We start from the raw sequence: 57671 nt of genomic DNA on the forward strand, positions 1-57671 counted from the left end.
GCCAAGCATGTAGCGCATCAAGCAATTGCGATACCCAAGCGCGGCCTTCTTCAGCGCCGCAACGCTGTGCAGCGGCCGAACCTGCGCCGACCCCGGGAAGGGTGGCCCAGGATAGTCGGTGGCTCCCTCGAGCCATGCGAGCACAAATGCATCGGCACGGCGAGAGCGCGCGAACGCGGCCGCGAACTGCGCCTCGGTCGTGCCGGGGCGCAGCTTTCGCAGCAGCCCGACGGCGCTGTTCAAGTCTCTGATCGTGTCGGCCGAGCCGCGCTCGAACACGCCTGGCACACGCAAGACCGCGTTCAACACGAACAGGGCTGAAAGCGATCCGCCATCGATTGTCGGCATGTAGCGCAGGCAGCGTTGCTCGCGACGCATGCTGCGATCGGCGAATACGGCCCAGAGGCGGCGATAAAACCACGGTGGTTGTGCATCGAGGCCGACCCGGGCCAAGGCGCCGCGATAGCCATCGGGGCTTGCGCCGAACGCCATGCTGATGAGCTGACGTGACTCGCGATGCAGAATGCCGTCGATCAACAAGTCGAGGTCGGGCGCGCGCAGCTCGTAGGCTTCGCCGTTTTTGGCATCGCCGTGCGGCTGCCCCGTCGGCCCTGGGTGCGTCAAAGCGACATAGGGCGACAAAAAGGCGAAAATGGCTTGGCGTCGGCCTGAGCCGCTGGCGAGGATTGCTGAAAACAGACCCGGCGAACGGGCGTCCAAAATCGCCAGAAAGTCGAGAGCCCAGCCGGTGACCCCGGCGACACGGCGCAACGGCGAAGTCTTTTGATGGGCGGCGGTCGCAGCTGGCTGATCTGTCGTAAGCTCGTTTAAAGCACCAAGTTCGACTTGCGGCATGCAGTGTCACCCCTCATGCGACACTGATGCCAGATGGGCGTGACAAAAACTGTCACTACCGCGCGCTCGTCGTCGCGGCCGCGTGCTGCCTCGGCGACACTGCCAGCACCGGCGAGAGTGGTCGGGTTGTTCTTTGCTCCCGGGGCTAATCAGCCGCAGCTCTTGAGAGCGGCAAACTAAAGGCGGGATGCATAGCAGCGGACGAGTTTGCAATACCGAAGGCCAGAGTCGCGAGCTGCGGCACGCCTTCCTCAATATGAGAGGGCTGCGCGTGCACGCGCTCTACTTTCTTCGCAATCATTGGGCCACGGCGGCGCGACTTGGCACAGCAGCGTCAACTCAACCAGGTGTGAAACAGCGCCGCCATCTTGGGCTCACTGCTGCCGATCTCCATCGATCATTCAAATGAGCCATGCCGATCGGGACTGGCGGCGGACCTATTACCCAGTCTTAGATCGCGTAAACTCGACGCTTGACTGACCGTCGGCAACGCGCAGCAAGACGCCCGCCACAGGCAGATGAATGTAGCAAGCCGCTGAGGCGCGCCCGGTCGCCAGTTGCAGCGCCTCAGCATACAGCCGCAACTGCGACCCATAGCTGATGGCGCGCGCATCCCATTGGCTAGCCGCGCCAGGGAACGTCTTATGATCGATGACGACCAAGCCTGACGGGTCATCGATCACCAAATCGATCCGACCAGAAACGAGCTGCTGGCCGACGCGCGCGAAAACAGGCGCTTCGCGATGCAGTGTAGCGCGCCGCCAGCGCGCGCTCACAAAAGCGCTCAAACGATCGCAGGCGGCGAGAACGTCGGCCGCCGCGATCTCACGGACGCCCCACCGGTCGAGCACTTTTTGTGCGCACGTCAGCCGGCTAGCCGCTTCAGCGTTGCGCTGGTCTGCCGCAAAGATCGCGTGCACGGCTTCGCCGAGCCGCTGCATGTCAGGCGCGCCGGTGATCGGCAGTCGCGGCCCAAGGGTCAGCCGCTCGCTCACTGAGAAGCGACTGTCGCTCGCCTCGCTGCTGGGCGTGCGCCTGAGCGGGAGGCGAGGCCTCGCGGCGCGTGGCAGTCCCACATGGGTGGCCGTGGCGGCGGTGGCCGCCCTTGCATCGGGGCTCGTCAGCTTCAGCCAATCAGCGTCGAACGTGAGCCCACCGACCTCGAACGCTTCGCCGCGCTCACGCGGCAACCTGACGTGATCAGCGCCGCTGCTATCATTGAGCACTGACAGCCACTTCGGCGCGCTACCCGCGACGGGCGCAAAAATCAGATAATCGCGTGCGCGGGTGACGCCCACATAGAGCAGGCGGGTCTCTTCGTCGCGCGCCTGTCTGGCCGCGCGCTGGCCTAAGGGAGAAGCTGGCGCGGTCTGATCGAGCCCGACATTCTGCTTCTGCAGACCATAAGGCCAAGGCCAGAATCGGATCCAGCGCGAGCCTAGCGGATCGCGCCAGTCCACCGCACCTTCGGCGTCTGCGACGGGCTCAAACAGGCGCGGACGGGGCGCGTGATGCAAACTCGTTAAGACAACGAGCGGCCACTCGAGGCCTTTGGCGGCGTGATACGTCATGACTTGCACGGCGTCAGCCTGGAGGCTGGCGGGCCGCTGGGGCGGCTCGGCCGCGAGCGCCAGCACGAGGCCTGCCGCTGTCGCCGGCGCCCCTTCTCTGGCGCAGGCTTCTTCGAACTCGCGCACGAAGCCACGCAGCGCCTCAAGATCGTCGAGCGCCGTCGGCAACTCACCCCAGTGAGCGCAACGCTGCTGAATCAGCGGCAGCGCGATTACGGCGTCGACCAATTCAGCCGGCGTCAACGCAAGAAGCTGCTCCCGGAAGGACGCGAGGTCGGTGGCGACAGGCACTTTATCACGCAACGCCGTGGGCGAGGCGCTCGCAGCCGCAGCCAACCAGCGGTCGGATTGAGGGTCATCGTCGAAGAACCGGGCGAGCTCAGCCAGGGCGATCGTATCGACGTCATCGGCAATCCAGCGCAGGCAAGCGTGAACCAGCTGCCCGTGCGGCGTGCCGATCCACCCCTCGCGCGCCACCGCCACCTGCAGGCCTTGCGCCGCGAGCGCGCGCGCGACTTGGCGCATGTCATCATTGCTACGGCAGAGCACGACGATATCGCTGGGGATAATCGGCCGCTGCGCGCCCGATCTTGTCGAAACGGGCCAACTCTCAGCCTCGGCCAAGACCGCCTGAATTTGGGCGGCCAGCGCTTCACACTGCTTGGCGGCGATGCCCCCCAGTTCCCAAACGCCCAGGGCGGCGCGCGCAATCCCGGCGTCCTGCCGCTCTGTGCCGCTGAACGCGTGCTCTCGGCTCGGCAGACCCATGGCCTCAAAAGCCGGGCCGAAAGCCGCATTGGCGAAGTGCACGAGAGCCGAGCGGCTGCGATAGGAGCGGGCCAGCACCTCTTGCGCACCGTCTCGCCCAGCCGCGACCCCATCGAATGCGGCTTGCGTTAGCGCGCTATCGGCGTTGCGGAAGCCATAGATCGCCTGTTTGGGGTCGCCGACCCAGGTGCTCGCGTCAACGAACTCGGCCAAAGCCGTAAAGATGGCGATCTGCAACGGGCTGGAGTCTTGGAATTCATCGACGAACACACTGCGAATGCGCTCAGACAGCCGTTGGCGAACACCGTTGTCGGTCAAGGCCTGCAGCGCCAAACTCTCTTGATCGACAAAGTCGACCAAGCCGCGCGCGGACTTATAGTCCTGAAATGCCTGCAGGCTTTCGGCCGCGCAGGTGAACGTGAGCCAAATGAATCGTTCGCAATCGCGACGCAAGCGGGGGTGGCCAGGGTGCGCTGACGCGGCGCGCCGCACGGCGTCGAGGGCCGCCTGCAGGTCCGGCCCATCCATCAACGCGCACTTCACTTTGGCGAGCTTGCCCCACCGTTGCCAATTGACCAACGCTCCTTTGGATCGTGCTGTTTGCGCCTCGATCAAGGTCTCATGGCACTTCTTCGCCTCAACGCTCGGGCTCACGGGCCAGACCGCCAGAGCTTGATCGATGGCCGAGAACAACCGTTCGTCGAGCTCGTGCTCGGTGAGCATGCTCACGCTGGCGAGCAGGGGGGCGAAGCTTGCGACCGACTGCGCAGCCGATTGCGCCAGCGCGTCAGCCCCCAATCCGTTGGCGCGCGCAAGTTCAACAATGCGCCGCACGTCGTCCCGCCAATCGGGGCGTTTCTCACCCATTCGGCGCGGCTCATAGTGGCCAAAAGCGTCTGAGAGGGCATTGAGCTCGGCGGCGTGTTGCTCGAAGACGGGCGCAGCGGCGACTCGCAAAAGGCGGTCCGCCGCCGCTTCCGGAAGGACATGGGCCTGAGGCGAGCGGCCGAGATCGATGGCGCATTCGGCCACGATCTGTGCGCAGACAGAATTCACCGTCCCGCAGCGCGCGCCCAGCAGGCGCGCCGCCTCTGCGGCGCGGCCGGCCTCGAACAGCGTGGCGCGCGCGCGTTCGATCAGTTCGGCCGCCGCCTTGACGGTGAATGTCGTGGCCAAAACGGACTCGGGCGCGTGATCGATGACGGCGGCGGCAATGTCGCTCACAAGCCGTGTCGTCTTACCAGTCCCGGCTGAAGCGACCACTGTGGTGATGCGGGCAGCGTCAACCATCACCGAACCTCCTGCGGGACGCGGCAGAGCGTCGTGAATTCACAATAGCGACACGGGTTCGGGGTCGGCGCGAAGGGGAGAGAAGCTGGATAGCCTTCGGCGGTCTCGTGCAAGCCGGTGGCCAACCCCGTTCCTTGCCCCGCAAGACCAGACCATGCCCGCCAGCTCGTCAGCAGATCCAACCAGGTCTGCTTGAGACCGCGGTCGGTGGCGGAATCCGCCTCAGCAAAGAAGCCGTCTGGCGGACCAATCAAGCGCCGCTGGCGCAACAAATAATACGCGGCCGTAGCGGCGCCGGGCCCCGCGAGCGCAGCGTAGGTCGCCAGCTGAATGGCGCGGCCCTCCGCCACTTCGACTGACCGAGATTTGCGGCTCGTCGTCCATTTAAAGTCTATGACGCCGAGTCGCCCCGCGCTATCGCGCACAAGCAGATCCATGCGCCCCTGCACAGCGTCGCCGTCCCCCAGAGCGAGGGTCCGGTCAGCTTCAGTCTCCTCCACTTCCATGCCATCGCGGCGCAGCATGCGCGCGACATCAAGCAGGGCGCTGGGCACAAGGTGGCGCGCCAAGGCAAGTTCGCCAGCATGCTCAGGCAGCAGCAGCGGCGTGCCGATCGCTTGAACGGCTGCTTCAAACGCCGAAGTGATCCCCGGTTTGAGCCAATCGTCATCGGCGATGGGCCCTGGCCGAAAGACGCGCCGCGCGACGTCATGCGCGAGCGTGCCGATCAGCTGATCGATGCGTGGCATCTCAGCGATCCGGCCGGGCGAAAGGCGCAGCACGTCATGCATCACCCATCGTAGCTGACAGCCCATCAGGCGCTCGAAACTGGATGCGCTCTCCGTGCGGCCGGACAGCCGTTCGGCGACGCTCACCGGCAAAGTCCAATGCCGTTGCGGCTGTGGGCACGCGATCAGCGGGAGGGTGCGACGGGCGATCAGACGATGCGCGATCGTCGCGCTTGGCGCGCTGAGAAGAGTTTCGGCCTGACAGGCTATCTTAGATGCGGCAGGGCTCAGGAGTGGCGCAAGTTGATGCGCCAGCGGGTGGCTGGTGGACGCCGCTGAACCCATTGTGGCCGGCCGAACAAAGACGATCTGCGCGCGCGCCATGTGAACAGGCCGGGCATAGTCGAAGCCGATGCGGGCAGCTGCGGCCTCAGCGCTTTCGAGATGGCAGCCCCGCTGGGCAAGCATGGTCAATTCAGCTTGGCTCCAGGGCGACACAGGCGGCCGTTCGCCGGGTCCGCCGAACCCCCACCAGATCACCCGCTGGGCGGGGCCCCAGATCGCGCCCGGTGAGCGCACGCCGCGCAGGCCGCCGGCCGTGGCGACTCGGTCAGGGTGACTGGCCCCATCAGCCAAAACGAGCTCGATCATGCGTTCGAGCAACAGCGCCGGCAGCCGCTCTTGGCCCAGCCCGTCGATGGCCGCCACCAGGCTGCGAGCGGCGCCGGCCACGGCCAACAACAGGGCGTCTGGGCGCCCGCCATCGGCAGCGACGGCCCATTCGGCCACGCGCAGAGCTATGGATCGCGCCTCCGGGGCCGGAATGCCTTGGGCTCGGTCATAGAGGCCGACGCGCGTCCATGCCTTCAGCTGGCTCAGACGACGGTCGGTCTCTTGGGTTGGGTTTGCAGCATTAGCGAACCGGGTCGCGAGATCCGCTTCGACCTTCGCCCAAGCCTTGGCCCATTCGGGGCCGCCGATCCCGGGTTCTTTCGCCAAGGCCCTAGCCAATCGGCGCGCTGCCTTGCGCGAGACTGGCGGCTTCGGCAACATCATCAGATCAAGCAGGCTGCTCGCATCAAATGGCTGCCATGCGGTGGCGAAGGCTAATTGTAGAACCTGCAGCGCCCCGCGAAAGGGGGAGCGGGTTGATATGCCGAGCCTGGGCAGGCCACGCGCCTCGAAAGCGTGGTCCAATAGGGCCGTGTCGCCATCGCGGCAAAGAACGACGGTGCCGTTCAACGAGGCCTCGTCCCCTGCGGCGAGCCATTCAGCAACGGCTTCGGCGCACATGATCGCCGTGTCGCCTCCTACGATGGCGACCGAGCCGTCGCCTGCTAAGGGCCTTAGCTCCCCGCCCGCCAAAAACTTTTGCGCGTGGGCGAGATCGCCATCAGGGGCCTCAGGCGTTGTTGCGGCGAAGGTGAGGGAAGCGCCGCAGGCAGCGATGGCGTCGATGACAGCGCGCCACACCGGAGTCAGAAAGTCCCGCGGTTCGACAACGGAGATCGAGCGGATCGGGATGTTCGGGCGGCAGGCAAGGGCTTCGCTCACGGCCCACAAACGTTCTGCTTCCCCCAGCGGCATATCGGCGCTGCGGTCTTCCAGCCGAGCGAGCTGGTCCAGGCGGGGCGAACCGATCGGCTGACGATCCCATCCGCCCGCAATCAATTCGTCACGCCATGCGAGAAGCAGCCGCGCCGTAGCCCAAGGGTCGGCGGCAAAGGATCGAGCAAAGAAGGGGGGTGGCAGGTCAGCCGACGCGGAACGCAGCCGTGCCGCATAGGCCGCGGTGCGCGCCGCTTGCGACACCTGTGGGGCCGTGAGGCCGAGCGCGAGCTCGAGAATGTCGAGCAGGCCGGCCGGCCCGACCACGGCCGCATCAAAGGCGCCCGCGCCATCTCCGGGGAAATCTGGATAGACGCGCCCGTCACAGGCCAACCCGAAAATTAAGTCCATCGCTCTGCCTTTGGCACTCGCGCCCGTGCCGTGCTGCCCCTCTCATGCCAGCGCAAGCGTTGCAGAAGCTATAAGACCGAGGCGACAAAAACTGACGCCCTTCTGAGCGAACCCTTGTTGAGTGCCTTGGCCCTCGGTGTTACTTCATGGGCCCCGGTCGGATGCGAAAAAGGGATCGAGTGCCAGCACTAATCGCCACGATTGACGACATCATGCGGCGAGAGCAGCGCGACATGTTTTTTTTGCGGGTGCGCTCGGCAAAGGCCATGGAGGATCATCGCGCCTGGTTCGATGCGCATGGGATGAGCTATGAGCCAGCAGCGCCGCGTGGCTGGCTGGAAGGCAACCCCGGCATCTACGCTGTATTTTTCGAGAGCCCCGACGACCCTCGTGTCGCCGCCTACGCGGCGGCATTCGAGAATGACGCCGGGGTCAGTTTGTCGCCCGAGGCCTATCAGATGAGCCTATTATCCTATGCGGCCTGGTCGCAGCGGCAGGGGCATCAAGCTTAGCGCGCCGAGACTGCTGCCGGCACTGTGCAGCAAGGCGTTATACCGTTGAGCAGACTGGCCTTTTTTAGGATCTGGTTCGATCAACAATGCCCGCTTCTCTTTCATCTGCCGCCAGGAAGCCAATTACAGCTCGCGCTAAGCTGCGCGCGGCCCCAAGGGCAATTTGTTAGGCGGACGCGGGCACTCCTGAGCGACGCGGAGTGTGCCATTGTATTGCAAAACGTCTTTGAAAAGGGCGCTAATGCCCCGCGGCCAACCCAAGGCTAGATTTCTGAGCCGGCTTTCCAGTGTGACCTGCGTCGGCACCTGTGGAGGATTTGTCAGCTTCAGTTCAGGTCAAAACGCCGAAACCGCCACTTACATGGGAGAAAGTTGAAGAAATATTCACATAGCCCCAAGGACAGACGCCCGGGATTGGCCCAGAGTGGAGCCACTTCCTTGCGCAGGAGCTATCTTTCCTAGGGCTTCGCTGTAGACGTGGTCTTGGTGCTGATTTAACACGGAGTGTAATTTCGCCGTTGACGCGCCCGAGGTAGCACCCTGCACATTAAAGATCGTAATCCGCCAATATGGGTCACGCTGGGAAAGTTGCCCACCATGAGGCTGCGCATGCGGTAATTGCCGTTCTCGTTGGTGCTGGCTTGGCTGAGCATGGGATAGACCTTAACGCACCTTCATCGGCCAATGATGCGTTTGGGCACGCCGGTGTGCTATTGATCGACGATGACGACCAGCTTCCCCTAGAGACGCAGCAATGGGACTTGATTCGCAATTTCATGGTTATCTGCGCCGGAGCGGCCAGTGACGCGAAGATCACAGGCATGGAGATCGGAGAGGCGCTCTCGCGCCAGGTGAGCGATCACAATGTTGCGCTGCAAGCCCTCTGAACATCCCCTGCTATAGTTCACGGCAGCGCGAGCGCCCCGGCCGAACGCGCGCTCGTTCTCACCTCAGCCTTGAGCCACGTAACGGCCAAGATGGACGATAGCAAGGTTTGGAGATTGGTCGAAGCGGTCGCCACCGCAGCGCTGGCGAACGGTGGTCGGCTTCCCAAGCCACAGATTGAGGCGATCGCTTCGCGGGCAGCTCCCGCCGATTTGCTGGGTGGACCACCTAAGTCGGAGTGATCTCGAGCTGATCGCGTCACCGCCCACTGCACCAGCTATGCTTCCGGCCATCCCACCTGTGAGCGAGGCCTTCAGCCAGTAGGGTCTCCCCGACGGAACGACCGCCCCGCTCAAGAACCCGTAGCTTTCGACCAAAGCGATCTGAATCTCTGTCGCCGGTTGTCCGCAGTATGAACGGGCCAGCATTCACCCACTCGATAAGCCGCGCGGTGGCGCGCTTTGCCAGCTCAGCTTCCGAGCTACATTTCGGGGTGCCAACCTCCGGCGCATCGTAATCAGCTGTCCGAATTTTGATGCTGTCTATCCAGATCGTGTCTCCGTCAACGACGCAATTCACTCGTCGCGCCGGGCCGCAAACTGAAAACCTGCGAACTATGCTCATACCGTCGAGCTTCACGCCTCCCGCTGCCAAAGGCGGAGCCTTGGAGCTGCTAGGCCACCCTAAATAGGAGATCGAACTGAGATTCCGTGATGTGCTGACGCTCCACACGGCAACCCCAATCACGCAAGCCGCTATAATTAGGCAAATAACCGGGCGCTTGCGGCGCCGGTGAGGGAATTGGGTGACGTTGGACACTGCTCACCATGGAACGAGTGGAATGCCGAGCTCAGGCAAGCGCCCGCCTCTGTATAAGCCTTTGACTCGGCCTTGGCACCGGATCGTCGATGTGGTGCACGCTCCTCGGCTACGAATAGATCCGCGAAAATCGGCCCACAACTCCTAACGTGGTGTAGCGGTGCTAAGAAAGTGTGGAGCTGTTCATCAAACTTGAAAGCTCACTTCTCGATTGGCTGGTCTCCTTCAGCGAATTAAAATTATTTACACGACAGTTGCAGCCACAAGACCAGAGGCAACAAACAGAGGAAATGCGAAGCATGGCTCGATTAACCCTCACGGCAGCCGCCGTTCATTGCGCCATTGAGGAGTGCGACCAGCTAGGACGAGACACCTTTCTTCGGCGATATGGCTTCGCGACGGCAAAGGACTACATCCTGGTGGTCGACGGAAAGGAGTATGACTCGAAGGCGATCGTCGCTGTCGCGTATAAATACCTGCCTGGCAACAGCCAGCCATTGAGGCACGACGAGCTGTTTGGCGGGATCAATGATGCTGTCAAGAAGCTAACGGATCTACATTTTCAGGTTATGCGAATAGCGGAGCGAGTCGATTGGACGTGGGACGAGCACGTCCTCGCACTGGAGCTCTATATGAGCAATCCAGCATCACCGCCTAGCAAGACCAGCAAAAGCGTAATCGCGTTGTCGGCGCTGCTGAACCGGCTTGGCGAGCGCCGAGGGATCGACCGAAGCGCTACCTATCGCAATGCAAACGGCGTCTACATGAAGATGATGAACTTCCGACGGTTCGATCCCTTGTTCGCCGACGTCGGTAAGTCAGGGCTTCCTCGAGGGAACAAGTTAGAGGGAGCAGTCTGGGCAGAGTTTGCAGGCGATTCGATCGCACTCGCGCAGGCGGCGAAGGCAATTCGATCTGCGATTGCAGACGACGCAGTCGACCTCCTGTCGCATGACGACGATGCTGAGGCCGAAGAAGGCGGGCTTATATTGCGCTTGCATCTCTCCCGCGAGCGCAGTCGCAAGTTGGTTCAGCGCAAGCGCGAGCAAGTGCTCAGCAGGAATGGCCGTCTGACATGCGAAGCGTGCAGTTTCGACTTCGAGGGACGATATGGAGATTTAGGTCAGGGCTTTATTGAGGTTCATCATCGAATTCCCGTCGCCTCGTTGTCACCCAGCACAAAGACGCGTCTGGACGACCTCGCGCTTGTTTGCGCGAACTGCCATCGCATGCTTCACCGTCGGAAGGCGCTGATGAGCGTGGACGATCTCCGGAGCGTTGTGTCGACCGCGGGCCACAGTTAGCAGGGCCGGCTGGCAAGCCGCTGCGTCGCGCCTGAAAAGTGGCCTGATGGACACCGCAGGTCGCTCTACATCGGCCGTCCACAGGCCTTGCGCACGCTCAACAAGAACAAAGGCGCGCTCCCTGGCGGGCTCATAATGATCGGGTGAGGTGCAGGCACATTTAGCGGGATGAGCGCGCCCGTGCGCATACATTCTGGGCTGTGCGCCTCTGTGGGCGCAGTGGCCGGCGCTATCCGGCTCAGCTAGGCTAACGCTGACAAAAGGAGCCGCTGATGAGTCGTGCGTGGATGGTGCGGGCTGAGCGCGATGGACGACTGTAGTCGCTTCGCTGCGAGCTTTTTCGCCTAGGACTTCGCTGCGGACTTGGTTTGCTGTTATCTCCGACGCGTTCCGCTTCTCGTGGTGAAGTAATCGAGCGAAGCGAGATCGCTGAACTCTCTTCCTAATTCCCACCGGAATGGGACTTTCTCCCCCCTTGGACCAGCAGCACCAAAAGATGGTGCACTGGCCCGAGAAGGAGAGATGAATCACCGTAAACGGGATCTGGGGAGGAATCAGAACGTTGCCGTCCAGCCAGGTGGCGCTCCATTTACCTGACGATCATTCCCGAACCTCCGGGGCAAGCCCCTAGCGCGGTTAGCACCCGAAGGTGCAGCCCTGCCGATCGCACACCGTGACGACGATCGAGCAGGTCGAGGGATGCGGCGACGCATGGCCCTCGATCTTGTGCCCGGTCTCCACCGGGCAGCTTTCTCCGGCTAAACCGGAAGGCTCCCGCCGATGTGAGGCGTCCGTGAGTTAATACGGGGTGCGCACACATCGACTTTCCTGGCGGGCGCCGGAAACACCCTCATCGCTGGCCCTCTCGTATTGGGCTGCGGACAAAAACCAGATCCGGATTTCAGACCAGGGCCGAGGTTCAAGCCCCAACTCCAGATCCGCCGACGTGTTGCAGCAGGTATGTAAGATGCCGGACTCACTCTCACAAGAACCCTGCATGAAACTTTCCGCCATTCCGCTAAGAATCGCGTCGCTCGTGAGAACTCAACGACTGGTCTGCATAGGCCAGGTAGCTGCGGGCACTTCAAACGCCCGCCCAGGGGCTACCGGGAAGGCCACTGGCGGGCAAAGGCTGAAAGTCGGTCCCGAACGCGCTCGAACCGTCCGAGCCAGCCAGTGAGCTGCTCTGACTCGCCGCTAGCGCGTCACGTGCACAGCGATCGGGTCGCTTGCCGGGAAGCTCTCCTCCTCGGCATCGTCTAGGCGCTCATCGAGCCGCCGGGGCTGCCCCTATTTGTAGCGCTCAGAGGCTCGGACGCAGTCGGCAAAACAGTTTTTTTGTAAGCGAGCCGGCTTGGAACACTAACCCATTCAAAGCCCGAGGATCCCGACCTTAGGCGGGGCTTTACGGCGCCGCGGTCGCATTCTGCTCAGCGCCGATTCTGCCGCGCTATTAGCCGGCCTTGGCTGAGGTTCACAGCAGGCCTCTCGATTGATCACGCAGACAGCCAAGCGCTGTTGACAGAATTGCGAAATATTTTTCGCGTAAACGTCTTGTCAACAGTTTGTCAACAGCGCGACTAATTCGCAGCAGTCGCTGCACAGCTCTGCTGTTTACATTGTAAGTAGCTTGTCAACAGGGGGCATTAGGCTGAGCAGACATTGCGACCTAAGACGAGGAGCCTGTGCGGGCGCGCCCTCCCGATCCGAAAGCCTGCTCGTAGCGCAGGTTGCCGAAAACAAACTGGCCACGCACGCCCCCGTTCAGGGCCAGAATCGCCGTGCCTGACAGGCGGTCTTGCTGCATCGCTATGACGGCCTCGCCTCGTCTACCATTTGAGCAGCTCACCGGAATGACAAAGCTTGGGTTTGGATCGAGTGAGTTATAGGTGCCCTCGCACCGAAACTCCCCCGGCGCCTGCACCCAGAAAGTGCCGCGCCCATCTGCGCGAGATACGCCCTGACCGGCAGCAGCAGAGCCCGTCGAGAGTTGGCCGGTGATTGGAAAGCTGTTTTCCTGGGGAACGCAGGCAGAGACAAGGCTGCCCACAATCAGAGCTGTGGCCCGGCGACTAACGCGGAACATATCGAATCCTTTTTGATGAACTATCGTCGACCAATACACAGCACGACTGCCAAGGCTTGGAAACCATGGACTTGGCTTACTGGATCCACCCGGGTTGGCTGCCTCCTGTTTTCCTAGGACTTCGCGGCGTTCACCCCAGGCGGGCAACGAGGTCTGCGGCGCGAAGGTGGGTGTATCTCTGAAGCATCTTGATTTCCTTGTGTCCTGAAATTGCAGCTACCTCCATCACGTTCAAGCCCCGCTCGAACAGGCGCGAAACGCCCTCATGGCGCAAGTCATGAAAGCGAAGGTCTGGAATGCCGGCCCTGACCCGCAGGTGGCCCCAGGCTTGGCAGACGGCGCTTTCGGTGGTCTGGAGCACGCGAACATCTGACGAGTCCCTACGAGCTCCATAGAGGGAGTGTAAGACATCGATGGCGCGAGACGACAACGGGACGTCTCGGGGTTCACCGTTCTTCGTGTTCGGAACGTGCGCGACGCTGAGATCCCAGTCGACATGCTCCCAAGTGAGGGCCAGCAACTCTCCTCGTCGCATCGCGGTCTCGATCGCCAACATCATCAGGGGCCTGAGCCAAGCGTTGCGGCCCTCACTAATCGCCGTAAGCAGTTGCTGCTCTTCACCGAGCCTTAGCCGTCGTGTGCGACCTCGAGGCGGAGTAGGGCGTCTGACCATCTTGCAGGGATTGCGAGCGAGGTAGACGTTCCACTCGCGAGTGGCTGTGTCGATGGCGTGCGAGAGCGTGTTGAGCTCACGAATGACGGTGGCGGGAGCGACAGACTTCAGGCGCTCATCGCGATAGGTGGCAACGTCTGCGCTCGACAGAAGCGCCAGCGTGCGATGCACAATTGGGCGACGCAGCATCGCGTTGATGCGTGCGACCTCCGTGCCCGCGCTGCGCTTCAGAGGTGAGATCTCGTCGCGGTAGCGGCACAGCAACTGGGCCATGGTCATCGCCTCAGAGATGCGGGTGTCCGGCATCGCTCCGCAACGGTCCAGCTCAGCCTCGAGCGTTCGAGCCCATCTCTCAGCATCGACCTTCTGATCGAAGCTCTTGGCCCGAGGGGCCATCCCTTTGCGACGCACCTGCGCCTGCCAACGCGCCCTGAGCTTACGTATTGTCGCCATTGCGCGCATACCCTGTTTCTCTGAACTGAGTAAAGGACGCCGGCAGTGGCCCGCCAAGGAGGATCCCGGGTTGATCGACGAAGGCTCGAAGGCACTGTGCCGCATCCGTGCCGCTGGGCAGAACGCTCGCTGGTTTGGCGGGCACAAACCGTTCCGCATCAAGGGCTCAAACCCCGAGGCGGCTATCAACAGCGTTGCCCTGCTAAGGCAACCCTGGTTAGCATCGAGTTAGGGACATGTTTGCACCACGCCGCTCGTGTCAGTTGCGCCGGAGCTCAGCAGCATGAATGATTTCCCAACTTCTGAAAGCTAGCCGGTGAGGCGGCTATCGCTCGACACTCTCGATCGCCGAACGAGTATCGCACACTCACTATCCTGCTTTGCCGATGTGTCGTAACATCCGCTCGGTTACGTCACGTGGTGTCGACTTGTGGGCAAGCCCTATGGTCCCCGGTCAAGGCTCGCCTGCAGAACCTGAACCCCACCTCAAATTCGGAAAGCCTGGGCTTGCGCCAGGCATGGAAGATGCTCTGGACCGCCGGCTTGCTGCCATCTTGATAACGGACGTAGTAGGTTATAGTCGGCTCACGACCCTCGATGAAGCTGGCACAGTGGGTCGATTAAGAGCACTTCGAAGAGAGCTCTTGGAGCCAGCGGTGGCTGCGTTATGCGGCCGGATAGTGAAGTCCACAGGTGATGGACTACTCGTTGAGTTCGCAAGCCCAGTAAGGGCTGTGTTGTGTGCCGTCGCAATTCAGAAGGGCATTGAGTCGAAACAGGTTGGTCTGCCACAAGACCGCATCCTGCAACTCCGGATCGGGATCAACCTCGGGGATGTAATAGCGGACGTGGATGGAGATCTCTACGGAGATGGAGTCAATGTGGCAGCGCGGCTAGAGGCGCTTTCCGAACCGGGCGGCATCTGCATATCGCATGCCGTCTACGAGCAAGTCCGGGATAAACTTCCTTGGAATTTCGAGTCTCGCAGCAGCCAGATTTTGAAAAATATATCACGTCCGATGGACATCTTCGTTCTATCCGCTTCAACCATCCAATCAATCGATTATAACGGCAGACTACAGAGGAAACTCTTACCTCGCCCCAAAAAATCCCCGCTGATGATTGCACTCATGGCCGGTCTTCTTGCCATTTTGACGCTGGGGGCCTATCTCGCATCAGCGTTCATACCGAATCCTAAACACACAGCCGCCGGACTCCAGGCCACAGCACCAATTGCTCCGGCACTATCTATGGTTGTTCTACCGTTTAAAACGTTGAGCAATGATCCTGATCAGGATTTTTTTGCAGACGCCCTCACCGAAGATCTCACGACCGATCTCGCTAGAATCAAAGATAACTTTGTTGTGGCTCGTAACACCGCGTTTGTTTACAAAGGCCGGACCGTTGACGCCAAGCAAATCGGGCGCGATCTAGGCGTTCGTTTCATATTGGAAGGAAGCGTCCGCAGAACCGGAGCGAGCGTTATAGTGAATGCTCAGCTCGTCTCTGCCGAAGACGGAGGCCACGTTTGGGCCGATCGTTTCGAAGGCGCATTAACGCGCCTGAACGAGCTCCAGGGCGAGTTTGTGGCCCGGCTTGCCAGGAGCCTGAACATCGTCCTAACCAATGCAGCAACTACCAATCGATCTTTCAACCAAGGCTCGCCTCCAGGAGCTTTCGATTTAGCTCTAAAGGGCTGGAGCATTGCAAACAAGGCGACAAACAAGGCCAATAATGACGCCGCGATGGAAAATTTCAAGCAAGCTGTAGCGGCAGATCCCGATCTGCCGAAAGCTCTCGTCGGATTGGCACTTTGCCATATTAGGAACGTCGTGAACGTCTGGAGCAAAGATCCTGACAACGAAACTGAGCTGGCGGACGCTTTAATTTCCAAAGCACTCGGAATTGAACCCGATAACGCCTGGGCTCACTACGTGAAGGCGCTTGTATACCGCGCGAGAGGCCTGCCGGACCGCTCGGCGTTGGAGTTGGAAGCGTCATTCAGATTGGACCCCAGCTTTGCACCAGCCTATGTGCAATTGGGGCAGGCCATAATGCGAATGGGACAGGCGGACAAAGTCCCTGAATATATTGAAAAGGCGTTGAGGCTGAGCCCGTTTGATCCAAATAGATCGATTTGGCTTTTTGTTCTCGGATCTGCATACGCCTACAGCGGCGATAATGAAGCTGCAGTTAGAGCGCTTTATCGATCGATACAAGCGGATCCCGATTACCAAAACACATACGCGCTACTAACGGCAGCGATGTATCGGCTGGGCAGGCTCGACGAAGCGCGTTCGTCTCTTGCTCACCTTCTGGCACTATCACCGGACTATTCGATCAATAAATTCAGAAGATTCGCGGTGAGTAATAACATGACCTTCAATCAGCAAGTCGAGCGCATTGTCGAGGCTCTTCGCGCGGCCGGGTTGAAGGAAAGCTAGTCCGACAAACGGGTCGAGCGTAGGAGGAATCCGCGATCATTCGTTAGCTTGCGGCCCCCAATCCGCCCCTCCGGTAAGCGGCGCCTGACGTTCGCTTCGCCGCTCCATCGAAAGTGAGTATACCTGTTGCGAGCCGTCTTACAATCGATGCAATCCCATCAAATCGATACCTGAACTTTAGCTCCACGCACGTCTCGCAGCTTGGCGCGACGCGATAGCCTGAAGCTGGAATTTGATCGAACATCTCGGAGCCGCGGCCATGATTCGTCGCGGGCCATGCGGATGGATCGATCGGGAATGAGCAGCAATTCTATAGCTTCTGCAAGCGTGGGAGAGATTTTCAGACGAGTTGACCTCTTTCCTAGAGGTCCACTGCGATGGAGATCTTCTTCGAAGCAACTCCCTGCAGAGCCAGGCATCTATGTGGTGTCAACGATTTCCGACCCAGGCGAACCCTCGGGCATACGGTGGCCTGGGCTCGACCATGAGGCTGTCCAAGGATGGCTAGACCAGGCCTCAGGCAGGCTGACCGTGGACGGCTGCAGCGCAACTTATCTCAACCTCGACCAACGACTGTCTACATACTGGAGAAAGGACCACTCGATCCTCTACGTCGGGAAGGCAGAGCGGCAGGCCCTTAGCGAACGGGTAGGTCAACTCTTCGCTCACCAGCTCGGTCGCACATCGCCGCACAGAGGCGGGCATTGGTTACACGCGCTAAAGGAAATTCCCCTCCACTTATTTTGGGCTCCCACGAAATGCTCCGCCCAGATCGAGCAAGCGATTCTGGACTTTTTTGTAAACCGACGCAAACCGCGCAACTTGGATGAGCTTCCGTTTGCTAATCTCGAACTGACGAAGAAAGAGCGCAAAGCGCACGGCATCCGAATGAGCAGGTTCACTGAATAGTCGTGGACCAGAATCGTGGAGGCCTTGTCGAGGCGGCGCCGCTCTTCGGGCGTCGCCGCGGGCGGCTCACCGTCGATTTCGGGTCCCCGGAGGATCCAGTCACGCTGCGGCTCGCGACGGCGGCTCAGCCGCCCAAGGGATGAAGCGCGGCGCGTCTGCCGATAAAAGTTTGTAGCGGCTAAGCTCCGCGATCCGATCGTAGGAGTGTGAGCGACCTCACGTCTGGGCCGGCTCACCTCGTTCACGACCTCACGGCCTGACGTTTACGACCAAAGCTGACCGCCATCTCGCTACCGCCTTGTGATCTGCCATCCGCCAAGGCTAGTCTGACTGGCCCCGGCGACGCCCGGCTGCACCGTCAAAAAGGGTCGAAGGAAGCTGACATGAAGATCCTCGGAGCCATCATCCTCGGACTAATTTCGACGGCGGCTTTGGGGGCGGAGCCCATCCGTATCGCGAACGTAGTCGAGCTCTCTGGTGTCGGCGCGAGCAATGGCAACAACTGGAAAAACGCCGTCACAATGGCGTTTGACGAAATCAATGCGAAGGGCGGAGTGTTGGGACGCTCCCTGGAGCTGACGAACTACGACACCCAGACCAACCCGGGCGTTTCCCGCGCGCAGGTGCAGAAGGCGCTAGACGCTGAGCCCTATGTGATCCTTGGACCCATCTATTCCGGCTCGGTGAAGGTCAACATGGGTTTGGCGCAACAGGCCGAAGTCCCTCAAATTGTCGGCGCGCAGGCTGCCGAGCTCACGAAGATGGGCAACAAATTTCTGTTTCGCACGAATTTGAATCAGGTCGACGGCCTAGTGAAAGTTTCGGCTTACCTGCAGAACGTCGTCAAGGCTAAGTCGGTGGCGATGGTCTGGGTCAACAACGATTACGGGAAGCAGGGACGTGACGCCTTCGCAGCCGAGATGAAGCAGCGCGGGATCAAACTGGCTGCCGAGACCTCGATCGAGAACGGTCAGGTGGACTTCGCTGTCGACGTGCTAAAGGTGAAGGACGCCAGCCCTGACGCCGTGCTCGTCTATCTGAACACGGAGGAGAGCGCCAAATTCCTCCGCGAGGCGCGCCGCCAGAACCTGGACAAACCCCTCATCGGTGAAACGACGCTGCTCAATCAAACCGTGATTGAACTCGCCGGCCCGGCCGCGAACGGCATCAAGGGGCATATTAGCCTCTCGGCCGACGCGCCGTTCCAAACGGTGGCGGATTTTAGGAAGCGCTTCGTCACACGCTTCGGGTCCGTCCCGGACCACAATGCGCTCGCCGCTTATATGGCCGCCTATACGGTCAAAGCCGTGACTGAGAAGATCGGCCGCGTTGACGGAATGGCCTTCGCCCAAGCCTTGCACGGCATGACGATCTCACCCAAGGACGAGCCTGGGATCCTGGTTGAGTGCACTTGGGATCAAAATGGCGATGTCGACTTCGAGAGCCTCCTGGGCGAGGTCGTCGACGGCAAGATGAAGATCACCGAGACACTGCCCAAGTTGCACTAACGGTCCAGGGGAGAAGCGCGCACGCCATGGCCGAAATTGAGTGCCTGATCCAAGTCCGCGACCAGCTGGGGGAGACACCTCTGTGGTGCGACCAGACGCAGACAATCTGGTGGCTTGATATCGAGAGGCCGCGTGTCCAGGCTCTGGAGTGGGCGACCAAGAGACATCGCGTCTTCCCTCTTCAGGCCACATGGGCGGGCGGCCTGGCCTTCGCCAAAGACGGGCGGCTCTTGGTCGCTCTCGACAACAGCCTCTGGTTCATGGACCGAGAGAGCGGGGCACTCGAGCGCTTCATTGAAGTGGAGGCTGAGGGCCGAGGCACGCGACTGAATGATGGCCGGTGTGATCCCACGGGCCGGCTTTGGATCGGGACAATGGACGAGCGTTTCGTCGAGCCTCTCGGGACGCTTTACCGCATCGAGCCTTCCGGCCGGTCCACGCCCATGTTCGACGGTATCCAGGTGGCGAACTCGATCACCACATCGCCTGACGGCCGCGTGCTTTATTTCGCCGATACGAGGCGTTTCGTGATCTGGGCCTTCGATATCGACGCCGATGGCGAACTTAGTGATCGACGAATGTTCGCCGACTACACCGGCGGAAAGGGCCGCCCTGACGGCTCCTGCGTCGATGCCGAAGGCTACCTCTGGAACGCCGTGTTTGCGGGTGGGCGGGTTGTCCGCTACGCCCCCGATGGCCGCGTTGACCGGACAATTGAGCTTCCGGTTACCAATCCAACTTGCGTTTGCTTCGGCGGCCCGGACCTGGACAGGCTCATCGTTACAACGGCGACGAAAATGATCACTCATGAGGTTCTCGGTCGGGAGCCCCTGGCCGGCGGTCTCCTGTCCGTAACTGTAGGAGTGCGAGGCCGGCCGGAATTCACCTTCGGTTGACGACGTTGAGCTTGTCTCTCCTGCCGCCCTCATTGTTGTTAGCAGGCGGGCCCGCGCGCTGGCGTTGCCCACTCATGCCGCCCCGGGCGCTAGTGCGCCACAATTTGGAATGTTGGGAGGCTGATCTGATCACAGATGCCCGTCTCCGAACCCATGCCCTTATTTACCGACCGCGAGATCCGCATCGACCGATTCCATAAGCGTGGCCCCTTGGCCCCTGATGCTGAAGCGTAAGCTGGGCACCTGCTAAGCGCCCTCAACGGGACCGCGACCAAAATGCAATGCGCAAACAGCATGGCTATTCAGGAACGCCAGCTTTTGCTAAGCCGGCCAGGAAAGTGTCGCGGTGTGCGAACTTAATGAGATGCTCCCGCGTCATTGACAGAGTGATGCCCGGCTTGAGCGCTTCAGCGTGCGCAAGTGCATCAGCTGCCTCGCCTAGTAAGCCAAGGTGGCCGCAGCAGCTTGCAAGCAGCCGCCAGTTCCCAATAAACTCAGGCATTGAAGACACTCCTCTTCTTATCCATGGGAGGGCTTCGTCAAATCGGCTTGCGGCCAATAATGAGAGGCCGTGAACTGCGGAGTAGAGGCCAGAGAAGTCATCAAGGGGGCTGAGCCTGAGCGCCTTCCCGGTCTCTTCCACGGCTGCCTCAAACCTTCCGGCACGCAGGAGAGCCCAGCCGTAGATTGTGTGAGCGAGCGCAAAGCTGGGCTGAAGCGCCAAGGCATTCTCGCTCTCCGAAATCGCCCGGTTGTGGTCTCCACGCGCACTCAGAATATGGCTTAGGCTGACGCGGCCCCATGGCTCCGAGGGGTCCAACGCGATTGAGTGCTCCGCAGTCTGCACGGCCTCGTGGTAGGTTCGCTGCACGTCCTCAGCCCAGTAACAGTGCCCTTGCCAAAGCAGTGCCCATGCGAGGACCGCATGGGCCCTAGCGTAAGACGGATCCAGTGCAATCGCCTCACGAGCGAGACGCTGAGCTTCCGCATTTGCCAAACGACTATGCTTGAAGACCAGTGAGAGCGCCCGCACGACTGCTCCCCACGAATCCAGATTCCCCGGCGGTTTCATTTTTGCCCGTTGGACTTCCTCAGCGTAGATCCGAGGCTCAATGGCAGCCGACACCTGCTCGACGAGTTCGTCCTGTAACTCGAAGATGTCGGTAAGCAAGCGGTCGAACTTCTCGGCCCAAATGTGCTGGCCTGTCTCTGCATCCACGAGCTGCGAAGTGACCCGGCAGCGTTTTCCACTCTGGCGAACGCTTCCGTCAAGGACGTAGCGAACTCCTAAGATACGCCCGACCTCCCGAACGTCTCGCATCTGCGCCTTGAGACCTTGGCTGGAGCTCCTCGCGGTCACAAAGAGCCATCTCATTCGACTCAGTGAGGTGCTGAGATCCTCGACAATACCATCCGCTAGGAAATTCTGATCGGGATCGGTCACCAAGGTTGTAAATGGAAGAATCGCAATCGAAGGCTTATTGGAGGTGGCGGAAGCGGCTGGGGTTCGTATAGCCGCTGGTGGTGCCCCAAGAACGTATACTGTCACTGGGCGAGGGATATTTTTGAGCTTATGCTCGCCGAAAGTGGTAAATTTGTAGCGACAACGGTCGCGGACCTCGTTGTAAACCTTCTCAGAGAGGGCCACTCTACCGGCTGGTGCTATGGCCTGAATCCGAGCGGCAACGTTTATGCCATCACCAAACAACCGCTCGCCGTCTGAGAGCACATCGCCCTGATTCAACCCGATGCGGAATTGCATGCGCCGTGCTGGCTCCTCCTGTGCGTTCCGCGTGGCCATCAGCTCTTGAATCGCGGCAGCTGCGTCGACGCATGCTAATACACTTCCAAATTCGGCAAGGAGGCCATCGCCGGCGGTATCAACGACATTGCCCCCGTGAGCAGACACAACAGGGATTATGGCAGCTTGATGGGACCGGAGCGCATGAGCGGTTGCGGCCTCGTCCTGAGACATGAGCGCGCTGTAGCCTGCTACATCAGCCGCCATGATGGCCGAAAATCGTTGCCTCAGGTCTGCGGTCATCGAGCTTACCAGCTTGGGTTCCTCAGATTGGAATGGAGCTTCGAACTCGTCCAGCGCAAAGAGCCCGGCTTTTCCCACAAAAAGCGAACGGCGCGGTTCCGACCCGGAGGCTACAAACTTCGGCTAGTATGATGTCGAGCAGCCCACGGAAGAGACTCTGTCCAGGGCCCGCGTCTTTCCTAGATCACAAGAACCGGTCCGTTTGGCATCATCAGCGGAGTCTGAATGCATATAGCCCGTCGTAGGCACCGCAAGCTGCCGACGGTCACATATGGGAGATGTGAAAGTCGGACCAAACGCGAGGAGTGGCTCAGCTTCGAGGGCACCGCTCCATGCCGGCCAACGAACGGCTCGAGTAAAATCGTTGCCTACGGTCGGCAGCGCTCCATTGAGCGGCCGAGCGACCGGTTGGTATCATCGGTCAGCAGACGAAATTTGAGCCGTTGCGTGCGGAAACGCGGCGCGGATCTCTTCAAACGTCAGCACGGCGTCGAATTGAGACACGTGCTGCGCGAATTCGGCTTGCTTCTCAGCCGAGCAGAGGAGCACGACTGCGGCCGCCTGATGCGGGATGACAGCTTTCGGCTTTCGGTCTGGATTCAACCAACATGATGCCCGGGCCCGATAGTTCTTCGCCTATTGGCCACCGGCCTTGAATTGATCTGCGGGATTTTTGACCTAGAAATGAAGCGCAAACTTCGACCCATCTTCCGACTCAAAGACCGCGAGAAGGTCTGTCTCCTGCCCGCTACACCCTTCGCAGCGGCACTTCTCTGTGTAGTGAGACCTCCACCAGTAGCGAGCCCTCCCGCGAGCGGCTTTCATCTCCTGATCTAGAATTTTGGCCCCTTTGGCATTTGAGGCGAACGAGGTGCGGCTGAGGACCCACTCTCGGAATTCGGTATCGGCAACTAAGGCGTCCGCAAATGGAAGCGCATATTTCATCTCGTTCCGCCCGTATTCCATACCTCACCCTGGTTTAACGCTTCGGCAATTCTGGATCCGAATGGGCCTAATAATGACACTGGAGCTGTTTAAGGACCGCTTTCTGGGTGAGCTGTATCCTCAATTCTGTGCAAGTCCTCCGGCGGCAGATCTGTTAACGATGAATAGCTGTGCGATCTCCCAACCACTTGTGAACGCACCGGTGCGTCAGCGATAAGTCTGTCTGCCGGGGGAGTTTCATCATGCGTTCAATGCTTCACGTCTTGTGCTTTCAGACTGCTCTTGCCGCGCCCGCCCTATCGGCCGACATCAAGAGCCTGAAGCTGTCCGAAGGCCGAGCCCTCATCACTGTTTCCGGCGACATCGCCTACGGGGACGACCTAAAGTTCGTTGATTCGGCGCTGGGCGTGAAAGAGGGCATAATCGCCTTCAATAGCAGCGGGGGTAATCTTAATGCCGCGCTGGAGATTGGCAAGGCGATCCGCCTCAAGGGATTCGTTACCTATGTTCCACCCGGAAGCACGTGCGCGTCGGCTTGTGCCCTAGCGTGGCTGGGTGGCGGCTCAAAGCTTGCCAGCGGGCGGTCTCGAATCGGCTTTCATGCGGCCTACACCGAGCAGAATGGCGAGAAGACGCCCACTGGGATCGGCAATGCGCTGGTCGGGGCCTATTTGAGCCAGCTTGGCTATTCGCAATCGACTATCGTGTTCGTAACGGCGGCCTCGCCCGACAGCATCGAATGGCTAGGCTTCGATGCGGCCCAGAAGGTCGGGATTGAGGTCAAGAAATGGGAGATCGACGACAACGCCACTAAGCCGCAGGTCATGGGGTCGCCATCACCTCCCGCCAGCCCTGCCCCACAGGCTTCCGCGCCGCGAACTTGGACGAGCTACGGCGAGTGGATTCAGATCTACAGCCGCCCGACGTTGTCCGAGGCCCTCGTTCTCGCGCAAGCGTATGAGCCCACGTTCAAGAACACCGTCGTTTTCCAATACACGAACGGCTGGTATGCGGTCCTTATCGGGCCTTACCCGGTCGGCATAGGCAGCCAGCAGCGTGATTACCTGAAAGCCACCGGCAAGGTCCCTGGCGACAGTTTTATCACGCGCGGCGAGAGATTTGGCCAGCTTAGCTACGGGCGGATCACCCGCTGAGGCGCGAGAATGCGGCCGATCGTTGGGCATCTTCGATCCGAAGTAAGAACGACATGCCTGCCGTTGACGCGGAAGGCATGTGAATCTGGTCGAACGTCAACACGGCGTCAAAGTGAGAGGCGTGATCTGCTTGTCAGCCGAGCAGAGGAGCACGACGCGACGACCTGACGGGGGGTGGCTATTGTCGGCTTTCAGTCAGGACGTAAAAGACATCAGAGCCGGTCAAACTAACCCACAGTTTCGAGACTAAGGGCTGGCTCCGCCGAATTGCTTGTGGTGAGCTGCGCGAGAACTACGCAGCCTGCGCAAGACTTCCGGAAATCAGCAGCTGATAGATCCGCTTTGGATGCTAGTTGCAGAGCGGTCGCGATTTGCGGCTCTTCACCCAGAACGGCAAGAAAAATTGTGAGACCGTGCTGCTTTCGGCGGAGCCGTTTCACCAGATTCCGAAGACGTGCCTCATGTTGAGCGCCAACGCTTACTAAACACACCATCGCAGTTTTACTTAGGTCGAGTTGGGGAATGTTGGATGTTGTAAGCGCATCCATACCGGCCGACTGCGCAACAAGCCCGTGCTTGGTCAGCAGGTCAGCGAGAACAATGGAACCTGCTTCATCCACCGCAGTCTTCGCCGCCACGCACAACACAGGGCAGATCGAGGCCCAACGCCCAGTGAGATTCTCTCTGGACAGCATCGGAATATCGTCAACATGCGATTGGCTGGCAGTCACTTCGAGAGCCGCTACGGTCTCCACAGAGGGCTCTCCGAGGAACTCAACATCCGTCTGCAGATCACTAACGAGATCGAGGGTCGCAGATCGCACTACTTCGGCGCGCTTCGGGGTAAGCGACCCAACTGAGAGGTCGGCTTGCGCTAGACCTAATGCTTTCAGCACGATGCCATCGTAGTAGTCGGCATAACTGCGTTCCTTGAGGAATTCTTCTGCCTGCTCTACGGCCTCTGACGTATCGGCGGCTAGCAGCCGCTGATACAGCATCTCCCAGGGCTCTAGTGCCGGACGGTCTCCGAGGAGGACATCGATCAGCGACAGCCGCTCGATGTGCCGTCCGAGCACCACAAGGCAGACTGTGAGAGGCGTTGCTAATACCAGCCCAATTGGCCCCCAAAGCAGGGTCCAGAATGCGGCTGCGAGCACCACCGCGACTGGTGAAAGGCCGGTGCTTTGGCCTAGGAGCACGGGCTCCACTCCGTGCCCTACGATGGGCTCCACCACTAAAAACAGTAGGCCCGTCAGGATCAGCATGGTCCAACCTGGGTCAACCGCGGCTGCAAGAGCTAACGGAAACGCCGCTGAGATGACTGCTCCGATATAAGGAACGAAGCGCAAAGTCGCAGCTAGAATGCCCCACAGGGCGTAGCTAGGCACGCCGATTGCCCATAGTCCCAAGCCAATAATGATTCCAAACGCGCTATTGATCCCCAACTGAGCCAAGAAGAGTTTGCTGAGCCGAATTGCCGCGTCATCCAAGGCTGCAGTCGTTCGCTGGATATCATGAGATCCACCGAGCTTGATGAGCTTGTTTCTTAGGTCCTCGCGCTGGACCAGAATGAATATCACGAAAACCACGATCAACCCGGTCGTGGCGAGCGGATGGAGCAAGGGGGAGATCAGGCTTGATAGGCTCTCCAGGGGCCCCGGCGACGGCGTGCTGACTACGACCTGAATGGGCTTCCCCGCCGCGTCGGCGGCCGCTGTGGCGGGCGCAGCACCAACGGCGGGCCTTTCGAGTTCCTTTCCAAGGCTCTGCAACATGTCAGCTGCGCGCTCGAGAGTGCCGTCTCCTGCTGAGGCACCCCTTAGAGATTTCACCTTCGATCGGATAGTCGACTCGTAGCTCGGCAGTTCTGCCGCCAGCTGTGTTAGCTGGCGTCCCATCAGGGTGCCAACTACAAAGAGTGCCGCGAAAGCTATGGTCACAACTAGCAGGACGGCAAGTCCGCGCGGCGAGCCGAATCTTTGAAGGTGGCGGACCAATGGCGCCAGGACGAAGCTCAAAAGGAGCGCGAGCGACAAAGGCACGAACAGGTCGCGACCAAGAAACAGGCTCGCGACAATAACTACTGCGATGAAGGTGGCAGAAGCCGCCCCAACGAGCGACTGACTCTCGTTTTCCGCAATCAATGGCCGCCCGGCGTTCGTCATAGCTTCCCCCGCCCGCCGCACCGAATTCACGCCGATGGCGTGATCAATGATCAAGCCGAGATGTGAGACTTTATCCAAACCACGGGCAAATCAGCTGCGCAGCGAATGCTCATGCTGAGTGACCGGGCCTAGGCCTTTCCGAACACCTGTGGTCGGGCCAGCGTCGGGTGGGTCCTGGAGAGTCGGCAAAGATGCACTGACGAGATCTGCCTTCATCCGCAGGCGCATGTCATGCAGGATTTGAACAGTGGAAGGTAGTGCAACGCGCCTTCCAAACCGGGTTAACGTAAACACGTTTGGCCGCCTTCCTGCCTTTGATCGAGCGTTTCGGATCAGATCTCCTAAGTGCCCCACTACTTGTCCGGCCCCGGAGGGGGGATAGAGGGAAGCTTAAGAGCTTCCCTCCTTTGAGTATGCCTCTAGAAACCCATTCCACCCATGCCGCCCATACCTCCGCCACCGGGCATCGGGCTACCGGAGTCCTTGCTCGGCCGTTCAGCCACCATCGCTTCTGTGGTGACCAGAAGGCCCGCCACCGACGCGGCGTTCTGCAGAGCCGTGCGGACGACCTTGGCCGGATCGACGATGCCGGCCTCGAGCATGTCCACATACTTCTCGGTCTGAGCGTTGAAGCCGAAGGTCTCGGACGGGTTCTCACCGATCTTGCCGACCACGATGGAGCCCTCGACACCAGCGTTCTCGACGATCTGGCGCAGGGGAGCCTCGAGGGCCTTCATGACGATGTTGATGCCGGCCTGGACGTCCGCGTTGTCGGACTTCAGCTTGGAGACGGCGCCCTTGGCGCGCAGCAGCGCGGTGCCGCCGCCGGGAACGATGCCCTCTTCCACCGCAGCGCGGGTGGCGTTGAGCGCGTCGTCCACGCGGTCCTTCTTCTCCTTGACCTCGACCTCGGTCGCGCCGCCGACGCGGATGACCGCGACGCCGCCCGCGAGCTTGGCCAGACGCTCCTGGAGCTTCTCACGGTCGTAGTCCGAGGTGGTCTCCTCGATCTGCGCCTTGATCTGGTTGACGCGCGCCTCGATGTCGGAGCGCTCGCCGGCGCCGTCGACGATCGTGGTGTTCTCCTTCTCGATGCGGACCCGCTTGGCGCGACCCAGCATGTTGAGGGTGACGGACTCCAGCTTGATGCCGAGGTCCTCGGCGATCATCTGGCCGGCGGTGAGGATCGAGATGTCCTCCAGCATGGCCTTGCGGCGATCGCCGAAGCCCGGAGCCTTGACGGCCGCGACCTTGAGGCCGCCGCGCAGCTTGTTGACCACGAGGGTGGCGAGAGCCTCGCCCTCGATGTCCTCGGCGATGATCAGGAGCGGCTTGCCGGTCTGAACCACGGCCTCGAGGATCGGCAGCATCGCCTGGAGCGAGGACAGCTTCTTCTCGTGGATCAGGATGTAGGGGTCCTCGAGCTCGGCGACCATCTTCTCCGCGTTCGTGATGAAATACGGGGAGAGGTAGCCGCGGTCGAACTGCATGCCCTCGACGACGTCGAGCTCGGTCTCGGCCGTCTTGGCCTCCTCGACCGTAATGACGCCCTCGTTGCCGACCTTCTGCATGGCCTGGGCGATCATCTCGCCGATGGCGGTGTCGCCGTTGGCCGAGATGGTGCCGACCTGGGCGATTTCGGCCGAGGAGGCGACCTTGCGGGCGCGGTTCTTGATGTCCTCGAGGGCCGCCGTCGTGGCGAGATCGACGCCGCGCTTGAGGTCCATCGGGTTCATGCCGGCCGCGACGGCCTTGGCGCCTTCCTTCACGATGGCCTGGGCGAGAACCGTGGCGGTCGTGGTGCCGTCGCCCGCCACGTCGCTCGCCTTCGAGGCCACTTCGCGCACCATCTGAGCGCCCATGTTCTCGAACTTGTCCTCGAGCTCGATCTCCTTGGCGACGGTGACGCCGTCCTTGGTGATGCGCGGCGCCCCATAGGACTTCTCGATGACGACGTTGCGGCCCTTGGGACCGAGCGTCACCTTGACGGCGTTGGCGAGGATGTCCACGCCGCGCAGCATCTTCTCGCGGGCGTCGGAGGAAAAACGAACGTCTTTGGCGGCCATGATGTTGTGGTCCTAATCTAATTGAAACTGGGGATCCAAAAGCCGTTTAGGCGATCACGCCCATGATGTCGGATTCCTTCATGATCAAGATGTCTTTTCCATCGATCTTGACCTCGGTGCCTGACCACTTGCCGAATAGGACGCGGTCGCCAGCCTTGACCTCCAAGGCGACGAGCCTGCCGGCTTCATCGCGGGCGCCGGGACCGGCAGCAACGATCTCGCCCTCCTGGGGCTTCTCCTTGACGGTCTCAGGGATGATGATTCCGCCTTTGGTTTTCTCGTCTGCTTCGATGCGTCGGACAGCGACACGGTCGTGCAGGGGACGGAATTTCATGAGGGCCTCCTAGATCTGGATTGAGGCACTGGTCCGCGCCAAACTCGACCTTAGCACTCGCTCATGCAGAGTGCTAAACAAATCGGTGGCGCCGCATCTCGGCAAATTGAGGGGAAGTGATGCCGGATGGCTCTGAGGAACAGGATCAAAACGAATTCTTCGCCCGCCTGCCGCGCCTCAGTTCCACTGCCGAGACGTTTGATGCAAGTCTTCACCGGCCCGCTCCGGACGCCTGGTTCCTTGCCATCACCGACATACAGGGTTCAACGGCGGCAATTGCGCAAGGGAACCATCGGACGGTGAACTACATCGCCGCCGCCGCGATCGCGGCGTTGCGGAATATCTGTATCGACTGCGAGATCCCGGTGCTGTTCGCCGGCGACGGCTGCGCCGTGATGGTCCCGCCGAGCTACGCGCACCAAACCCGCCTAGCATTGGCGCGCTTGCGCAGGCTCGCGCGAGATGAATTTAAGCTGAACCTACGCGTCGGTTTAGCTCAGGTTTCCGAGCTTCGTGCCTCGGGCGCGGACGTTCTCGTGGGCCGGTATGAGCCAACACCTGGCAACTCTTTCGGTGTGTTTCTGGGCGGCGGCGTCGCGGCTCTCGAAGCCTCGCTGAAAGAGAGAGGGCCTTCCCCGCTCAAGGCTGTCTCGGTCATTCCAGAATCAATTGATGATGGAGCCTCACCTGATCTCACCGGACTGAGCTGCCAGTGGCAGGAGCTCAAGGCGCTTAACGGGCGCATGCTCACCTTGATCCTCAAAGGAGCGGACTTATCGCTCGCCTACTCAGCCGTTCAGCGCCTGGCTGGCGCAAGCAGCCCCCTGCCGGCCAAGCCGGCCAATCTCAGACCCCGCTGGCCAGCTTCCGGGGTTTGGATCGAAGCTCGTGCCACGCATGGCCGAGCACCGGCCAGTGTAGCGGCAGCGCGCTTATTCATGCGCGCGCTTGCGGCCTATGTTGTTCTGCGAACGAGTTGGCGTGTGAGGGGCTTCGAGAGGCAGCGCTACCTAGCTGAGATCGCCAGCAACACGGACTTCTGTAAATTCGACCGGCAACTGAGTCTTGTTATCGACTGCGATGGCGCAGCGGAGGCAGCCATTCGCGCCGAACTGGCACTGATCGCGGCGGGCGGGAATCTACAATACGGCGTTCATGTTTCACCCACGGCCCTGATGACGTGTTTTGTGACCTCGGCCGGCGACAGCCAACACGTTCACTTCATCGACGGCGGCGACGGTGGCTACACAAGGGCAGCTAAGCTGATTAGGAAAGACCGGCTTCAGTGAGGGCTCACTGCCCTGACCCCGGCAACTCGCCTTCCGCGGCTCCCACCCGCTTCCCTGGATCGTGCCAAGCAGGCCTCGCGCGAGCCTGCGGCGGCCTGTTCACGCACGGTAACTGGCTCAGCCTGCGCAGGATGGTCACCAGTTGCTGGCGTGGGCGGTTCCATGAGTGAACCCTTATGCAACGGGGCGCTGGCTAGCTCAGTTCAGCTCGACCTGAGCTCCAACGTGGCCCGGCAGTGCCGCCCATGCTCATTCTTATGATTTTTGAAGCGGGATCGTAGGCTAGCGCGGCGTTTTTCAATGGCTGCCGTGCACTGGTGACGAAGCCTTCGGAGGGCAACGCTCTATCCAGCTGAGCTACGGGTGCCTGCGGCGAAGCCGGCCGGGATTGTCTAGCCGATTGTGGGACGCGTCGCAAGGCGAGGGGGATCCACGGCGTCGCGGGCGTCCAGCCTGCATGGGAGGGCGACGGGCCGAGCCCGCCTTTTTTACAGATGGCCGGAGCTTGGGCCCCATTCGCGGCTCACGCCTTCAGCCCGGCTCGCGCGCAAAGCATCTGGACAAGCAACACACCGCCTGCAGAACTGAATAACTACCAAGAGGTCTCAAAGTATTTACGTTTTGATTGGACAGTGCCTTGGTGAACGAGGGTCGACATGAGAACAATCAAGGCCAGAATTGTCGCAATGCTTATGGTGGCTTCGGCCGGCGCCGTGATCGTCGGCGGCACGTCTTTGTGGACCTTGTGGCATGTGGCCACGGTGCAGGAGAGAAGCGGGCGCCAGGCGGATCTGTCTTTGGCGACCGAGCGGATCAACTCCGCCGTGACGGCCGTCGTCATGGACTCCCGCGGCATCTATCTCGCCAAGAGCCGCGACGAAGTCGAGAAATTCGCCAAGCCCAACGAGGAGCGCCTGCGGTCGCTCGGCCGGATGGCGGCCGAGCTCGGGACCAAGGTCGGCCCCGAAGACCGTGAGCGCTTCGCCAGGCTTCAGGCGGCCGTGGCCGAGTTCATCGGCTTTCGCACGGAGACGATCCGGCTCGCCCGCGAGGTCTCGATCGCCGCCGCCGACGCGCAGGGCAACAACGACCTGAACCGCAAGAACCGGCAGGCCCTCAACGACCTGCTGGTCAGCTACTCGGCCGACAACGAAAGGCTGGGCGAGGCGTTCTCGGCGGAGGCGCGGCGCGTGGTCAGCCTCGCCGAAACGACCCTTCCGGCGGCGCTGCTGGTCGTTCTGTGCGCCAGCTTCTTCGGCGCGCTGCGGTTGACGTCGCGCAGCGTCACGCGGCCGCTTCAGGACGCGACGGCGGCGATGGAGGTCCTCGCCCGGGGCGACGTGTCGGTCGCGATCCCGCATGTCGAGCGGCAGGACGAGATCGGAACCATGGCCCGGACCCTGGAGGTGTTCAGGGCCAATGCGGAGCAGATGAGGGCGCTGGAGGCGCAGGAGCGCCGCGCCGAGGCCGAGCGCGCGGCGAGAGCCGAATCCATGATGGCCGTGGTGCATGACGTGGGCGAGGTCGTGGCCGCGGCCGCGGCCGGCGATTTCAGCGCCAGGCTGGAGATCGAGAGCACGGACGACCAGATGCGCAAGCTGGTCGGCGGCATCAACGAAATCAACGCGGTCGTGCACCGCGCCACCACGGAATTCGCCGAGGCGCTCGGGCGCGTGGCGAAGGGCGACCTGACCCAGACGGTCGCGACCGCCTACAAGGGCCGCTTCGCGGACCTGAAGAACGCCATCAACGAGACCATCGGGACGCTGTCGGAGACCGTCGCCACGATCCAGACCACCGCGGTCGACGTCGCAAGCGCCTCCCGGGAGATCCAGTCCGGGGCCGACGATCTTTCCCGGCGGACCGAGGAGCAGGCGTCGTCGCTGGAGCAGACGGCCGCCACCACGGAGGAGCTCGCAGCCTCCGTGAAGGCCTCGGCGCAGGCGTCCCGCCACGCGCTCGAGACCGCCGAGGACGCCATGAGGGTCGCGGAAGGCGGCGGCCAGATCGTCAGCCAGGCCATCGACGCGATGGCCCGCATCGAACAGGCCTCGCAGAAGATCTCGGACATCACCTCGGTGATCGACGAGATCGCTTTCCAGACCAATCTCCTGGCGCTCAACGCGGCCGTGGAGGCGGCGCGGGCCGGAGAGGCCGGCAAGGGCTTCGCCGTGGTGGCGTCCGAAGTGCGGACCCTGGCCCAGCGCTCCAGCGAGGCCGCCAAGGACATCACGGGCCTCATCACCTCGTCCACCACGGAGGTGGCGCAGGGGGTGCGGCTCGTGCGTTCGGCGGGCGAGTCCCTCGACAGGATCGTGAGCGCGTCGCGCAAGGTGGCCAGCACGGTCGACGAGATCTCCAGCGCCGCCGCCGAGCAGGCCAACGGCATCGACGAGATGAGCCAGGCGGTCGCCCATATGGACGAGATGACCCAGCAGAACGCCGCCCTGGCCGAGCAGAGCGCGGCCTCCGCGGCCTCGCTCACGGGCCAGATCGAAAGGCTGAACGACGTCGCGGCGACGTTCCGCACGGGCCAGAGCGCGTCCGCGCCCGGCCGGCCGCAGGCCGGTTCGTCGGAGCCGGCCCGGCTGCGCGACCTCGCCGCCAACGCCTTCGCGGGCCGGCGCGCCGCGCGCGGATAGTCGCGACCCGCTCACGCGCGACGGTCAGCGGCGAGGCTTGCACTCGCGCGTGACCCCGTCATAGGAGCGGTAGGTCTGGGTGGCGGGGTCGTAGCTCTTGTAGCGCGTGCAGCCCGCCTGCCCGGCTCCGCCGGAGAGGAACGCAGGCCTGGTGCGGGCCGGAGCCACGCTGGCGACCTTGTCGCCCGCCTTGCGAGCCTCAGCCTTGGCAGCGTCGGCCGACGGGGACGGCGCGGCGGCCTCCCCCTGGTCCTGAGCCGGGGCGCGGGCGGCCCGCGCCGGCGCAGGCTGGGTCGAGGCGGAGTCGGCGCCCGGGGCGGGCAGCGGCGCAGAAAACTTCGGCGGCAAGGACGCGGCGAAATCCGCGGCCGACACGGCGGCGGGAGCGGGAGCTTGCGGCTGCGGGCGGGCTGCGTCCGCCGGCTTGGCGGGAGCGGCCGGCGAGGCCGCTTGAGGCGCGGGGCTCACCAGGGGCGACGGGCCGACCGGGACGGTGGTGACGCGGATCACGGGCCCGGGAGGGGGCGCGGCGGGCGCGAGCTTGTCGGAGGTCGGGGCGCGGACCACGGTCCCGGTCGCGGCGGAGACCGAGTCGCGGTTCGTCCCGAAGAGAGCCGCCGCTCCGGTGAACCCCGAACCGCCCTGCTGAAGCCGAAACAGCGCGAGGGCGGCCACCATCAAGACGCCGACGGCCGTGATCCGGACCAACAACCAGATGCGCATGTCCTCCCCTCGGGAACGCTGGACCGCGGGACGCTAGCACCATCTGTGGAAAAACGCACCCGTTGGCGTCTCCTCGGCTTGACGAGCGTGCGCTCCGGCGCAGGAGCGCACGCCCGGAGCGATTCAGTTGGTCGCGAAGCAGTACATCAGGCCCGCGCCGCCAGTGCTCTTCAGGTCGTCCTGGGTGCAGCCGCCTCCCGGCCCGCGCGACGGATGGGACGAGTTCCAGGACTTCGCCGCGGCGCTCTCGTCGAGCCCGGTGCGGTCCGCATGCCCCAGCATGGCCGAGCCTGCGGCGCCGCTCGTCCAGTTCTTGCAGGTCATGTCGGCGTCGCCCGTGAAGGCGCGTCCCTCCGGCGTCGAGCCGGTGAGGATGTCGTGCGTGTTGGGCTGGTCGCCGCGGCCGTTCACGACCGCGCCCTTCTCGGTCAGCGCCGTCTGCTTGGTCACGCCGTTGGCGGCGCTGTGGAGATCATCCACGGACTTGGCGATCACCTGCCCCTTGGCGTTGACCCAGGGACCCGCGCCGATGCGGTCGCGGGCGTTCACGGCGCCCGCGCCCTGGGTGCTGAGATAGGCGCGCCAGGTCTTCGAGCCGGCGCCGGCCGCCGCGGCGAGGGTCTGACAATGCTGGTCCGCGCCGGCCAGTCCGCCCAGGTCGCCGCCCTTGCCGATGCCGACGCTGGTGACGAAGAAGCTCATCGAGGCCGCGTTCTGCGCCTCCGCGCCGAACGGGGCCGCCACTACGGCCAGCGACGCCGCCGCGATCACTCTCCATGCCGTCATTCCGACCTCCTCCCTGTTGACCCGGTGGCTGAGCCACTCGTGAGCCGCGCAGCCCGGCGAGGGCTACGCGCGGCGATTGCACGGCCACGGTAACGCTCTCAGGCTCCCGTCGCCCACGCACGAAAGCGTGATGGGCGCGAGCGGCCCGTCGGCAGCCGCGCCAGCGCGGGCCTTCAGGGATGGAGATGCATGCGTCGGCGCCCGGGAGAGACGGCGCCGAGGCGGGGTCAGAACTCGTCCCAACCGGACCCGGCGGCCGGCTCCACGCTCCGACCCGCCTGGGCGCGGGCCGCGCGGGCGGGCGCGGGTCTCGCCTGTTCGGCCCGGGTCCGCTCGATGCGGGCGGGCGCAGCGGTGACGGCGGTGGGGGCGGCGTCCTTCTTGGCGCGCGAGATGCGCGAGAACGCGTCCTGCGCCAGTTTCCTCAACCGGGCCGGCTCGGTCGCCGCAGGCTCGTCGCGGCGCGGAGCCTCGGCGCGAGGAGCGGCCTGCCTCTGGGGCCGCGGCTCGGCGGACCGCGCCTGGGCGGCGCTGTTGCGGGTCCTGAACGCGGCGACCAGTTCGTTCAGCCGGTGGATCTGGTCGGAGAGCGAGGCCGCGGAGGCGGCGCTCTCCTCGGCCAGCGCGGCGTTTTGCTGCGTCATGTCGTCCATGTGGGCGACCGCCTGGCTCATCTCGTCGATGCCGTTGGCCTGTTCGCCCGCCGCGGACGAGATCTCGTCCACGGTCGAGGCGACCCGCTGGGACGCCTCCACGATGCGGCCGAGCGCGTCGCCCGCGGACCGCACCAGCTTGACGCCCTCGGCCACTTCGGCGTCGGACGAGTTGATCAGGCCGGTGATGTCCTTGGCGGCGTCGCTGGAGCGCTGCGCCAGGGTGCGAACCTCGCTGGCCACCACGGCGAAGCCCTTTCCGGCCTCGCCAGCGCGGGCGGCCTCGACGGCCGCGTTGAGGGCCAGGAGATTGGTCTGGAACGCGATGTCGTCGATCACGGTGGTGATGTCGGAGATGCGCCGGCTCGCCTGCTCGATGCGCGCCATGGCGTCGACCGCGCGGGTGACGATCTCTCCGCCGTCCGCGGCGACCTTGGCGGCGTCCTGGGAGAGGCGGACGGCCTGGGCGGACGCCTGGGCGGAGGACTTCACCGAGGCGGCGAGCTCCTCGGTGGTGGCTGCCGTCTGCTCCAGCGAGGAGGCCTGCTCCTCGGTGCGGCGCGACAGGTCGTCGGCTCCCGAATTGATCTGGCGCGCCGCGCTGGCGACGTCGATCGAGGTGGTCTGGATCGTCTCGACGGTGTCCGACAGGCGCTCGACGGTGTCGTTCAGCGCGCTGGCGAGTTCGCCGAAGCGCCCCTGGAAGCTGGTGCTGACGGTCCGGGTGAGGTCGCCATGGGCGAGAGCCGCCAGCGCCGAGCCGAGTTCAGTGGTGGCCTGGTCGACCACTTCGTTGATGGCGTTGATGCCGTCCACGAGCTTGCGGATGTCGGGATCCGCGTGTGCCGCCACGGCCCGGGCCGAGAAGTCGCCCGCGACGGCGGCGTCGACCACGTCCGCGACTTCGCGCACGACCTCGGCCATCGCGCGGGCGCGCTCCTGCGTCTGGCGGTCGGATTCGGCCTTGCCGCTCTCCAGGAGCGCCCGTTCGGCGAGCGTCTTGGCCAGCACGTCGTAGGACCGCGCCATCGAGCCGATCTCGTCGCCGCGATGCGAAAAGCCCAGCGTCGCGGCGCGCCCCGCCGCGAGGTCCTGGAGCGCCGTCGACATGGCCAGCACCGGACGGGCGACGGCCGCGCCGATCAGGGTGGTCGCCAGCAGGCCGGCCAGCGCGCCGCCGACCAGGACGACGACCAGCAGCAGGATCTCGCGATCGACGTCTCCGCTGAGGTCGGCCATGCGGCTCGCCTGCCGGCTGCGCGCGTCCGCCGCCAGGGCGCTCGTGATGGCCGAGACCCCCTGGAAGGTGCGATCGGCGTTCATCATGAACATCAGCGAGGAGCCGGCGTCGCTGTCGGCCATGTCGATGACGCTCAGCGCCTGCTTGGCGTAGGTCTTGACGCCGGCCTCCAGCTTGACGAGCGCGTCGGCCTGGGCCGGCACGTCTGCGAATTCGGCCCGCAGCGCGGTCAGCCGCCCGGCGATGGCGGCCACTTCGCCCTGCAGGGCGCCGCCGATGGCCTTGATCTTGGCGGCGTCGCTCTCGTTCGCGGCCGTCGCCGTCAGCCTATAGAGCTTGGCGTGGGCGGCCCAGAGCGCCGTGTCGAGCTCCCCGGCCGCGTCGACCTCGGCGATGGGCCCGCTCGTGAGCGATTGGAACGACAGGCGGTTCGACTGCAGCGACCAGAGCGCGAAGGCGCCGACCGCCAGCAGCACCGCGACGAGGCACAATGGTGCGGTCAGCACTTTCCAGCGCAGCTTCAGGTCTTCGAACCGCAGCGTCATGGCAGTGTCCAGTCTTGGGCGTGAGAAGAAGCGCCAATACGCCGGACGGCCCGGAAGGGCCGTTCGGCGTCCGGGCGGGCGATGTCAGAGCTTGTAGACGCCCCCGCACACGGCGGTCTCGTCCAACTTCTCGCAATACATCTGCTTGGGCTCGATCTTCTTCGTGACAGGATTCACGAATTTGTATTCCTGCCAGAACTTGCCCTTCGACTTGGCCCAGTCGACACGTTCCTTGACGTAGTACTTTCCGTCGACGTCCTGCGCGTCCAGCAGGTCCTTGCCGACGAGCTTCTCATTGGCGCCATGCGCCAGGACTTTGCCGTCCATGCCATAGACGACCACGTAGAGGTCGCGATCGACGAAGTCCGGGTTCTTCTTGGTGAAGGCGTCATAGGCCTTGGCCGGGCCCTGCGACTTCACGAAGGCGACGGCCTTGACGACCATCGCCTGAGCCTCGTCCTTGGTCGCCCATTCGCCAGCCGAGGCGGCGCCCGTCAGGAAAGCGACGCCCAGGGCGGCCGTCGCGAGCGTCTTGCAAGTAGGGGTCATGTTTCCTCCGCATATTCAATCGCACGAATACGCTGAGTAGACAGGACGAGCATTAACAAGTGCTAAAACATCGACCCATCCGGCCCAAGCAGAACCGCCCCCTCTTGGGTCACGGAGCCTGACTATGCGCTCCAGGGCGGCTCGGAGAGCTTGACGACCAGCTTGCCGAAGTTGCGCCCCTTGAGCAGGCCCATGAACGCCTCGGGCGCGTTCTCCAGTCCGTCGACGACGTCCTCGCGATAGCGCACGCGGCCGTCTGCGACCCAGGCCGACATGTCGCGGTGGAAGTCGCGCGCCTGGTCGGCGAAGTCGCTGACGATGAAGCCGCGCAACGTCAGGCGCTTGGTCAGGATCGCCCGCATCAGCCCCGGAAGTCGGTCCGGGCCAGGAGGGACCTGCGTGTCGTTGTAGTTCGCCACCAGCCCGCAGACCGGGATGCGGGCGAAATCGTTCAGCAGCGGGAACACCGCGTTCCAGACCTCGCCGCCGACATTCTCGAAATAGATGTCGATCCCCGACGGGCAGGCGGCCGCGAGCCGGTCCTTGAAGTCGGGAGCGCGGTGGTCGACGGCGGCGTCGAATCCGAACTCCTCCGTCAGCGCGCGGACCTTGTCCGGCCCGCCCGCGACGCCCACCGCCCTGCAGCCCTTCAGGCGCGCGATTTGGCCCACCGCCGAGCCGACCGGGCCGGTCGCGGCGGCGACCACGACGGTCTCGCCCTCCTTGGGCTGGCCTATCGTGAGGAGGCCCGTATAGGCCGTCATCCCCGGCATTCCGAGCACGCCCAACGCCGTGCTGGGCGGCGCGCGGCCGGGATCGAGCTTGCGCAGCGTGGAGGCCTTCGCGACCGAATAGTCCTGCCAGCCCGGATAGGCCAGCACGCAGGACCCGACCGGCAGGCCGGGGTCGTCGGAGGCGACCACCTCGCAGACGCCGCCGGCGCCCATCACCTCGCCGATCTCGACCGGCTTGGCGTAGCTTTTTCCGGCGCTCATGCGCCCGCGCATGTAGGGGTCGAGCGAGAGATAAATGGTGCGGAGCAGCGCCTCGCCCGGGCCGGGGGTCGGAACCGGCCCCGTCCTGAGCGCGAAGTCCGAGGGCTTCGGCTCGCCTTCGGGGCGCGCGGCGAGCGTGATCTGACGGTTGCTGGCCTGGTCGGTCATTCGGGCCTCCCTGTTCGGTTCAGTCTAGCATCGCGTCGCCCGCTCCGACCCACGCAAAAAAGGCCCCCGCGGTCGACGGGGGCCCTTCGAAGTCGGGTGGGAATCGACGCCCGGTCAGGCGGTGCGGCCGGTCTTGCGGCTCGATCCGCCGCTCGCCAGGTTCGCGCCGCTGGACCCGGTCGAACTCGCCCCGGTCGCGTCCGCGCCCGTGCCGGTGGCGGAGGCCGAGCCGCCCGTCGCGGCCGAGCCGGAGGTCATGGAGCCGCCGCTTCCGGCGTTCGCGCTGTAGATGCTGGCGTTGTCGGACGGGTTCGAGCCATAGCCCGAGCCGCCGGCATGCTGCCCGGACTCCTGGCGCTTCACCCGGATGTTGTTCTGCACGTGGGTGACGCCCGAGACGCTCTCGGCGATGTCCTCGGCGTGGCGCTTGGCGAAGCGCTCGTTGACGTTGCCGCTGAGGGTCACCTCGCCGTTCTGGACCACGACCTCGATGTCGCTGGCGTCGATGTGGGGATCGTCGGTCAGGCGGTCGTTGACGTCCTCGCGGATGCGGTCGTCGGACCGGCTGTAGCCGCGCGGGCCGCGGCCGCGGTGGTGGCTCTGCTCCTGCGCCGCGTCCTGGCGACGCCGGCGCTCGGCCTCGTCATCGCCGAACCAGGATGCGACCTCGTCGCTGGCCCTGTCGAAGAAGCCGCGCTCGTTGCGATCGCGGTCGGAGTACCGGTCCGACCGGCCTTCATAGCCGCGGCCGCCCGAGGACGACTCCCAGGACGACGAGCCCCAGTCGGAGCCTTGCTCGCGTCCGCCATAGCCGCCGCCGCGGTAGCCGCGGTCACGATCGCCATAGCCGGAGCGGCCATATCCGCCGCCGAAGCCGTACCGGTCCTCGCCGCCGGCCGAATAGGACGAGGCGCCGCGGGTCGGCCCGTATTCGGGCGCGACGGGACCTTCGTTGCGCGAGCCGCCATGCCAGCCGCGGTCCCGCTCGCGGTCGGCGCCGCGCGAGCCGCCCCAGTCGTCGCCACGTCCGGTCTCGTCGCGGCCCCAGTCGCCGGCGCGCTCCCAGGTCTGGTTGCGGCCTCCCTGGCCGTAGCGCTGGTTGCGGTCGCGGTCCGCGCCGCCCGATCCGCCGCCGAAGGGCGATCCTGAGCCTGACATGCGGTTGCGGTCCGAGCCGTAGCGGTCCTCGGTCCAGCGCTTGCGGTCCGGGTCACGGAAACGATCTTCATAAGCCATGGGGATCCTCCTCTCCTGACGTGCAGGAATCATGGGGCTGTGGACAGCCTGTTGGGGAAGAGCCCTGTCAATGCCCCGGACACGGGGAAGTTCCGGCCGGGAAGCCTCCGGGCCGGGCCGGGGCCGCACCGCCGCTACGGCTTAAGCCGGAAGCCCCGCACGAAGTCCACCAGCACCGCGATCGCCGCCTCGGCGTCGGCCTGCGTCATGGACTCCGCGGGATTGTGGCTGATCCCGCCCTTGCAGCGGACGAACAGCATGCCGGTGGGGCAGAGCTCCGCCATCGCCATCGCGTCATGGCCGGCCCCGGAGGGCAGCTCCAGCAGCGGGATCTGCCGTCCCCGGACCGCGGCCGCGAGGCCCGCCCGGATCTCCGGATCGCATGGGGATGCGGGCGCGTCGTAGAACGGCTCGACCGTGAGCTCGACCCGGCGGCGCGCCGCGATGGCCCGGCACTCCTGCTCGATCGCCGCCACGAGCCGCGTCCTGACGCCGTCGTCCGGGCTGCGGGCGTCGAGCGTGAACAGGACACGGCCGGGAATGACGTTGACGGCCCCGGGCTCCACGGCGAAGCGCCCCACCGTCGCCACCGTGTCGGCCTGGGCCGCGCCGAGCCGCTCGACGGCGACCGCCATCTCGGCCGCCGCCGCCAGGGCGTCGCGCCGCAGCGCCATCGGGACCGTGCCGGCGTGACCGGCCTCGCCCGCCACCGTCAGCCTGCGGCGGCTCGCGCCGTTGATGGCGGTGACGACGCCGACCGGCAGGTCGCGGGCTTCCAGAACGGGCCCCTGCTCGATGTGCAGCTCGACATAGGCGAGCACGCTGTCGGGCGCGCGCGCCAGGCCGGCGATCCCGCCAGGATCGCCGCCGAAGTCGACAAGCGCCCGCCGGAGGCTGACGCCGTTTTCGTCTTCGCCGTCCAGGGTGGCGACATCGAAGCGGCCGGCCAGCGCGCGGGACGAGGACAGGTTGCTGGGGAAGCGGACATTCTCCTCGTCGCCGAAGGCCAGCGCCTCGACTGCGAAAGGCAACCGCTCGCCCGCGCGGCTGAGCTCCTCGATCACCGCGATGGCGGCGATGACGCCGAACGTCCCGTCATAGGCTCCGGCGTCCTTCACGGTGTCGATATGCGAGCCGATCAGGAGAGCCGGCAGGCCGGGCCGGTCGCCCTCGTAGCGGCCCGTCACGGTCCCGAGCGCGTCGATCCCGACCGAGTCGCACCCCGCCTGGCGCATCATGGCGGCGACGGCGTCGGCCGCCGCCCGGTGCGACGGCGAGAGGTAGAGCCGGTGGATCTGCCCCGGGACATCCGTGAAGGCGCGGAGCTCCTCGAGGCGCTGCATCGCGACCGCGCCGAAGCTGGCGGGCGCGAGGCGAATGGACGGGACGGTGCTGGTCATCCCCGAGGCTAAGCAGAAACGTCGCCGCGCGGCAACGGCGCGGAACGGCCGGCCTCAGCGAAGCCCGGGCGACCAGCGTCGGAGCATCAGGGCGTTGAGCACCACGCTGACGCTGGAGAGCGCCATGGCCGCGCCGGCGAAGACGGGCGACAGCACGCCGAAAGCCGCCAGCGGGATGCCGACCACATTGTAGGCGAAAGCCCAGAACAGGCCGCGGCGAATGGTCCGCACCGTGCGGCGCGACAGGTCGATCGCAGCCCAGACCAGCCGCGGATCGCCGCGCATCAGCGTGATCCCGGCCGCCTCGACGGCCACGTCGGCCCCGCCGCCCATGGCGATCCCGACGTCGGCGGCCGCCAGGGCCGGCGCGTCGTTCACGCCGTCGCCCACCATGGCGACGATGCGGCCCGCGCCGCGGAACTCGGACACCGCCGCCGCCTTGCCGTCCGGCCGGACCTCGGCGACGACGTCGTTCACCCCCAGCAACCGGGCGATGCGCTCGGCCGCGCCGCGGCCGTCGCCGGTGATCATCACGGTCTTGAGGCCGGCGGCGGCCAGGGTCTCGATCGCCTCGCGCGAGGTGGGCTTCGGCTCGTCCGCGAAGGCGATCGCCCCCAGCGCGCGCCGGGCCTCGCCGTCGGCGAGCCAGGACACGCCCTGGCCGTCGCGGCCCAGCGCCTCGGCTCGTTCCCGCAGGGCGGAGACGTCGACGCCGTTCTGCTCCATGCAGGCGCGGTTGCCGAAGACCAGACGGCGGCCCTCGACCTCGCCCTCGACGCCGCCGACCAGAACCTTGAAGGACGCGGCCGCCGGCCCCGGCGCGCCGCCGCGGCCAAGCGCCATGGCGCGGATCGCCGCCGCGAGCGGATGGTCGCTGCCGGCCTCGAGCGCCGCCGCCAGCCGGACGACCTCGTCCTCGCTCAGGGTCCCGGCGGAAAGGACGGCCGTGATGGTCGGGGCGCCCGCGGTCAGCGTGCCCGTCTTGTCGAACATGACCACCGATGTCTGGGCGGCCCGCTCCAGCGACGCCGCGTCACGCACCAGGATCCCGTGCTTCGCCGCCACGCCCGTTCCGGCCAGGATGGCCGTGGGGGTGGCGAGGCCCAGCGCGCACGGGCAGGCGATGACCAGCACCGAGACGGCGCTGACGAGCGCCCGCTCCCAGTCGCCGGTCGCGAGCGCCCAGCCCAGCAGCGTGATCGCGGCGAGGACGATCACCACGGGAACGAACACGGCGCTGATCTGGTCGACGAGGCGCTGCACCGGAGCCTTGGAGGCCTGGGCGGTCTCCACCAGCCGGATGACCTTGGCGAGCGTGGTCTCGGCGCCGACGGCCGTCGTCTCGACCACCAGGCGTCCGTCGAGGTTGACGGAGCCGCCGATCACCGGATCGCCCGGCGAGCGCGTCACGGGCAGGCTCTCGCCCGTCACCATGGATTCGTCGACGCCGGCGGAGCCGTCGCGAACGCGCCCGTCCACCGGGATGCGCTCCCCGGCCCGGACCGCGACGGCGTCGCCGACCTTCACGAGGACGATCGGCTTCTCGACCTCCTCGCCCCCTTCCAGGACGCGGGCCGTGGCGGGCCTCAGCTGCGCCAGGGCGCGGATGGCGGACGCGGTCTCGGTGGTGGCGCGCTCCTCCAGCCACTTGCCGAGCAGCACGAAGGCCACCACCACGGCGGCGCTCTCGAAGTAGAGATGCGGCGCCATGCCGGCGTGGGCGGCGCCATGCCCGGCCGCGGCGCTCCGGACGAAGGCGCTCCACAGATACAGGCTGAGCCCATAGGCCGCCGTCACCCCGAGGGCGACCAGGAGGTCCATGGTGGCCGAGCCGGCGCGGATGGATTTCCAGGCGGACGCGTAGAACCGGCCGCCCAGCCCGAACACGACGACGCCCGCCAGCACGGCCTGAAGCCAGGGCGGGATCGGCGCGCCCCATCCGGCGAATTCCAGCGCCATCCCGACCAGGAAGGGCGCACAGAGCGCCAAGGCGAGAAGGGCGCGCCGCCGCGCCGCCTCGGCGCGCTGCAGCGAGCGCTGGCGCGCCTCTTCGGCGCCGCGCTCGTTCTCGATCGCGGCCGCCTCGTAGCCGGCGTCCTCGACGGCGGCGACGAGTTGGTTCGGCAGCGTCGCCCGCGCGGCGGCGTCCGCCTCGATGCGCGCCATCCGGGTGGCCAGGTTGACCTCGGCCTTGACGACGCCGGGGACGCTCGAGAGCGCCTTCTCGACCCGGGCCACGCAGGACGCGCAGGTCATCCCGTCGATGGCGATGTCGATGGGAAGCGCATGGGACATGAGGGCACCAGACAAGCCGCGGGGCGAAACGCCCGCCCCGCAAGCCCTTATAAGGGGTGTAGGCGAGCCCGCCACAAGTCGGAGCGGGCCCGCCGGGCGCGCGCGCAGCCTCCCCCAGCCCCGAGGCAGGCGCATTGCGGCGCGTCAAGCCGCGCGCCGGCGGCGCGGGGCGCGGCGCAGGACTGCGCGATGAGGGCTGGACAGCCCGGGCGCGGCGCGCTTCGCTCGCCGGAACGGCCAGACGCCGGCGACGCGCCCTCGCGCGGGGCGGGCAAGCCGGGAGCGCCTGTTTCGAGGGGACCAGCCATGCCGCGTTTCGCCGCCAATCTCTCGATGATGTTCACCGAATGGGAGTTCCTCGACCGGTTCGCCGCGGCGGCGGACGCCGGCTTCGCGGCGGTCGAGTTCCTGTTTCCCTACGAGCACCCGCCGGAGGCGATCGAGCAGCGCCTGCGCGAGAACGGCCTGACCCAGGCGCTGTTCAACCTGTGGCCGGGCGACTGGGCGAAGGGCGAGCGGGGCATCGCGGCGTTGCCGGGCCGCGAAGCCGAGTTCCGCGAGGGCCTCGACCGCGCCGCCGCCTATGTGGAGGCGACCGGCGTGCGGCGCGTCCATCTGATGAGCGGCATGGCGGACCCGGCCGATCCCGCCGCGCAGGCGTCGTTCAAAGCGGGCCTCGACCTGGCCTGCGAGACCATGGGCCCGCTCGGCGCCGACGTGCTGCTCGAGCCCATCAACGGGCGCGACATGCCGGGCTATTTCATGAACGACTTCGACCGCGCGGCGAAGATCGTGACGCAGTCCGGACATGCGAACCTGAAGCTTCAGTTCGACATGTACCACCGGCAGATCCTGCATGGGGACGTGACCATGGCGCTGCGCGCCATGCTGCCGATCGTGGCGCATGTCCAGGTGGCCAGCGTGCCCAGCCGGAACGAGCCGGACGGCGAGGAGCTGGCCTATCCGTTCCTGTTCGCGGAGCTGGACCGGCTGGCCTATGCGGGCTTCGTCGGCTGCGAGTACCGGCCGCGGGCCGGCACCGTCGAGGGCCTGGGCTGGTTCAACGGCTGGCGGCGCGGAGCCGGGGCCAAGTCCGCCTGACCGGGAGGCGAGCGCTCCATGCCGGAACCCACTCCTGCCGCCGGAGAGGCGCCGCGCCGCAAGGTGCTGTTCATCACCACCGACCAGCAGCGCGCCGACGCGCTGGCGCTGGCGGGCGATCTCGACATTGCGCCCAACCTGAAGGCGCTCGCCGCCGAGGGCGTGACGTTCCGCCGCCACTACACCTGCGCCGCGCCCTGCGGACCGGCGCGGGCGACGCTCCTCACCGGCCTCTATCCCTTCGTGCACCGCTCGGTGCGCAACGCCACGCCGCTGGACGCGCGCTTCACCAACCTGTTCCAGGAAGCCCGCAAGACCGGGTACGATCCGGTGCTGTTCGGCTACACGGATTCGTCCATCGACCCCAGGACCACCGCGCCGGGCGACCCGCGCGCCCGCAGCTTCGAGGGCGTGCTGCCCGGCCTGCGCCTCGAAGCAGCCCTGAACGAGGCCAGCCTCGAGCCCTGGCTCACGGACCTGGCCAAGCGCGGATACGAGATCCCCAAGCGCCTGCGCAACATCTACCATCATCCCGGCTCCACCCGGGAGATGAAGCGCTTTTCGCGGGGGCCGGCGCTCTACAGGGCCGACGATTCCGATACGGCCTGGCTCACCGACCGCCTGCTGGACTGGTGGCGCCTGCGCCGCAAGGAGGACTGGTTCGTCCACTTCGTCTGGTATCGGCCGCACCCGCCCTTCATCGCGCCCGAGCCCTACAACCGGCTCGTGCCGGCGGAGGCCGTGGCCCCGCCGCCCCTGCGCCGGGAGACGCTGGCGCAGGAGCGCGCCGTCCACCCGTTCCTGGACGCCTGGCTGCACGAGCAGGACACCGCCGACTACCTGAAGACGCAGGTCAACGCCCAGACCGCCGCGCCCGACGAGATCCAGGACATCCGCGCCGTCTATCTCGGACTCATCGCCGAGATCGACGCGCATCTGGGGCGGCTCGTCGCCCACCTGAAGGAGACGGGCGAGTGGGACGAAACGCTCGTGGTCTTCACCTCGGACCATGGCGAGTTGCTGGGCGACCACTGGTGCTGGGGCAAGGGCGGCTTCCACGACGCCTCCAACCACGTGCCCCTGATCGTGCGCGCCCCCGGCATGCCGGACGGCGTGAAAGGCCGCGTGGTGGACGCCTTCACCGAATCCGTCGACCTCGCGCCCACGATCCTCGACTGGCTCGGCCAGGAGATCCCGCCCGAGATGAACGGGCTCTCCCTCGCGCCATGGCTGAGCGGCGAGAGTCCCGCCTGGCGCGACTACGCGTTTTGGGAGTTCGACTTCCGCACGCTGGGCGGCGGCGGGCTGGAGGAGAAGCTCGGGCTCACGCCGGACCAGTGCACCCTGGACGTCATCCGGGAGGAGGACTGGAAATACGTGCACTTCACGGCGCTGCCGCCGCTGCTGTTCAACCTCGCCGAGGATCCGGGCGAGTTTTCGAACCTGGCGAACGATCCCGCCCATGCGGCGCAGCGCGCGCGGCTCGCCGGGCGGCTGCTGTCGCACAGGATGCTGCACGCCGACCGTACGCTCGCCAACACCAAGCTCGCCCATGCCGGGCCGCGCCGCTGGACGGGCGCGCGCGGATTCGCGCCCTCTGCCTAAAATGAAGGCAGCACAACCTGCCTAATCCTTTCGCTCCGGATTGATCTTTGCGGGTTCGCGGCCTCGGTCCGCCGAGGCGCGCCGCCGACGTCCTGCCCTCCGCGAGGCCGCCCGGCGGCCGCGGAGCGGGGCGGTCGGCCCCAATTTCCTGATTCGTTTCAGCTTATTCGGCCTCAGCCGCGCGGGCGCGCAGCGCCGCGTCGAGCTGGCACGCCGCTTGCGAACCTTGTTCACCGGTCACTGAACCGCATGAGAGGGGGGCTCGAACCCATGTCGCTTCGTATCAAGTCTTTCGTCACCGCCGCGGCCGTCGCCGCGAGCGTCTCGCTCGCCTCGATGGCGGCCCAGGCGCAGACCATCAAGGTCGGAATCCTGCATTCGCTTTCCGGCACCATGGCGATCAGCGAGACCACGCTGAAAGACGTCATGCTCATGCTCATCGACGAGCAGAACAAGAAGGGCGGCCTCCTCGGCAAGAAGCTCGAGGCCGTCGTGGTCGACCCGGCCTCCAACTGGCCGCTCTTCGCCGAGAAGGCCAAGGAGCTGCTGCTCAAGGACAAGGTCGCCGCGACGTTCGGCTGCTGGACCTCGGTGTCTCGCAAGTCCGTGCTGCCGGTGTTCGAGGAGAACAACGGCATCCTGTTCTACCCGGTGCAGTACGAGGGTGAAGAGTCCTCCAAGAACATCTTCTACACCGGCGCCGCCCCGAACCAGCAGGCGATCCCGGCCGTCGACTACCTGGCCGAGAACGAGAAGGTCCAGCGCTGGGTGCTGGCCGGCACCGACTACGTCTACCCGCGCACGACCAACAAGATCCTCGAGGCCTACCTGAAGTCCAAGGGCGTCAAGGCCGAGGACATCATGATCAACTACACGCCCTTCGGTCACTCCGACTGGCAGACCATCGTCGCCGATATCAAGAAGTTCGGCTCCGCCGGCAAGAAGACCGCCGTCGTCTCCACCATCAACGGCGACGCCAACGTTCCCTTCTACAAGGAGCTCGGCAACCAGGGCGTGAAGGCGACCGACATCCCGGTCGTGGCCTTCTCGGTGGGCGAGGAAGAGCTCGCCGGCATCGACACCAAGCCGCTTGTCGGCCATCTCGCCGCCTGGAACTACTTCCAGTCCGTCGACGTGCCGGTCAACAAGACCTTCATCGAGCAGTGGAAGGCCTACACCAAGAACCCGAAGCGCGTGACCAACGACCCGATGGAGGCTCACGTCATCGGCTTCAACATGTGGGTCAAGGCCGTCGAGAAGGCCGGCACCACCGACACCGCGGCCGTCATCGACGCGCTGGTCGGCGTCACCGTTCCGAACCTCTCGGGCGGCTACTCGGCCATGATGCCGAACCACCACATCACCAAGCCGGTCCTGATCGGCGAGATCAAGGCCGACGGCCAGTTCTCCATCGTGCAGCAGACCGCCCAGGTGGTCGGCGACGAGTGGTCGGACTACCTCGAAGGCTCCAAGGACCTGATCTCCGACTGGCGCGCCCCGATGTCTTGCGGAAACTTCAACGTGAAGACCGGCAAGTGCGGCGGCAAGACCACCAACTGATCCTCCCCCGCTCCGTCATCCCCGGCCGCCCTGCGGCGCGTCGGGGATGACGACGCCTCCCGGACCGCGGACCTGACGGCCCGCGGTTCCCGCTCCCCACCCCCGTCACCAAGGTCCACCCGATGCGGTTCGCGCGTCTTATCCTCGCCCTGCTCGGGCTGGCCCTGGCCACGCTTGCGCCGCTCCCGACGCGCGCGGCCGACCTCGACTCCGCCTTCGCGCGCATCGCCACCGAGAATTTCGCCGAGATCGAAGCCGCCGTCGCGGACTTGGCCGGCACCGGCGACGACAAGGCCGCCGCCGCCCTGCAGGCGCTCACCGACGGCGCCCTCGCCTATTCGCCCGCCGACAAGGCCGTCTTCATCAAGACGGCGAACGGCGCCTATATCGACGCCAGGACCGGCGCCGCCCCCGCCTCCCCGCCCTCCGGGCTCAAGACCGTGCGGGTCAACAACCGCGTCAGGCGCGCCATCGAGGCGGCGCTGGGATCGCTGACGCTGCTCAACCCCGACCCCGCCAAGCGCCTCTCCGCCGCCGAGGCGGTGTTCAAGTCCCGCGACGCCGCCGCGCTGCCGGCGCTCGACGCGGCGCTCGCCAAGGAGGCCGACCCCCGCGTGAAGCGCGCGCTAGGACAGGCCAGGGCCGCCGCGATCCTGTCCAAGGCGGACTCCAGCGACGCCGACAAGGTCGCCGCCATCGACGTCATGGCCGAACGCGGGGACCAGGACACGGTGTCCCTCCTGGCCGCGCTTCGCGCCAACGGCACGCCGATCGTCAAGGTGGCGGCCGAGACCGCGGCCGCCACGATCGAGCGGCGGATCGCGCTGCTCTCTTCGGTCCAGAACGTCTGGTACGGCCTCTCGCTCGGCTCGGTGCTGCTGCTCGCCGCGATCGGCCTCGCCATCACGTTCGGCGTGATGGGCATCATCAACATGGCCCATGGCGAGATGGTGATGCTGGGCGCCTACACCACCTTCGTGGTGCAGGAGGCGCTGCGCACCAAGTTCCCCGGCCTGTTCGACTGGTCGCTGGCGATCGCGCTGCCCCTCGCCTTCCTGGTGTCGGGCGCGGTCGGCATCGTCATCGAGCGCGGGATCATCCGCTTCCTCTATGGCCGCCCGCTGGAGACTCTGCTGGCCACCTGGGGGGTGAGCCTCATCCTGCAGCAGACGGTCCGGTCCATCTTCGGCGCCAACAACCGCGAGGTCGGCGCGCCGGGCTTCATGTCGGGCGCGTTCGACTTCCATGGGCTGACCATCACCTATGGCCGGCTCTGGATCGTGGTGTTCGGCCTCGCCGTCTTCGCCGCCCTGCTCTTCGTCCTCAAGGCCACGTCCTTTGGGCTGAAGATGCGCGCGGTGACGCAGAACCGCCGCATGGCGTCCTGCATGGGCATCCGCACTCCCTGGGTCGACTCGCTCACCTTTGCGCTCGGCTCCGGCATCGCCGGCGTCGCCGGGGTGGCGCTCTCGCAGATCGACAACGTCTCGCCCAATCTCGGCCAGAGCTACATCGTCGACAGCTTCATGGTGGTGGTGTTCGGCGGCGTCGGAAATCTGTGGGGCACGCTGGTGGCGGCCATGACGCTGGGGATCGCCAACAAGTTCCTGGAGCCCTTCGCGGGCGCGGTGCTGGGCAAGATCCTGCTGCTGATCTTCATCATCCTGTTCATCCAGAAGCGTCCGCGCGGCCTGTTCGCGCTCAAGGGTCGGGCCGTCGAAGCATGATCGCCTCCAAGCTCCTCACCGACCTGGACGTGCGCGGCCGCGTCTTCCTGCTGGTCCTGGCGGCCGCCGCGATCCTGGTGCCGGCGCTGAATCTCGCCGTGCCGGCCAGCTCCGCCTTCCATGTGCCGACCTATGCGGTGTCGCTGCTCGGGAAATACCTCTGCTACGCCCTGATGGCCGTCGCGCTCGACCTGGTGTGGGGCTATTGCGGCATCCTCTCGCTGGGCCACGGGGCCTTCTTCGCCCTCGGCGGCTACGCGATGGGCATGTATCTGATGCGCCAGATCGGGACCCGCGGCGTCTACGCCAACCCGATCCTGCCGGACTTCATGGTCTTCCTGAACATGAAGGAGCTTCCGGTCACCTGGTACGGCTTTCAGCACTTTCCCTACGCCATGCTGATGGTGCTGGTGGTCCCCGGCCTGCTGGCCTTCGTGTTCGGCTGGTTCGCCTTCCGCTCGCGCGTCACGGGCGTCTACCTGTCGATCATCACGCAGGCGATGACCTATGCGCTGCTGCTGGCCTTCTTCCGCAACGACATGGGATTTGGCGGCAATAACGGCCTGACCGACTTCAAGGACATCCTGGGCTTCAACATCCAGGCGCAGAGCACCCGCGTGGGGCTGTTCGTCGTCTCCGTCGCGGCTCTGGCGTTGGGCTACCTGGTGTCGCGCGCGCTCGTCACGTCCGCCTACGGCAAGGTGCTGATCGCGATCCGCGACGCGGAGAGCCGCGCCCGCTTCATGGGCTACCGGGTGGAGCGCTACAAGCTGCTCGCCTTCACGGTGTCGGCCTGCATGGCGGGCGTCGCCGGCGCGCTGTACGTGCCGCAGGTCGGCATCATCAACCCGTCCGAGTTCGCGGCCGCCAACTCCATCGAGGCCGTGATCTGGGTGGCGGTCGGCGGGCGCGGCACGCTGGTCGGCGCGGCGCTGGGCGCCGTGCTGGTGAACTGGGCCAAGACCTGGCTGACCGGCGCCTTTCCGGAAATCTGGCTCTTTGGCCTCGGCGCGCTCTTCGTCGTCGTCACCCTGTTCCTGCCCAAGGGCATCGTCGGCACGATGACGTCCTGGAGCAAGGGCCGCGCGGAGGCGCGCTCGACCAAGGCGCTGGCCTCAGAGCAAGGCGTCGATCCCGGCCCGCAGCCGGCCGGGGCGGAGTGATCCCATGTCGTCCGTCACCAACCCCGAACTCACCCAGTCCATCCTGTATCTGGACGGCGTCAGCGTCTCGTTCGACGGCTTCCGAGCGCTGAACAACCTCTCCATGGTGATCGCCCATGGCGAGATGCGCGCCATCATCGGCCCCAACGGGGCCGGCAAGACCACCATGATGGACTGCATCACCGGCAAGACGCGTCCGGATTCCGGCGACGTGCTGTTCGACGGCAAGGTCGACCTCACGACCCTGGACGAGGCCACCATCGCGGAGTTGGGGATCGGGCGGAAATTCCAGAAGCCCACCGTGTTCGAGAGCCACACGGTCGACGACAACATCCTGCTGGCCATGAAGGGCCCGCGCACGGCCGCCTCGTCGCTGTTCGGCTGGCGCAACCGCGTCACCGCCGGAGAGCGCGACCAGGTGCTGGAGACGATCGGCCTCAAGGATCACCGCCACCGCCTCGCGGCGGACCTGTCGCACGGCCAGAAGCAGTGGCTGGAGATCGGCATGCTGCTGGCGCAAGACCCCAAGCTGCTGCTGGTGGACGAACCCGTCGCCGGCATGACCGACCACGAGACAGAGCAGACCGCCGAATTGCTGGCCACCATCGCCCGCGACCACGCCGTGGTGGTCGTCGAGCACGACATGGCCTTCGTGCGGGCGCTGGGCTGCAAGGTGACGTGCCTGCACGAGGGATCCGTGCTGGCCGAAGGGGCCATCGACGCGGTGTCGACGAACGACCGCGTGGTCGAAGTGTATCTGGGACGCTGACATGCTCTCCATCGAGGCGATCGACCTCTATTACGGCGCGGCTCAGGCCCTGCGCGGCGTCTCCCTGGAGGCGCAGCCCGGGCAGGTCACGGCCGTGCTGGGCCGCAACGGGGTCGGCAAGTCGTCCCTGCTGCGGGCCATCACGGGCGTGCAGCCCATCAAGCGCGGGCGCATCGCCTGGAACGGGGCCGACCTCGCCGGCCTCGCCCCCTATGACCGGGCGCGGCGCGGCATCGCCTATGTGCCGCAGGGGCGCGAGATCTTCCCGCTGCTCAGCGTGAAGGAGAACCTGGAGACCGGTTTCGCCCCGCTGCCGCGCGCCCAGCGCTTCGTCCCGGACGAGATCTTCGATCTCTTCCCGGTGCTGAAGGACATGCTCAACCGCCGGGGCGGAGACCTCTCGGGCGGCCAGCAGCAGCAGCTCGCCATCGGCCGCGCGCTGGTGACCCGGCCGGCGCTGCTGGTGCTGGACGAGCCGACCGAGGGCATCCAGCCCTCCATCATCAAGGACATCGGCCGGGCCATCGACTATCTTCGCCAGAAAGGCGACATGGCGATCCTCCTCGTCGAGCAGTATTTCGAATGGGCGCGCGACCTCTGCGACACGTTCGCGGTGATGGACCGCGGCCAGATCGTGCTCGCCGGCGCCCGCGCCGACATGGTCGAGACCGATGTGCGCCGCCATCTCTCGGTGTGAGGCGGACGCCATGAACGACGCTGCTTGGCTGGCGCCTGCGTCATCCCAGCCGCAATGGCGGTGCGCCGTCCCTCCCCTCGAGGGGAGGGGGGACCGCCGCAGGCGGTGGGTGGGGCGGCGGCCGCAGGGATGCGCCGGCTTCGACGTCGCAGCGTTTCGCCTGCCGAAGGCCCCACCCGTCCGGCGCTTCGCGCCGTCCACCCTCCCCTGCAGGGAAGGGATGATCGCGGCGGAGCGCGGCGCCTGATGCTGCGCGACCCCCATCCCGATATCGGCGCTCCCGTCGCCGCCCTTCCAGCCTACGTCCGGGCCTCCGGCGTCATCACGGCGCGGTTCGCCCCGACCGGGCGCGGCACGCGGGCCATGGCGCTGCGCGAGGCGGGCGGCTATCGGCTCAAATTCCCCAAGGCGGCGGCCTGCGAAGCCGTGCTGATCAACACCGGCGGCGGCATGACGGGCGGCGACCGCCTGGACGTCTCCCTTGCGCTGGACACCGGCGCGGAGGCGGTGCTGACCACCCAGTCGGCCGAGAAGGTCTATCGGTCGGACGGCGCCGCGGCCGAGATCGCGGTCGCGATCGATCTGGCCGAGGGCGCGCGCCTGTCCTGGCTGCCGCAGGAGTCCATCCTGTTTTCGGGCTCGCGCCTGCGCCGCCGGCTGAAGGTCGCCATGGCGGCGGACGCCAGCCTTACGCTGGCCGAGACCGTGGTGTTCGGCCGCGTCGCCTCGGGCGAGACGCTCGGCGAGGGGCTCTTCGAAGACCGCTGGGAGATCCGGCGCGGCGGGCGCCTCGTCTTCGCCGAAGCGGTGCGGCTGGACGGCTCTCTGGCGCACATGCTCGCCCGGCCGGCGCTGGGCGGCGGCGCGCGGGCGGTTGCAACCGTGCTGCACCTCGCGCCTGACGCGGAAAGCCGCATCGAAGAGGCCCGCGCGGCGCTGGAGGGCGCAAAGTCCGATTGCGGCGCGAGCGCCTGGAACGGCATGCTGTGCCTGCGTTTCGCGGCCGAGTCGCCGGCCGTGCTGCGGGCCGACATGGCCGCCTTCCTGTCCGGATTCCGATCCGGCCCGCTGCCGCGGGTCTGGCAATGCTGAGCGAGATCGTCCGATGAACCTCTCCCCGCGCGAGAAGGACAAGCTGCTGATCGCCATGGCGGCCAACGTCGCCCGCCGGCGCCTCGAGCGCGGCGTGAAGCTGAACCACCCTGAAGCCATCGCGCTGATCACCGACTTCGTGGTGGAAGGCGCCCGCGACGGCCGCTCCGTCGCCGACCTCATGGAGGCCGGCGCCCACGTCATCACGGCCGACCAGGTGATGGACGGCATCGCCGAGATGATCCACGACGTGCAGGTGGAGGCCACCTTCCCGGACGGCACCAAGCTCGTCACCGTGCACAACCCCATCCGCGGCGCATCGGGCGCCAACATCCCCGGCGAGGTCACGACGCTCGACGGCGACGTGATCATGAACGAGGGCCGCAAGACGGTGGCGCTGGCCGTGGCCAACACGGGCGACCGGCCCATCCAGGTGGGCAGCCACTACCACTTCTTCGAGACGAACCCGGCCCTCTCCTTCGACCGGGCCCGCGCCCGCGGCATGCGGCTCGACATCCCGGCCGGGACGGCCGTGCGCTTCGAGCCCGGCCAGACCCGCGAGGTCCGGCTGGTGGCGCTGGCGGGCGCCCGCGAGGTCTACGGGTTCCGCCAGGACGTGATGGGCAAGCTCTGAACGGGAGAGACGACATGGCCACCAAACTCTCCCGCGCCGCCTATGCGGACATGTTCGGGCCCACCACGGGCGACAAGGTGCGGCTCGCCGACACGTCGCTGGTGATCGAGGTCGAGAAGGACTTCACCGTCTATGGCGAGGAGGTGAAGTTCGGCGGCGGCAAGGTCATCCGCGACGGCATGGGCCAGTCGCAGATCACCAACGCGGCCGGGGCGGTGGACACGGTCATCACCAACGCGCTGATCCTGGATCACTGGGGGATCGTGAAGGCCGACGTCGGCCTCAAGGAGGGCCGCATCGCCGGCATCGGCAAGGCCGGCAACCCGGACATCCAGCCGGGCGTCACCATCGTGATCGGGCCGGGGACCGACATCATCGCCGGCGAGGGCAAGATCCTCACGGCCGGCGGCTTCGACAGCCACATCCACTTCATCTGCCCGCAGCAGATCGAGCACGCGCTGATGTCGGGCGTCACCACCATGCTGGGCGGCGGCACGGGGCCGTCGGCGGGCACGAACGCCACCACCTGCACGCCGGGGCCGTGGCACATCGCCCGCATGATCCAGAGCTTCGACGCGTTCCCGGTCAATCTCGGCATCTCCGGAAAGGGCAACGCGTCCCGGCCCGAGGGGCTGGTCGAGATGGTCAAGGCCGGCGCCTGCGCGCTGAAGCTGCACGAGGACTGGGGCACCACGCCCGCCGCCATCGACAACTGCCTCAACGTGGCGGACGACCACGACGTGCAGGTGATGATCCACACCGACACGCTGAACGAGTCGGGCTTCGTCGAGGACACGGTGGCGGCCTTCAAGGGCCGCACGATTCACGCATTCCACACCGAAGGCGCGGGCGGCGGGCATGCGCCGGACATCATCAAGGTGGCGGGGCTGAAGAACGTGCTCCCCTCCTCCACCAATCCGACGCGGCCCTTCACGGTGAACACGCTCGACGAGCATCTCGACATGCTGATGGTGTGCCACCACCTCGACTCGTCGATCCCCGAGGACCTCGCCTTCGCGGAAAGCCGCATCCGGCGCGAGACCATCGCGGCCGAGGACATCCTGCACGACCTCGGCGCGCTCTCGATGATGTCGTCCGACAGCCAGGCTATGGGCCGGCTCGGCGAAGTCGTCACCCGCACCTGGCAGACCGCCGACAAGATGAAGAAGCAGCGCGGCTCGCTGAAGGGCGACGGCTCGGGCAATGACAACTTCCGGGCCAAGCGCTACATCGCCAAATACACCATCAACCCCGCCATCGCGCATGGCGTCTCCAAGCACATCGGCTCGGTCGAGGTCGGCAAGCTGGCCGACCTCGTGCTGTGGTCGCCGGCGTTCTTCGGCGTGAAGCCCGATGTCGTGATCAAGGGCGGCTCCATCGCGGCCGCCCCGATGGGCGACCCGAACGCCTCCATCCCGACGCCGCAGCCGGTGCACTACCGGCCGATGTTCGGGGCCTTCGGCAAGGCGCTGACGGCCTCCTCGGTGGTGTTCGTCTCCCAGGCCGCCATGCAGGACGGCCTGCGCGAGAAGCTCGGCGTCGCCAAGGAGTTCGTGCCGGTCGAGAACGTGCGCGGCGGCATCTCCAAGGCGTCCATGATCCACAACGACGCCACGCCCGACATCCAGGTCGACCCCGAGACCTATGCTGTGACGGCGGACGGCGAGCTGCTGGTCTGCGAGCCCGCCACGGAGCTCCCGATGGCTCAGCGCTACTTCCTGTTCTGAGCCTCCCGGGCCGCCGGCGAGCCTTGACCGGCGCGCATCGCCGCCCTGCGTTGCCGCATCCGTGCTAGCCGGCTCGCTCCCGCCCGCATAAGCCTGGGACGCTGGGGCGGCGCCGCGAAGGCCGCCCGCGTCGGGGACGGGATGGCTCAGGAGATTCGACGCGCGACCGCCGTGCTGGCGGTCACGCAGGTCATCGGCTGGGGATCGACCTTCTATCTGCCCGGCGTGATCAGCCGGACGATGGCGACCGACATCGGGGTCTCGCCCGAATTCATCTTCGGCGGCGTGACCATCATGCTGGTGGTCTCCGGCCTGATCTCGCCGGCGCTCGGCCGTCTGCTCGACCGGCATGGCGCGGCGCCGTTCCTGACCCTGGGCTCGCTGCTGACCGGCGTGTCGATCGGGCTCCTGGCGCTCGTCGCCGGCCCGGTGAGCTACGCCCTCGTCTGGCTGGCGCTCGGATTCTCGACGACGCTGGCCCTCACCCTGCCGTCCTTCACGGCCATCGCGCAGCTCGCCGGCCACAACGCCCGCCAGAGCATGATCGTCCTCATGCTGATCACCGGCCTCGCGTCCTCGATCGCGTGGCCCATCACGGTCTGGCTGGAGGCGCTGATGGGCTGGCGCTGGATGTGCGTCCTCTACGCCGCCGTCAATGTGCTGGTCTGCGCGCCGCTGCATGGCTGGGTCCTGCCGCGCCGCAGGGCGATGGGGGGCGGCGCAGGATCCGGGACCGCCGCCCCGCCGGTGGTGAAGCCCAGCGGGTTCCGGCCCGTCGTACTCGCCATGATGGCGGCCTTCGCGTGCTCGGGCTTCGTGTCCTGGGGCCTGTCCCTGCACATCGTGGAGCTGTTGCGCGACGTCGGCATGTCGCCCAGCCTCGCCCTCACGCTGGGCTCCGCCATGGGGGCCCTGCAGGTCTTGGCGCGGCTGGTCGAATTCATGCTCGGCCGGCGGGTCTCCCCGATCGGCTCGGCGGTGTTCGCCGCGGTGGTGATGACCCTCTCCTTCGCGCTCATCGGAGCCACGAAGGGCTCGGCGGCGGGCGCGACGGCCTTCATCCTGATCTACAGCGTCGGCTCCGGCCTGCTCGGCGTCACGCGCGTGGCGCTGCCGCTCTGGGTGTTCGGATCGGCGATCTACGGGTCCTATCTGGGCAAGATCGCGCCGGTGCAGAACTTCTCCTTCGCGGTCGCCCCGCTGGTGTTCTCGATCGTGACGGAGCGCTTCGGCGTCAGCGCCGGGATCCTGATGGCCGGCGTGCTCGCCGCGCTGGCGGCGGTCGCGCTGGCGGTGATCGGCCTCATCATCCGGCGCCATCGGGCGGATGCCTAAGCGCGCCGCGCGTGCTAGGACCACGACAGTCGCCATCGGAGTTGGATCCATGCTTCGCGCCACCGCCGTCGTCCGCAAGCCCGCCGTGAAGGCCGACCGCGTCGTCGATGCGGTGACGCTGGACCACGAGGGCCGGCATCGGCGCCGCGTCGCCCTGACGGGCGAGAAGGGCCTCGCTTTCCTGCTCGACCTCGACAAGGCCACCGTGCTGAACGACGGCGACGCGCTGCGGCTGGAGGACGGGAGCCTCGTCCGCGTCCAGGCGGCCGCCCAGCGCCTCATCGAGATCCGCGCCGCCACCCCGAAGCGCCTGATGCGCATCGCCTGGCATATCGGCAACCGGCACACCCCCGCCGAGATCGGCGAAGACGCCCTCTGGATCGAGGACGACCACGTGCTGGTCGAGATGGTGCGCGGCCTCGGCGCCGAGGCGACCGCGGTGGAGCGGCCGTTCCAGCCCGAGCGGGGCGCCTACGAGGCGGCCGCCGCGGCGCACGCGCATGCGCACGGCTCGCACGCGCATGACCACCACGAGCATGAGGGGCATGGCCACGACCACGGCGCGGCGGCCCACGCCCATGCGCACGCCGAGAGCCACGCGTCCGCGTCGGCTCACGCCCATGCGCACGACCATGGGCCGGGATGCGGGTGCGGCCATGACCACGCGCACGACCACGCGCACGACCACTCTCACCGCCATGCGCATGACGGCGGCCCGGCCCGCAAGCCCCCGCGTGGCTGAGTCCGGCCTGCTGCCGCTGCTGGTCTGGCTGTCGCCGGCCTTTCCGGTCGGCGCCTTCGCCTATTCGCACGGCCTCGAATGGGCCGTGGAGACCGGGCAGGTTTCGGACGCCGCGAGCGCGCAGGCCTGGATCGCCGATCTCCTCGACGCCGGATCGGGCCGAAACGACGCCGTCCTGCTGGCGGCCGCCCATCGGGCCGCGTCCGCCGGCGACATGGGGGCGCTGGGCGCCGTCGCGGAGCTCGCCCTCGCCCTGCAGCCCTCCCGGGAGCGGCGCCTGGAGGCGGCCGCGCAGGGCAACGCCTTCATGATCGCCGTCCGGTCCGCCTGGCCCTGCGCGGCCGTCGACAGCTTCGCCGCGGCGTGGAACGACGACGTGGCCTATCCGGTCGCCCTCGGGGTGGCGGCTGCGGGCCATGGCGCTCCGCTGGGCGCCGTGCTCGAGGCCGCCCTGCTGGCCTTCGTGGGCAACGTCGTGTCCGCCGTCGTGCGCCTCGGCCCGATCGGGCAGACGGACGGCCAGAAGATCATCGCCGCCATGCTGCCGCATGTGCGCGCGGCGGCCGCCTTCGCGGCGGCGTCCAGCCTGGACGACGTCGGCGGTGCGGCGTACCGGTCGGACATCGCGTC

General features: G+C 65.6%; 38 protein-coding genes (2 of these 38 cut by a window edge). 22 read left to right on the top strand and 16 right to left on the bottom strand.

What is annotated here, in order from left to right:
* The 3 genes from ACYVO7_RS02710 to ACYVO7_RS02720 all read right to left on the bottom strand — a co-directional run.
* On the bottom strand, nucleotides 1-855 hold the 5' portion of the coding sequence (locus ACYVO7_RS02710; RefSeq protein WP_460448295.1) for a hypothetical protein. 279 nt of this gene lie to the left of the window's left edge; only the first 855 of its 1134 coding nucleotides appear in the window; its start codon is at nucleotides 853-855; its stop codon lies beyond the left edge, outside the window.
* Nucleotides 856-1295: 440 nt separating this feature from the next.
* The gene (locus ACYVO7_RS02715; RefSeq protein WP_460448296.1) at nucleotides 1296-4484 is read right to left on the bottom strand and encodes a UvrD-helicase domain-containing protein; all 3189 of its coding nucleotides are present in this window, start codon (nucleotides 4482-4484) and stop codon (nucleotides 1296-1298) included.
* A complete protein-coding gene (locus ACYVO7_RS02720) occupies nucleotides 4484-7171 on the bottom strand; it encodes a PD-(D/E)XK nuclease family protein (RefSeq protein WP_460448297.1) in 2688 nt (895 codons plus the stop codon). Before ACYVO7_RS02720 ends, ACYVO7_RS02715 begins: the two co-directional genes overlap by 1 nt.
* Nucleotides 7172-7350: 179 nt before the next feature.
* Between ACYVO7_RS02720 and ACYVO7_RS02725 the strand changes: the two genes are divergently transcribed.
* The 3 genes from ACYVO7_RS02725 (at nucleotide 7351) to ACYVO7_RS02735 (ending at nucleotide 10691) form a co-directional block, all read left to right on the top strand.
* Nucleotides 7351-7683: a hypothetical protein gene (locus tag ACYVO7_RS02725; protein WP_460448298.1), complete on the top strand. Its 333-nt coding sequence runs from the start codon at nucleotides 7351-7353 to the stop codon at nucleotides 7681-7683.
* A 641-nt stretch (nucleotides 7684-8324) separates the two neighbouring features.
* Nucleotides 8325-8570 carry a hypothetical protein gene (locus ACYVO7_RS02730; RefSeq protein WP_460448299.1) on the top strand — a complete coding sequence of 82 codons (246 nt, stop codon included), beginning with the start codon at nucleotides 8325-8327 and terminating at the stop codon, nucleotides 8568-8570.
* Nucleotides 8571-9560: 990 nt separating this feature from the next.
* On the top strand, nucleotides 9561-10691 hold the full coding sequence (locus tag ACYVO7_RS02735; protein WP_460448300.1) for an HNH endonuclease: 1131 nt from the start codon (nucleotides 9561-9563) through the stop codon (nucleotides 10689-10691).
* A gap of 2216 nt (nucleotides 10692-12907) precedes the next feature.
* Here the strand turns inward: ACYVO7_RS02735 and ACYVO7_RS02740 are convergent.
* Nucleotides 12908-13723 (bottom strand): site-specific integrase, encoded by an 816-nt coding sequence (locus tag ACYVO7_RS02740; RefSeq protein ID WP_460448301.1) that lies wholly within the window; start codon nucleotides 13721-13723, stop codon nucleotides 12908-12910.
* 860 nt (nucleotides 13724-14583) lie between these two features.
* Between ACYVO7_RS02740 and ACYVO7_RS02745 the strand changes: the two genes are divergently transcribed.
* From ACYVO7_RS02745 to ACYVO7_RS02755, 3 genes are all read left to right on the top strand, one after another.
* Complete coding sequence (locus tag ACYVO7_RS02745) at nucleotides 14584-16347, top strand: adenylate/guanylate cyclase domain-containing protein (RefSeq protein ID WP_460448302.1); 1764 nt, start codon at nucleotides 14584-14586, stop codon at nucleotides 16345-16347.
* Between the two features lie 1292 nt (nucleotides 16348-17639).
* Nucleotides 17640-18764 carry an ABC transporter substrate-binding protein gene (locus ACYVO7_RS02750; RefSeq protein WP_460448303.1) on the top strand — a complete coding sequence of 375 codons (1125 nt, stop codon included), beginning with the start codon at nucleotides 17640-17642 and terminating at the stop codon, nucleotides 18762-18764.
* Between the two features lie 26 nt (nucleotides 18765-18790).
* Entirely contained in the window at nucleotides 18791-19660 is an 870-nt protein-coding gene (locus tag ACYVO7_RS02755) for an SMP-30/gluconolactonase/LRE family protein (RefSeq protein WP_460448304.1), read from the top strand.
* Nucleotides 19661-19958: 298 nt separating this feature from the next.
* On the opposite strand, the gene ACYVO7_RS02760 is transcribed toward ACYVO7_RS02755, so the two are convergent.
* On the bottom strand, nucleotides 19959-21704 hold the full coding sequence (locus tag ACYVO7_RS02760) for an adenylate/guanylate cyclase domain-containing protein (RefSeq protein WP_460448305.1): 1746 nt from the start codon (nucleotides 21702-21704) through the stop codon (nucleotides 19959-19961).
* Between the two features lie 1187 nt (nucleotides 21705-22891).
* On the opposite strand from ACYVO7_RS02760, the gene ACYVO7_RS02765 reads away from it, so the two are divergent.
* On the top strand, nucleotides 22892-23803 hold the full coding sequence (locus tag ACYVO7_RS02765; protein WP_460448306.1) for a COG3904 family protein: 912 nt from the start codon (nucleotides 22892-22894) through the stop codon (nucleotides 23801-23803).
* A 227-nt stretch (nucleotides 23804-24030) separates the two neighbouring features.
* Here ACYVO7_RS02765 and ACYVO7_RS02770 read toward each other — a convergent pair whose 3' ends face one another.
* The 3 genes from ACYVO7_RS02770 to ACYVO7_RS02780 all read right to left on the bottom strand — a co-directional run bounded on the left by ACYVO7_RS02770 (nucleotide 24031) and on the right by ACYVO7_RS02780 (nucleotide 28368).
* Entirely contained in the window at nucleotides 24031-26022 is a 1992-nt protein-coding gene (locus tag ACYVO7_RS02770) for an AI-2E family transporter (RefSeq protein ID WP_460448307.1), read from the bottom strand.
* Between the two features lie 365 nt (nucleotides 26023-26387).
* Entirely contained in the window at nucleotides 26388-28034 is a 1647-nt protein-coding gene (gene groL, locus ACYVO7_RS02775; protein ID WP_460448308.1) for a chaperonin GroEL, read from the bottom strand.
* A gap of 46 nt (nucleotides 28035-28080) precedes the next feature.
* A complete protein-coding gene (locus ACYVO7_RS02780) occupies nucleotides 28081-28368 on the bottom strand; it encodes a co-chaperone GroES (protein WP_460448309.1) in 288 nt (95 codons plus the stop codon).
* Between the two features lie 119 nt (nucleotides 28369-28487).
* Here ACYVO7_RS02780 and ACYVO7_RS02785 point away from each other — a divergent pair, with 119 nt between their 5' ends.
* Together ACYVO7_RS02785 and ACYVO7_RS02790 are read left to right on the top strand one after the other, a co-directional pair.
* Nucleotides 28488-29657 (top strand): DUF3095 family protein, encoded by a 1170-nt coding sequence (locus ACYVO7_RS02785; protein ID WP_460448310.1) that lies wholly within the window; start codon nucleotides 28488-28490, stop codon nucleotides 29655-29657.
* 686 nt (nucleotides 29658-30343) lie between these two features.
* Nucleotides 30344-32299 carry a methyl-accepting chemotaxis protein gene (locus ACYVO7_RS02790; protein WP_460448311.1) on the top strand — a complete coding sequence of 652 codons (1956 nt, stop codon included), beginning with the start codon at nucleotides 30344-30346 and terminating at the stop codon, nucleotides 32297-32299.
* A 24-nt stretch (nucleotides 32300-32323) separates the two neighbouring features.
* Here ACYVO7_RS02790 and ACYVO7_RS02795 read toward each other — a convergent pair whose 3' ends face one another.
* The 8 genes from ACYVO7_RS02795 to ACYVO7_RS02830 form a co-directional block, all read right to left on the bottom strand.
* Entirely contained in the window at nucleotides 32324-33022 is a 699-nt protein-coding gene (locus ACYVO7_RS02795) for a BA14K family protein (protein ID WP_460448312.1), read from the bottom strand.
* Between the two features lie 123 nt (nucleotides 33023-33145).
* Nucleotides 33146-33808, bottom strand: a complete 663-nt coding sequence (locus ACYVO7_RS02800; RefSeq protein WP_460448313.1) for a lectin — start codon at nucleotides 33806-33808, stop codon at nucleotides 33146-33148.
* Nucleotides 33809-34035: 227 nt separating this feature from the next.
* Nucleotides 34036-36246 carry a methyl-accepting chemotaxis protein gene (locus ACYVO7_RS02805; RefSeq protein ID WP_460448314.1) on the bottom strand — a complete coding sequence of 737 codons (2211 nt, stop codon included), beginning with the start codon at nucleotides 36244-36246 and terminating at the stop codon, nucleotides 34036-34038.
* A gap of 84 nt (nucleotides 36247-36330) precedes the next feature.
* Entirely contained in the window at nucleotides 36331-36795 is a 465-nt protein-coding gene (locus tag ACYVO7_RS02810; RefSeq protein WP_460448315.1) for a cache domain-containing protein, read from the bottom strand.
* A gap of 122 nt (nucleotides 36796-36917) precedes the next feature.
* Entirely contained in the window at nucleotides 36918-37958 is a 1041-nt protein-coding gene (locus ACYVO7_RS02815; protein ID WP_460448316.1) for an NADP-dependent oxidoreductase, read from the bottom strand.
* A gap of 114 nt (nucleotides 37959-38072) precedes the next feature.
* Nucleotides 38073-39194, bottom strand: coding sequence for a BON domain-containing protein (locus ACYVO7_RS02820; RefSeq protein WP_460448317.1), 1122 nt, complete (start codon nucleotides 39192-39194; stop codon nucleotides 38073-38075).
* A gap of 134 nt (nucleotides 39195-39328) precedes the next feature.
* Entirely contained in the window at nucleotides 39329-40594 is a 1266-nt protein-coding gene (locus tag ACYVO7_RS02825) for an allantoate amidohydrolase (protein ID WP_460448318.1), read from the bottom strand.
* A 54-nt stretch (nucleotides 40595-40648) separates the two neighbouring features.
* Entirely contained in the window at nucleotides 40649-42889 is a 2241-nt protein-coding gene (locus ACYVO7_RS02830; protein ID WP_460448319.1) for a heavy metal translocating P-type ATPase, read from the bottom strand.
* A gap of 306 nt (nucleotides 42890-43195) precedes the next feature.
* On the opposite strand from ACYVO7_RS02830, the gene otnI reads away from it, so the two are divergent.
* From otnI to ACYVO7_RS02895, 13 genes are all read left to right on the top strand, one after another.
* Nucleotides 43196-43990 carry a 2-oxo-tetronate isomerase gene (gene otnI / locus ACYVO7_RS02835; protein WP_460448320.1) on the top strand — a complete coding sequence of 265 codons (795 nt, stop codon included), beginning with the start codon at nucleotides 43196-43198 and terminating at the stop codon, nucleotides 43988-43990.
* A gap of 18 nt (nucleotides 43991-44008) precedes the next feature.
* The gene (locus ACYVO7_RS02840) at nucleotides 44009-45595 is read left to right on the top strand and encodes an alkaline phosphatase family protein (RefSeq protein ID WP_460448321.1); all 1587 of its coding nucleotides are present in this window, start codon (nucleotides 44009-44011) and stop codon (nucleotides 45593-45595) included.
* A 270-nt stretch (nucleotides 45596-45865) separates the two neighbouring features.
* The gene (urtA, locus tag ACYVO7_RS02845; protein ID WP_460448322.1) at nucleotides 45866-47155 is read left to right on the top strand and encodes an urea ABC transporter substrate-binding protein; all 1290 of its coding nucleotides are present in this window, start codon (nucleotides 45866-45868) and stop codon (nucleotides 47153-47155) included.
* Between the two features lie 122 nt (nucleotides 47156-47277).
* Nucleotides 47278-48882 (top strand): urea ABC transporter permease subunit UrtB, encoded by a 1605-nt coding sequence (urtB, locus tag ACYVO7_RS02850; RefSeq protein WP_460448323.1) that lies wholly within the window; start codon nucleotides 47278-47280, stop codon nucleotides 48880-48882.
* Nucleotides 48879-50045: an urea ABC transporter permease subunit UrtC gene (urtC, locus tag ACYVO7_RS02855; RefSeq protein WP_460448324.1), complete on the top strand. Its 1167-nt coding sequence runs from the start codon at nucleotides 48879-48881 to the stop codon at nucleotides 50043-50045. Before urtB ends, urtC begins: the two co-directional genes overlap by 4 nt.
* 4 nt (nucleotides 50046-50049) lie before the next feature.
* Entirely contained in the window at nucleotides 50050-50814 is a 765-nt protein-coding gene (gene urtD, locus ACYVO7_RS02860) for an urea ABC transporter ATP-binding protein UrtD (protein WP_460448325.1), read from the top strand.
* 1 nt (nucleotide 50815) lies between these two features.
* Complete coding sequence (urtE, locus tag ACYVO7_RS02865; RefSeq protein ID WP_406855952.1) at nucleotides 50816-51511, top strand: urea ABC transporter ATP-binding subunit UrtE; 696 nt, start codon at nucleotides 50816-50818, stop codon at nucleotides 51509-51511.
* A 246-nt stretch (nucleotides 51512-51757) separates the two neighbouring features.
* Entirely contained in the window at nucleotides 51758-52603 is an 846-nt protein-coding gene (locus tag ACYVO7_RS02870; protein ID WP_460448326.1) for an urease accessory protein UreD, read from the top strand.
* A gap of 13 nt (nucleotides 52604-52616) precedes the next feature.
* Nucleotides 52617-53237 carry an urease subunit gamma gene (locus tag ACYVO7_RS02875; protein ID WP_460448327.1) on the top strand — a complete coding sequence of 207 codons (621 nt, stop codon included), beginning with the start codon at nucleotides 52617-52619 and terminating at the stop codon, nucleotides 53235-53237.
* Between the two features lie 14 nt (nucleotides 53238-53251).
* A complete protein-coding gene (gene ureC, locus ACYVO7_RS02880) occupies nucleotides 53252-54964 on the top strand; it encodes an urease subunit alpha (protein WP_460448328.1) in 1713 nt (570 codons plus the stop codon).
* Nucleotides 54965-55105: 141 nt separating this feature from the next.
* Nucleotides 55106-56299, top strand: coding sequence for an MFS transporter (locus ACYVO7_RS02885; RefSeq protein WP_460448329.1), 1194 nt, complete (start codon nucleotides 55106-55108; stop codon nucleotides 56297-56299).
* 49 nt (nucleotides 56300-56348) lie between these two features.
* The gene (locus tag ACYVO7_RS02890; protein WP_460448330.1) at nucleotides 56349-57041 is read left to right on the top strand and encodes an urease accessory protein UreE; all 693 of its coding nucleotides are present in this window, start codon (nucleotides 56349-56351) and stop codon (nucleotides 57039-57041) included.
* Nucleotides 56956-57671, top strand: partial view of an urease accessory protein UreF gene (locus ACYVO7_RS02895; protein ID WP_460448331.1) — the 5' portion only. 43 nt of this gene lie beyond the right edge of the window; the window shows 716 of its 759 coding nt (coding positions 1-716); it begins with the start codon at nucleotides 56956-56958; its stop codon lies beyond the right edge, outside the window. Before ACYVO7_RS02890 ends, ACYVO7_RS02895 begins: the two co-directional genes overlap by 86 nt.

It is taken from the genome of Alsobacter sp. SYSU BS001988 (genome assembly GCF_054796215.1).

Excerpts from the sequence above, each read along its gene's own strand:
- ACYVO7_RS02715 (WP_460448296.1), bottom strand. The coding sequence starts at position 4,484 with ATGGTTGACGCTGCCCGCATCACCACAGTGGTCGCTTCAGCCGGGACT.
- ACYVO7_RS02720 (WP_460448297.1), bottom strand. The coding sequence starts at position 7,171 with ATGGACTTAATTTTCGGGTTGGCCTGTGACGGGCGCGTCTATCCAGAT.
- ACYVO7_RS02740 (WP_460448301.1), bottom strand. The coding sequence starts at position 13,723 with ATGGCCCAGTTGCTGTGCCGCTACCGCGACGAGATCTCACCTCTGAAG.
- ACYVO7_RS02750 (WP_460448303.1), top strand. The coding sequence starts at position 17,640 with ATGAAGATCCTCGGAGCCATCATCCTCGGACTAATTTCGACGGCGGCT.
- ACYVO7_RS02755 (WP_460448304.1), top strand. The coding sequence starts at position 18,791 with ATGGCCGAAATTGAGTGCCTGATCCAAGTCCGCGACCAGCTGGGGGAG.
- ACYVO7_RS02760 (WP_460448305.1), bottom strand. The coding sequence starts at position 21,704 with ATGACCGCAGACCTGAGGCAACGATTTTCGGCCATCATGGCGGCTGAT.
- ACYVO7_RS02765 (WP_460448306.1), top strand. The coding sequence starts at position 22,892 with ATGCGTTCAATGCTTCACGTCTTGTGCTTTCAGACTGCTCTTGCCGCG.
- groL (WP_460448308.1), bottom strand. The coding sequence starts at position 28,034 with ATGGCCGCCAAAGACGTTCGTTTTTCCTCCGACGCCCGCGAGAAGATG.
- ACYVO7_RS02780 (WP_460448309.1), bottom strand. The coding sequence starts at position 28,368 with ATGAAATTCCGTCCCCTGCACGACCGTGTCGCTGTCCGACGCATCGAA.
- ACYVO7_RS02785 (WP_460448310.1), top strand. The coding sequence starts at position 28,488 with ATGCCGGATGGCTCTGAGGAACAGGATCAAAACGAATTCTTCGCCCGC.
- ACYVO7_RS02790 (WP_460448311.1), top strand. The coding sequence starts at position 30,344 with ATGCTTATGGTGGCTTCGGCCGGCGCCGTGATCGTCGGCGGCACGTCT.
- ACYVO7_RS02795 (WP_460448312.1), bottom strand. The coding sequence starts at position 33,022 with ATGCGCATCTGGTTGTTGGTCCGGATCACGGCCGTCGGCGTCTTGATG.
- ACYVO7_RS02800 (WP_460448313.1), bottom strand. The coding sequence starts at position 33,808 with ATGACGGCATGGAGAGTGATCGCGGCGGCGTCGCTGGCCGTAGTGGCG.
- ACYVO7_RS02805 (WP_460448314.1), bottom strand. The coding sequence starts at position 36,246 with ATGACGCTGCGGTTCGAAGACCTGAAGCTGCGCTGGAAAGTGCTGACC.
- ACYVO7_RS02810 (WP_460448315.1), bottom strand. The coding sequence starts at position 36,795 with ATGACCCCTACTTGCAAGACGCTCGCGACGGCCGCCCTGGGCGTCGCT.
- ACYVO7_RS02815 (WP_460448316.1), bottom strand. The coding sequence starts at position 37,958 with ATGACCGACCAGGCCAGCAACCGTCAGATCACGCTCGCCGCGCGCCCC.
- ACYVO7_RS02820 (WP_460448317.1), bottom strand. The coding sequence starts at position 39,194 with ATGGCTTATGAAGATCGTTTCCGTGACCCGGACCGCAAGCGCTGGACC.
- ACYVO7_RS02825 (WP_460448318.1), bottom strand. The coding sequence starts at position 40,594 with ATGACCAGCACCGTCCCGTCCATTCGCCTCGCGCCCGCCAGCTTCGGC.
- ACYVO7_RS02830 (WP_460448319.1), bottom strand. The coding sequence starts at position 42,889 with ATGTCCCATGCGCTTCCCATCGACATCGCCATCGACGGGATGACCTGC.
- otnI (WP_460448320.1), top strand. The coding sequence starts at position 43,196 with ATGCCGCGTTTCGCCGCCAATCTCTCGATGATGTTCACCGAATGGGAG.
- ACYVO7_RS02840 (WP_460448321.1), top strand. The coding sequence starts at position 44,009 with ATGCCGGAACCCACTCCTGCCGCCGGAGAGGCGCCGCGCCGCAAGGTG.
- urtA (WP_460448322.1), top strand. The coding sequence starts at position 45,866 with ATGTCGCTTCGTATCAAGTCTTTCGTCACCGCCGCGGCCGTCGCCGCG.
- urtB (WP_460448323.1), top strand. The coding sequence starts at position 47,278 with ATGCGGTTCGCGCGTCTTATCCTCGCCCTGCTCGGGCTGGCCCTGGCC.
- urtC (WP_460448324.1), top strand. The coding sequence starts at position 48,879 with ATGATCGCCTCCAAGCTCCTCACCGACCTGGACGTGCGCGGCCGCGTC.
- urtD (WP_460448325.1), top strand. The coding sequence starts at position 50,050 with ATGTCGTCCGTCACCAACCCCGAACTCACCCAGTCCATCCTGTATCTG.
- urtE (WP_406855952.1), top strand. The coding sequence starts at position 50,816 with ATGCTCTCCATCGAGGCGATCGACCTCTATTACGGCGCGGCTCAGGCC.
- ACYVO7_RS02870 (WP_460448326.1), top strand. The coding sequence starts at position 51,758 with ATGCTGCGCGACCCCCATCCCGATATCGGCGCTCCCGTCGCCGCCCTT.
- ACYVO7_RS02875 (WP_460448327.1), top strand. The coding sequence starts at position 52,617 with ATGAACCTCTCCCCGCGCGAGAAGGACAAGCTGCTGATCGCCATGGCG.
- ureC (WP_460448328.1), top strand. The coding sequence starts at position 53,252 with ATGGCCACCAAACTCTCCCGCGCCGCCTATGCGGACATGTTCGGGCCC.
- ACYVO7_RS02885 (WP_460448329.1), top strand. The coding sequence starts at position 55,106 with ATGGCTCAGGAGATTCGACGCGCGACCGCCGTGCTGGCGGTCACGCAG.
- ACYVO7_RS02890 (WP_460448330.1), top strand. The coding sequence starts at position 56,349 with ATGCTTCGCGCCACCGCCGTCGTCCGCAAGCCCGCCGTGAAGGCCGAC.